This window comes from Mesorhizobium sp. ES1-1, from assembly GCF_020164785.1.
Lineage (GTDB): Bacteria > Pseudomonadota > Alphaproteobacteria > Rhizobiales > Rhizobiaceae > Mesorhizobium.
The window spans coordinates 168140-225544 of record NZ_JAIUGX010000011.1 but is presented as its reverse complement, the minus strand read 5'-3'; the positions used below and the strand labels follow the sequence as shown (position 1 = coordinate 225544).

At 64.5% G+C, this 57405-nt stretch carries 49 protein-coding genes (2 of these 49 only partly in view); 25 read left to right on the top strand and 24 right to left on the bottom strand.

What is annotated here, in order from left to right:
• The 7 genes from LB513_RS19850 to rph all read right to left on the bottom strand — a co-directional run.
• Positions 1–1121 carry the 5' portion of a trans-sulfuration enzyme family protein gene (locus tag LB513_RS19850; protein ID WP_224665206.1) on the bottom strand. 61 nt of this gene lie to the left of the window's left edge, so the window shows 1121 of its 1182 coding nt (coding positions 1–1121); it begins with the start codon at positions 1119–1121; its stop codon lies beyond the left edge, outside the window.
• Positions 1118–2587 carry a pyridoxal-phosphate dependent enzyme gene (locus LB513_RS19845; RefSeq protein ID WP_224665205.1) on the bottom strand — a complete coding sequence of 490 codons (1470 nt, stop codon included), beginning with the start codon at positions 2585–2587 and terminating at the stop codon, positions 1118–1120. The genes LB513_RS19850 and LB513_RS19845 overlap by 4 nt, the downstream gene beginning before the upstream one ends.
• A gap of 356 nt (positions 2588–2943) precedes the next feature.
• The gene (locus tag LB513_RS19840) at positions 2944–4281 is read right to left on the bottom strand and encodes an FAD/NAD(P)-binding protein (protein WP_224665204.1); all 1338 of its coding nucleotides are present in this window, start codon (positions 4279–4281) and stop codon (positions 2944–2946) included.
• A gap of 224 nt (positions 4282–4505) precedes the next feature.
• Positions 4506–5669 (bottom strand): radical SAM family heme chaperone HemW, encoded by a 1164-nt coding sequence (gene hemW / locus LB513_RS19835; protein WP_224665203.1) that lies wholly within the window; start codon positions 5667–5669, stop codon positions 4506–4508.
• Positions 5666–6322 (bottom strand): RdgB/HAM1 family non-canonical purine NTP pyrophosphatase, encoded by a 657-nt coding sequence (gene rdgB / locus LB513_RS19830; protein ID WP_224665202.1) that lies wholly within the window; start codon positions 6320–6322, stop codon positions 5666–5668. Before rdgB ends, hemW begins: the two co-directional genes overlap by 4 nt.
• Positions 6322–6732 carry a VOC family protein gene (locus LB513_RS19825; RefSeq protein ID WP_224665201.1) on the bottom strand — a complete coding sequence of 137 codons (411 nt, stop codon included), beginning with the start codon at positions 6730–6732 and terminating at the stop codon, positions 6322–6324. The genes rdgB and LB513_RS19825 overlap by 1 nt, the downstream gene beginning before the upstream one ends.
• 183 nt (positions 6733–6915) lie before the next feature.
• A complete protein-coding gene (gene rph, locus LB513_RS19820) occupies positions 6916–7632 on the bottom strand; it encodes a ribonuclease PH (RefSeq protein ID WP_224665200.1) in 717 nt (238 codons plus the stop codon).
• A gap of 231 nt (positions 7633–7863) precedes the next feature.
• Between rph and hrcA the strand changes: the two genes are divergently transcribed.
• The 5 genes from hrcA (at position 7864) to LB513_RS19795 (ending at position 12894) form a co-directional block, all read left to right on the top strand.
• Positions 7864–8949: a heat-inducible transcriptional repressor HrcA gene (hrcA, locus tag LB513_RS19815; protein ID WP_224665199.1), complete on the top strand. Its 1086-nt coding sequence runs from the start codon at positions 7864–7866 to the stop codon at positions 8947–8949.
• Between the two features lie 27 nt (positions 8950–8976).
• Complete coding sequence (locus tag LB513_RS19810; protein ID WP_224665198.1) at positions 8977–9174, top strand: hypothetical protein; 198 nt, start codon at positions 8977–8979, stop codon at positions 9172–9174.
• 104 nt (positions 9175–9278) lie between these two features.
• Positions 9279–10643: a PQQ-dependent sugar dehydrogenase gene (locus LB513_RS19805; protein ID WP_224665197.1), complete on the top strand. Its 1365-nt coding sequence runs from the start codon at positions 9279–9281 to the stop codon at positions 10641–10643.
• A gap of 248 nt (positions 10644–10891) precedes the next feature.
• Positions 10892–11872, top strand: coding sequence for a cysteine synthase A (gene cysK, locus LB513_RS19800; RefSeq protein WP_224665196.1), 981 nt, complete (start codon positions 10892–10894; stop codon positions 11870–11872).
• Between the two features lie 395 nt (positions 11873–12267).
• Positions 12268–12894: a glutathione S-transferase family protein gene (locus LB513_RS19795; RefSeq protein WP_224665195.1), complete on the top strand. Its 627-nt coding sequence runs from the start codon at positions 12268–12270 to the stop codon at positions 12892–12894.
• A gap of 7 nt (positions 12895–12901) precedes the next feature.
• Here the strand turns inward: LB513_RS19795 and LB513_RS19790 are convergent, their stop codons facing one another.
• On the bottom strand, positions 12902–14146 hold the full coding sequence (locus LB513_RS19790; RefSeq protein WP_224665194.1) for an RNA polymerase sigma factor: 1245 nt from the start codon (positions 14144–14146) through the stop codon (positions 12902–12904).
• Positions 14146–14523 carry a YciI family protein gene (locus LB513_RS19785; protein WP_224665193.1) on the bottom strand — a complete coding sequence of 126 codons (378 nt, stop codon included), beginning with the start codon at positions 14521–14523 and terminating at the stop codon, positions 14146–14148. Before LB513_RS19785 ends, LB513_RS19790 begins: the two co-directional genes overlap by 1 nt.
• Before the next feature lie 258 nt (positions 14524–14781).
• Here LB513_RS19785 and LB513_RS19780 point away from each other — a divergent pair, with 258 nt between their 5' ends.
• From LB513_RS19780 to LB513_RS19770, 3 genes are all read left to right on the top strand, one after another.
• Positions 14782–15741, top strand: a complete 960-nt coding sequence (locus LB513_RS19780; protein WP_224665192.1) for a TAXI family TRAP transporter solute-binding subunit — start codon at positions 14782–14784, stop codon at positions 15739–15741.
• 68 nt (positions 15742–15809) lie between these two features.
• Positions 15810–17915: a TRAP transporter permease gene (locus tag LB513_RS19775; protein ID WP_224665191.1), complete on the top strand. Its 2106-nt coding sequence runs from the start codon at positions 15810–15812 to the stop codon at positions 17913–17915.
• Positions 17916–17988: 73 nt separating this feature from the next.
• Positions 17989–18372, top strand: coding sequence for a DUF1850 domain-containing protein (locus LB513_RS19770; RefSeq protein ID WP_224665190.1), 384 nt, complete (start codon positions 17989–17991; stop codon positions 18370–18372).
• On the opposite strand, the gene LB513_RS19765 is transcribed toward LB513_RS19770, so the two are convergent.
• The 3 genes from LB513_RS19765 to LB513_RS19755 form a co-directional block, all read right to left on the bottom strand.
• The gene (locus tag LB513_RS19765; RefSeq protein ID WP_224665189.1) at positions 18285–20015 is read right to left on the bottom strand and encodes a DUF4166 domain-containing protein; all 1731 of its coding nucleotides are present in this window, start codon (positions 20013–20015) and stop codon (positions 18285–18287) included. The two genes, LB513_RS19770 and LB513_RS19765, sit on opposite strands and share 88 nt — an antisense overlap.
• A 21-nt stretch (positions 20016–20036) precedes the next feature.
• The gene (locus tag LB513_RS19760; RefSeq protein WP_224665188.1) at positions 20037–20498 is read right to left on the bottom strand and encodes a thiol-disulfide oxidoreductase DCC family protein; all 462 of its coding nucleotides are present in this window, start codon (positions 20496–20498) and stop codon (positions 20037–20039) included.
• 207 nt (positions 20499–20705) lie between these two features.
• A complete protein-coding gene (locus tag LB513_RS19755; RefSeq protein WP_224665187.1) occupies positions 20706–20852 on the bottom strand; it encodes a hypothetical protein in 147 nt (48 codons plus the stop codon).
• A gap of 397 nt (positions 20853–21249) precedes the next feature.
• On the opposite strand from LB513_RS19755, the gene LB513_RS19750 reads away from it, so the two are divergent.
• The 3 genes from LB513_RS19750 (at position 21250) to ligD (ending at position 25301) form a co-directional block, all read left to right on the top strand.
• Positions 21250–21756, top strand: a complete 507-nt coding sequence (locus tag LB513_RS19750; protein ID WP_224665186.1) for a ferritin-like domain-containing protein — start codon at positions 21250–21252, stop codon at positions 21754–21756.
• Between the two features lie 114 nt (positions 21757–21870).
• Entirely contained in the window at positions 21871–22746 is an 876-nt protein-coding gene (locus LB513_RS19745) for a Ku protein (RefSeq protein ID WP_224665185.1), read from the top strand.
• A gap of 11 nt (positions 22747–22757) precedes the next feature.
• Complete coding sequence (gene ligD, locus LB513_RS19740; RefSeq protein ID WP_224665184.1) at positions 22758–25301, top strand: DNA ligase D; 2544 nt, start codon at positions 22758–22760, stop codon at positions 25299–25301.
• A gap of 27 nt (positions 25302–25328) precedes the next feature.
• Here the strand turns inward: ligD and LB513_RS19735 are convergent, their stop codons facing one another.
• The gene (locus LB513_RS19735) at positions 25329–26003 is read right to left on the bottom strand and encodes an ArsR/SmtB family transcription factor (RefSeq protein ID WP_224665183.1); all 675 of its coding nucleotides are present in this window, start codon (positions 26001–26003) and stop codon (positions 25329–25331) included.
• Between the two features lie 68 nt (positions 26004–26071).
• Here LB513_RS19735 and LB513_RS19730 point away from each other — a divergent pair, with 68 nt between their 5' ends.
• From LB513_RS19730 to LB513_RS19720, 3 genes are all read left to right on the top strand, one after another.
• Entirely contained in the window at positions 26072–26290 is a 219-nt protein-coding gene (locus LB513_RS19730; protein ID WP_224665182.1) for a DUF1127 domain-containing protein, read from the top strand.
• Between the two features lie 155 nt (positions 26291–26445).
• Entirely contained in the window at positions 26446–28488 is a 2043-nt protein-coding gene (locus LB513_RS19725) for a hydantoinase/oxoprolinase family protein (protein ID WP_224665181.1), read from the top strand.
• A 129-nt stretch (positions 28489–28617) separates the two neighbouring features.
• Positions 28618–30786: a malate synthase G gene (locus tag LB513_RS19720; RefSeq protein WP_224665180.1), complete on the top strand. Its 2169-nt coding sequence runs from the start codon at positions 28618–28620 to the stop codon at positions 30784–30786.
• Positions 30787–30827: 41 nt separating this feature from the next.
• Here the strand turns inward: LB513_RS19720 and LB513_RS19715 are convergent, their stop codons facing one another.
• The 3 genes from LB513_RS19715 to LB513_RS19705 all read right to left on the bottom strand — a co-directional run bounded on the left by LB513_RS19715 (position 30828) and on the right by LB513_RS19705 (position 34856).
• A complete protein-coding gene (locus LB513_RS19715) occupies positions 30828–31787 on the bottom strand; it encodes a glycosyltransferase (protein ID WP_224665179.1) in 960 nt (319 codons plus the stop codon).
• Positions 31788–31794: 7 nt separating this feature from the next.
• Positions 31795–33114 (bottom strand): cytochrome P450, encoded by a 1320-nt coding sequence (locus LB513_RS19710; RefSeq protein ID WP_224665178.1) that lies wholly within the window; start codon positions 33112–33114, stop codon positions 31795–31797.
• Positions 33115–33323: 209 nt separating this feature from the next.
• A complete protein-coding gene (locus tag LB513_RS19705; protein WP_224665177.1) occupies positions 33324–34856 on the bottom strand; it encodes a YifB family Mg chelatase-like AAA ATPase in 1533 nt (510 codons plus the stop codon).
• Between the two features lie 175 nt (positions 34857–35031).
• Here LB513_RS19705 and LB513_RS19700 point away from each other — a divergent pair, with 175 nt between their 5' ends.
• Complete coding sequence (locus LB513_RS19700) at positions 35032–36387, top strand: caspase domain-containing protein (RefSeq protein ID WP_318011204.1); 1356 nt, start codon at positions 35032–35034, stop codon at positions 36385–36387.
• 35 nt (positions 36388–36422) lie between these two features.
• Here LB513_RS19700 and gshB read toward each other — a convergent pair whose 3' ends face one another.
• On the bottom strand, positions 36423–37364 hold the full coding sequence (gshB, locus tag LB513_RS19695) for a glutathione synthase (RefSeq protein WP_224665176.1): 942 nt from the start codon (positions 37362–37364) through the stop codon (positions 36423–36425).
• Between the two features lie 237 nt (positions 37365–37601).
• Here gshB and LB513_RS19690 point away from each other — a divergent pair, with 237 nt between their 5' ends.
• On the top strand, positions 37602–38846 hold the full coding sequence (locus LB513_RS19690; RefSeq protein WP_224665175.1) for a glycosyltransferase family 2 protein: 1245 nt from the start codon (positions 37602–37604) through the stop codon (positions 38844–38846).
• Positions 38843–39250: a GtrA family protein gene (locus LB513_RS19685; protein ID WP_224665174.1), complete on the top strand. Its 408-nt coding sequence runs from the start codon at positions 38843–38845 to the stop codon at positions 39248–39250. Before LB513_RS19690 ends, LB513_RS19685 begins: the two co-directional genes overlap by 4 nt.
• 19 nt (positions 39251–39269) lie before the next feature.
• Here LB513_RS19685 and LB513_RS19680 read toward each other — a convergent pair whose 3' ends face one another.
• Positions 39270–39887: a class I SAM-dependent methyltransferase gene (locus LB513_RS19680; RefSeq protein ID WP_224665173.1), complete on the bottom strand. Its 618-nt coding sequence runs from the start codon at positions 39885–39887 to the stop codon at positions 39270–39272.
• A 181-nt stretch (positions 39888–40068) separates the two neighbouring features.
• Between LB513_RS19680 and LB513_RS19675 the strand changes: the two genes are divergently transcribed.
• The 6 genes from LB513_RS19675 to LB513_RS19650 all read left to right on the top strand — a co-directional run bounded on the left by LB513_RS19675 (position 40069) and on the right by LB513_RS19650 (position 46584).
• The gene (locus LB513_RS19675; protein WP_224665172.1) at positions 40069–41865 is read left to right on the top strand and encodes a GtrA family protein; all 1797 of its coding nucleotides are present in this window, start codon (positions 40069–40071) and stop codon (positions 41863–41865) included.
• Positions 41866–42158: 293 nt separating this feature from the next.
• Positions 42159–42926: an SDR family NAD(P)-dependent oxidoreductase gene (locus LB513_RS19670; protein WP_224665171.1), complete on the top strand. Its 768-nt coding sequence runs from the start codon at positions 42159–42161 to the stop codon at positions 42924–42926.
• Positions 42923–43882 (top strand): 2-dehydro-3-deoxygalactonokinase, encoded by a 960-nt coding sequence (locus LB513_RS19665; protein ID WP_224665170.1) that lies wholly within the window; start codon positions 42923–42925, stop codon positions 43880–43882. Before LB513_RS19670 ends, LB513_RS19665 begins: the two co-directional genes overlap by 4 nt.
• The gene (locus tag LB513_RS19660; RefSeq protein WP_224665169.1) at positions 43879–44517 is read left to right on the top strand and encodes a 2-dehydro-3-deoxy-6-phosphogalactonate aldolase; all 639 of its coding nucleotides are present in this window, start codon (positions 43879–43881) and stop codon (positions 44515–44517) included. The genes LB513_RS19665 and LB513_RS19660 overlap by 4 nt, the downstream gene beginning before the upstream one ends.
• Complete coding sequence (locus LB513_RS19655; protein ID WP_224665168.1) at positions 44517–45398, top strand: SMP-30/gluconolactonase/LRE family protein; 882 nt, start codon at positions 44517–44519, stop codon at positions 45396–45398. Before LB513_RS19660 ends, LB513_RS19655 begins: the two co-directional genes overlap by 1 nt.
• A 130-nt stretch (positions 45399–45528) precedes the next feature.
• The gene (locus LB513_RS19650; protein ID WP_224665167.1) at positions 45529–46584 is read left to right on the top strand and encodes a D-alanine:D-lactate ligase-like protein; all 1056 of its coding nucleotides are present in this window, start codon (positions 45529–45531) and stop codon (positions 46582–46584) included.
• Position 46585: 1 nt separating this feature from the next.
• Here LB513_RS19650 and LB513_RS19645 read toward each other — a convergent pair whose 3' ends face one another.
• From LB513_RS19645 to dnaK, 6 genes are all read right to left on the bottom strand, one after another.
• Positions 46586–46873, bottom strand: a complete 288-nt coding sequence (locus tag LB513_RS19645) for a DUF1330 domain-containing protein (protein WP_224665166.1) — start codon at positions 46871–46873, stop codon at positions 46586–46588.
• Between the two features lie 26 nt (positions 46874–46899).
• Positions 46900–47613: an orotidine-5'-phosphate decarboxylase gene (gene pyrF / locus LB513_RS19640; protein ID WP_224665165.1), complete on the bottom strand. Its 714-nt coding sequence runs from the start codon at positions 47611–47613 to the stop codon at positions 46900–46902.
• Positions 47610–48203 (bottom strand): NADPH-dependent FMN reductase, encoded by a 594-nt coding sequence (locus LB513_RS19635; RefSeq protein WP_224665164.1) that lies wholly within the window; start codon positions 48201–48203, stop codon positions 47610–47612. The genes pyrF and LB513_RS19635 overlap by 4 nt, the downstream gene beginning before the upstream one ends.
• A gap of 123 nt (positions 48204–48326) precedes the next feature.
• On the bottom strand, positions 48327–48932 hold the full coding sequence (pmtA, locus tag LB513_RS19630) for a phospholipid N-methyltransferase PmtA (protein WP_224665163.1): 606 nt from the start codon (positions 48930–48932) through the stop codon (positions 48327–48329).
• A gap of 105 nt (positions 48933–49037) precedes the next feature.
• On the bottom strand, positions 49038–50168 hold the full coding sequence (dnaJ, locus tag LB513_RS19625) for a molecular chaperone DnaJ (protein ID WP_224665162.1): 1131 nt from the start codon (positions 50166–50168) through the stop codon (positions 49038–49040).
• Between the two features lie 216 nt (positions 50169–50384).
• Positions 50385–52301 carry a molecular chaperone DnaK gene (gene dnaK, locus LB513_RS19620; RefSeq protein ID WP_224665161.1) on the bottom strand — a complete coding sequence of 639 codons (1917 nt, stop codon included), beginning with the start codon at positions 52299–52301 and terminating at the stop codon, positions 50385–50387.
• A 240-nt stretch (positions 52302–52541) separates the two neighbouring features.
• Between dnaK and LB513_RS19615 the strand changes: the two genes are divergently transcribed.
• Positions 52542–54755 (top strand): hypothetical protein, encoded by a 2214-nt coding sequence (locus tag LB513_RS19615; protein ID WP_224665160.1) that lies wholly within the window; start codon positions 52542–52544, stop codon positions 54753–54755.
• Between the two features lie 10 nt (positions 54756–54765).
• Positions 54766–57405: the 5' portion of a hypothetical protein gene (locus LB513_RS19610; protein ID WP_224665159.1), read on the top strand. The gene runs 1122 nt beyond the window's last position; only the first 2640 of its 3762 coding nucleotides appear in the window; the start codon lies at positions 54766–54768; its stop codon lies beyond the right edge, outside the window.

Sequence of the window (57405 nt, the reverse complement as noted above, 5' to 3'; positions counted from 1 at the left end):
GACAGGCGCACCAGCGAATCGGAAATGCCGATCTCGGCGCGCTTCTCGGCGGGGATCGAGCCATGCGTCATCAGCGCCGGGTGCTCGATCAGGCTTTCGACGCCGCCCAGGCTTTCGGCCAGCGTGAACAATTGCGTGCGTTCGAGGAAGCGCTTGGTGCCGGTGAGGTCGCGGTCGAGCACGGCCGTGATCATGCCGCCGAAATCGTGCATCTGCTGCACGGCGACGGCGTGCTGGGGATGGCTGGCGAGGCCGGGATAGATGACGCGGCGCACGTCCCGGCGCGCTTCCAGCCACTGCGCGATCTTCAGCCCGTTGGTGGAGTGGCGCTCCATGCGCAACGCCAGCGTCTTGAGGCCGCGCAGCGCCAGGAAACTGTCGAACGGGCCCGAGATGGCGCCGACCGCGTTCTGCAGGAACTTCAGCTGGGCGGCGAGCTCCTTGTTGTCGCCGACGACAGCCACGCCGCCGACCATGTCAGAATGGCCGTTGAGATATTTCGTCGTCGAATGCACCACGATGTCGATGCCGAGCTCCAGCGGCCGCTGCAGATAGGGGCTGCAGAACGTGTTGTCGGCGACCGACAGCAGACCCTTGCGCCTGGCCAGCGCTGCCACGCCTTCGAGGTCGACGATACGCAGCAGCGGATTGGTCGGCGTCTCGACCCAGAGCATCCTCGTCTCGGGACGGATCGCCGCCTCCACCGCGGCAAGGTCGGTGAAGTCGACGAAGCTCACCTGCAGATTGGCCGAGCGCTTGCGCACCCGCTCTATCAGCCGGAAGGAGCCGCCATAAATGTCGTCCGTGGCCACGATATGCGCGCCGGAATCGAGCAGTTCCAGCACGGTGCCGATCGCCGCCAGGCCCGAGGCGAAGGCAAAGGCCTGGCTGCCGCTTTCGAGGTCGGCCACGGCGCGCTCGAAGGCGAAGCGGGTCGGGTTCTGGCTGCGGGCATATTCGAAGCCCTTGTGCACGCCGGGCGATTCCTGGGCGAAGGTCGAGGTGGCGTAGATCGGCACCATCACCGCCCCGGTCAGCGGGTCGTGGCTCTGGCCGCCATGGATGGTCCGCGTCGAGAAGGCCAGCCGGTTCTTTCCTGCGGTTGGAGTGTCGCTGGTCATCGGGCGCGCCTCAGATGGTTGATCAGGTCGATGCGGGTGATCAGGCCGACGAACTCGTCGCCGTCGAAGATGATGGCGACCTCGTTGCGGTCGAACACCGGCAGCAGCGCGTCCAGCGTCTGGTTCGCCTGCAGCGTATGCAGGCTGGAGGTCATCGCCGTGCGCACCGGTCCGTTGAAGCGCTCCCAGCGGCCCTCATAGGGGCCGTCGACCTTGGCCAGTATGTCGCTCTCGTCGACGATGCCGATCAGCTTGCCGTTCTCCAGCACCGGCAGCTGCGACACATCGGAGCGGCGCATGCGGCCATAGGCGTTGAGCAGGCTTTCATCCGGGCCGACATAGACCGTATCGCCCGTGCGGTGCGTGCGCATCACCAGGTCGCGCAGATCGCCATGCTGCTCGTGCTCGGCCAGGCCCTGCTCGGCCAGCCAGAAATCGTCGAACACTTTCGACAGGTATTTGTTGCCGCTGTCGCAGACGAAGGTGACGACCCGTTTCGGCACGGTCTGCTCGCGGCAATAGCGAAGCGCTGCCGACAGCAGCGTGCCCGAGGACGAGCCGGCCAGGATGCCTTCCTTTGACAAGAGGTCGCGCACCGCCAGCATGCTCTGCTTGTCGGGAATGGAATAGGCCTTCCTCACCAGCGACAGATCGGCATTGGGCGGCACGAAATCCTCGCCGATGCCTTCTACGGTCCAGCTGCCGGCCTCTTCCATCTTGCCGGTCTTGATCAGCGGCGCCAGCACCGAGCCGACCGGATCGGCCAGCACCATCTCGGTCTTCGGCGACACGCCGGCGAAATAGCGGCCAAGCCCGGTCAGCGTGCCGCCGGAGCCGACGCCGACCACCACCGCGTCGACATCGCCGTCGAGCTGCGCGAAGATTTCCGGCCCGGTCGTGGTTTCATGCGCCAGCGGATTGGCCGGATTGGCGAACTGGTTGGCATAGAAGGCGCCCGGGATCTCGGCGGCGAGCTTCTCGGCCATGTCCTGATAGTATTCGGCATGCCCCTTGCCGACATCGGAGCGCGTCATGCGCACTTCCGCGCCCAGCGCGCGCAGATGCTGGATCTTCTCGCGCGACATCTTGTCGGGCACCACCAGCACGATGCGGTAGCCCTTGGGAATGCCGACCTGGGCCAGGCCGAGACCGGTATTGCCCGCTGTCGCCTCGACGATGGTGCCGCCCGGCCGGAGCTTGCCTTCCTTCTCGGCCGCCGCGATCATGGACAGCGCGATGCGGTCCTTGATCGAGCCGCCGGGGTTCTGGCTCTCGAGCTTGATGAACAGCCGGCATTTGCCGGTGTCGAATCTGGTCAGCTCGACCACAGGCGTCTGGCCGATCAGGTCAAGAACCGACTTATAGGGCGGCCGCAGCCGCGACATCGCTCCATCCAAGGCAGCGCTGGCCGCCGGGGTGCTGTCTGCCGGGGCGCTGTCTGGCGCAGCGATCCTGTGCCCGCTCATATCGATGCTCCATGATCAAGCAGCCGCTTCGGACGCGACGGCAGCGTAGCCTCTTTTCCTGCCCTTTGCAGTCGGAAAGAAGATAGATCGTGCCAATCAACCGCCCAGACGAGGAATGAAATTCCGGTTGTCGAGGCAACAATACGCAAATCGGGACAGGACAGCGGGACAGCGCCCCCCTCTGGCCTGCCGGCCATCTCCCCCACAAGGAGGGAGATCGGATGGCGTCGAGGCCTTCGCCAATTGTCGTCGCCAACGAGAAGAGCGCCAAGAGTGAAGCTGCCAATCTCCCCACCCGTGGGGGAGATGGCCGGCAGGCCAGAGGGGGGCGCCGTAGAGCACCAACCTCGGCACAGCTACCCCAGCAGCCGCTTGCTCAGCCTGGCGCATTGGACGCGGATGTCGGGGATGGCGTCGATCTCGAAGAAGGTGCCGCGGGTCAGCGGGCCGACGGCGAGGATCTTGGCCGAGACGGTGCCGTCGCCCGCGATGATCTCGCAATCGTCGGTCACGTCGAGACCGATGCGCAGCGGGTCCGGCCGCGCCAGGCCGCGATCGACCAGCGAGCGCACCACGCTGTTCGACGAGACCGAGATGTCGCGGACGATGCCGCTGCAATCATAGATACGGGCAACGTCGAAGGTCTCGAGCCGCTGCGTATGGCGCGCTTGGACCTGCACGGTGAAGCCGTCGCCAGGTTCTATGCCGACGACGCGTCCGGCCACCAGGCGGATGCGGCCCGACGTTACGGCTTCAGTGACGCGGGCATGGACTTCCGGTGCCATGCGATGGCGGTGAATGTCCCACCAGGCCTTGGTATGCTCGACGAAGCGGCGCTTGGCGGAAGCCGGCCAGTTCTGCCAGATTTTCTGGTTGAACGGGCGCAGGCCATCGACCACGTCGCGCCAGTCGATGCCGGCCTTCTCGTTTTCGCGGATCAGGTCGCGAAACCAGCCGACGAAATAGGACAGCTGCGTCCCGAGCGGGATGTCGGCGACATCGAGCTTGATCGGCTTGCCCTTGCGGTGCGGCGAGGGCAGCAGGCCGCGCCGCGACACGGCTATGATCTCGCCTCGGTGGCCGCGCTGCTCCAGCGCCAGGAACGCATCGACCATGCTGAGGCCGGTGCCCAGCACCATGACGCGGCTGTCCGGGGCCAGCGCCGTATCGGCTTCCGAGCCCATCCGGATTGCGTGTCCCTGCGCCGGTTCCTCGTCATGGCCGGTCGCCAGCACGGCAAGGCGGGCGACGACGCTGGTGCCGTTGGCGAGCGCCACGTCGACGCCCGACGGCGTCGGCGTGATCGATAGGCTCTCCTCGCGGATCAGGCGCAGTCGCCCGGTCTCCCGTTCGCGCGCCTCGAGATCGTCCAGCAACTCCTTGAGATAGCGCGCATAGACGCTGCGCGGCGCATAGACCGGCGCCTGTTCGGGCGTCGCCAGGCCGCGCTCCAGCAGCCAGCGCCAGAAATTCCCGGGATCGTCGGCATAGGCGCTCATGACCGACGCGTTGACATTCAACACATGCGCCGACAGCAGCGTCGAATAGGCCATGCCCTGGCCGAAATGCGGCCTCCTTTCGATCAGCGTCACGCGAAGATCGGGACTGGGCGATTTCAGGAGGTGCGCGGCCAGCACGACGCCGCTGGCGCCGCCGCCGACGATGATGATCGAATTGGCGCGTGCGGTGGTCATGCGCGAACCGGCTCTGGACGACGCGCCAAGGGTCAGGCCTGGGCCTTCACCGCGACTGCGTCGCGGGCGATCATGGTGCCGTGGTGGTCGCGCATGGTCGAATCCAATTCTCTAATGTCCATAAGATTACTAGACATAGACTCGAATACGCGGGGCCGGTTGTCAATTCCCCAGTTGTTCGACGCCAAGCAGGGCTACCCTTCGCGGAAAAAAAGCCTGCGTGGCTACCGCGCCAGGTCCGCGACAACGGCGTCGAGCACGATCATGCCGGCCGGCGTGGCGCGCAGCCGGGCGTTGCCGATGGGCGCCACCAGGCCTTCGCCCTGCAGCATCGACAGCCGTGTGCTGGACAGGCCACGCCCGGAAAAGGCTTCGTAGCGGGAGAGGTCGATGCCCTCGGCCAGCCGCAGCCCCATCAGCAGGAATTCGTCGGCCTCTTCCGAGCGCGTCAGGATCTCGCCGCCGGTAATGCCGTGCCCCTTGGCCTCGACCAGATTGGCCCAGGTTTCGGGCATCCGCTCGGCGATCGTCACCGTGCGGCGGCCATTCTCGATGAAGCGGCCATGCGCGCCGGGGCCGACGCCGACATATTCGCCGTAGCGCCAGTAGGTCAGATTGTGCTGGCTCTCGGCGCCAGGCCTGGCATGGTTGGAAATCTCATAGGCAGGCAGGCCATGCGCCATGGTGATCTCCTGCGTCAGCGCATAGAGATCGGCGGCGTGGTCATTGTCGGGGATGATGAATTTTTTCGCCGCATGCAGCGCATGGAACGGCGTGCCTTCCTCGATGGTCAGCTGGTAGAGCGACAGATGATCGGCGGCATGGCCGATCGCCTGTTCGAGCTCGGCCTGCCAGGCTTCCGGAGTCTGGCCGGGCCGCGCGTAGATCAGGTCGAAGGACAGGCGGGGGAATATCTCCCGCGCCAAGCCGATCGCGTGCAGGGCTTCATCGACAGTGTGCAAGCGGCCGAGGAAGCGCAAATCCCTATCGTTCAGCGCCTGCACGCCGAGCGACACGCGGTTGACGCCGGCAGCGCGGTAGCCGCGAAAGCGCTCGGCCTCGACCGAGGACGGGTTGGCCTCGAGCGTCACCTCGATGCCATCAGGCACGGTCCAGTTCCTGGCGACCGCGTCGAGCACCCTGGCAACCGTCTCCGGCTTCATCAGCGACGGCGTGCCGCCGCCAAGGAAAATGCTGGTCACCTCGCGCGGTCCGGTGCGTTGGCGCATCGTCGCCAGCTCCGTCTCGAAGGCGGCGGCAAAGCGTTCCTGATCGACCGGCTGGTGGCGGACATGGCTGTTGAAGTCGCAATAGGGGCACTTGGCCGCGCAGAACGGCCAATGCACATAGACGCCGAAGCCGGGCGCCCGGTCGAGCAGCATGCTCATGCCGGTCCTGGCGCGGCAAGCCGCGCCTCGGCGAATTTCTGGAAGGCGCGGGCGCGATGCGACAGCGCCGTCGGCTGGCCGGGCTTCCAGCCATGCTTCTCCTGCGCCGTCATCTCGCCGAAAGTCTTCTCATGGCCATCGGGCAGGAATACCGGATCATAGCCGAAGCCGAGCTCGCCCCGCGGTGGCCAGACCAGCGTGCCTTCGACCTCGCCGCGATAATATTCGGCCTCGCCGTCGGGGAAAGCGAGACAGATGACGGCGACGAAGCGGCCCTTGCGCTGCTCCGGCGACGCGGCGCGGACCGCCTGCAGCGCCACTTCCGTGCGCTGCATGGCCATGGCGAAATCGCGAGCCCCTTCGGGCGTTTCGGCCCAGTTGGCGGTGTAGACGCCGGGTGCGCCGTCAAGCGCGTCGACGCACAGGCCCGAATCGTCCGACAGCGCCGGCAGGCCGGTGGCGCGCGCGGCGGCCAGCGCCTTGATATAAGCGTTCTCCTCGAAGGTGGTGCCGGTCTCGTCAGGCTCCGGCAGGCCATAGTCCTTGGCCGATTTCGCTTCGAAGCCGAACGGACCCATCAGCTCGGCGAATTCGCGCAGCTTGCCTTCATTGTGGCTGGCGACGACGATCTTCCTGCCATCCAGACTATGCATCAAAGCCCCCAGATTCTCGGCTCGGCGAACTCGATCGAATTGCCCGACGGGTCGCGTATATAGATCGAACCACCGCCCTGCGGCCATTCGAATTCGCTTTCGATGGCGATCTTCTTTGCGTCGAGATGTGATTTCCAGCCGACGAGTTCGTCGGCGGTCGCCGCAAAGCACAGATGGCCTTCGCCGACAGTGCCATGTGGCGGCACTTTCAGCCGGGCATCCGGCGCCGGCGGCACCCTGGTGGCTTCGGCGTTGAAGAGGAGCAGCACGCCGGCGCCGCAGCGGAAGAAGAGATGCCGGCCTTCGACCTTGGTGAGCAGGCTGAGGCCGATTATGTCGGTGTAGAAGGCTTCGGCGGCGTCAAGGTCGGTGACGTAAAGGGCCGATTCCAGGATGGCGGAAGGCATCACGAGGCGCCCCCCTCTGCCCTGCCGGCCATCTCCCCCGCAAGGGGGGAGATTGGCAGCGTCGAGGTCGGCTCATGGCTTCCAACGCTGGTGATTGGCGAAACTCGCGAACACAGCTGATCTCCCCCCTTGCGGGGGAGATGCCCGGCAGGGCAGAGGGGGGCGCTCAAGCTCGGCATTTAATCCCTACGCCACCGCCATCTGCTGCAAGCTGACCAGCCTTTGGATCCCCTTCCTGGCCAGGCCCATCAGCTCCCCGAATTGTTCCTCGGAAAAAGGCTCGCCCTCGGCGGTGCCCTGGATTTCCACGATGCCGCCCTTGCCGGTCATGACGAAATTGGCGTCGGTGCCGGCAGACGAATCCTCGACATAGTCGAGGTCGATGACGGGCTGGCCGTCATGGATGCCGCAGGAAATGGCCGCGACGTGGTCCTTCAGCACCTTGGCGACGCTGGCCATCTGCCTGGCTTCCATCCAGCGCAGGCAGTCATACAGCGCCACCCAGCCGCCGGTGATCGAGGCGGTGCGGGTGCCGCCATCGGCCTGGATGACGTCGCAGTCGACGGTGATCTGCTGTTCGCCCAGCGCCTGCAGGTCGACCACGGCGCGCAGCGAGCGGCCGATGAGGCGCTGGATCTCCAGCGTGCGGCCGCCCTGCTTGCCGGCGGAGGCCTCGCGGCGCATCCGGTCCCCCGTCGAGCGCGGCAGCATGCCGTATTCCGCCGTCACCCAGCCCTTGCCGGAATTGCGCATCCAGCCCGGCACCTTCTCCTCGAGGCTCGCCGTGCACAGCACATGCGTGTCGCCGAACTTCACCAGGCATGAGCCTTCGGCGTGCTTGGAGACGCCGCGCTCGAAGGAGATGGCGCGCATTTCGTCGAATTGGCGTTTGGAGGGGCGCATTCAGGCTTCTTTCCCGTGAATTTGAAATCTTGGCCGGCTTGTAGCCGCATGGGCCGCATGGCGCAAAGGAAAAGGGCCCGGTCATCCGGCCACGCACCGGGGATCGACCCGGACAATGGCGATCGGCGACTTGCGCCGGGCAATTGGACACAGACCCCGGGCCATCCGTGGCAGACCGGGTTGCGCGCGCCGTTGCGAAGTCTATATCCTCGGGCTGGAGGTTTGGCGCGCATGACCAAAGCAGTCGTAGAACCCGGTTTGCTCTCGCCCGCGCTGCAATCGCTGGATATGCGCTCGCGCGACATCTTCCGGCGCATCGTCGATTCCTATTTGAAGGACGGCGAACCGGTCGGCTCGCGCAGCCTGTCGCGTATTCTTCCCTCCTCGCTGTCGCCGGCCACCATCCGCAACGTGATGAGCGACCTCGAACATCTCGGCCTGATCTACGCGCCGCACATCTCGGCCGGGCGGCTGCCGACGCAGGCCGGCCTGCGCTTCTTCGTCGATGCGTTCATGGAGCTCGGCGACCTATCGGACGAGGAACGCCGCACCATCGAGGCGCAGGTGCGCGCCTCCGGCTCGGGCGCGACGCTGGAACACATGCTGACCGAGGCCAGCCAGATGCTGTCGGGGATGTCGCGCGGCGCGGGCCTGGTGCTCGCGGCCAAGAACGAAGTGGCGCTCAAGCACATCGAATTCATCCAGCTGGAGCCGACCAAGGCGCTGGCGGTGCTGGTGTCGCAAAATGGGGACGTCGAAAACCGGGTCGTCGACCTGCCGTCCGGCATCACCGTCTCGCAATTGCACGAGGCCTCGAACTTCCTCAACGCACATATTCGCGGCCGCACGCTGGCCGAGGCGCGGTCCGAGATCGCCCGCATCAAGGAAGAGACCAGGGCCGCCCTCGACACGCTTTCGCAGGATCTGGTCGAGAAGGGGCTGGCGGTCTGGGCCGGCGCCGACAGCGGCCTCCCGGCGCGGCTCATCGTGCGCGGCCGCGCCAATCTGCTGGAAAACGTCACCGCCCAGGCCGACATCGAACTGCTGCGCCATCTGTTCGAGGACATGGAGACGCAGGATGGGCTGATCCAATTGCTCGACCTTGCCGAGCAGGGCTCGGGCGTGCGCATCTTCATCGGCTCGGAAAACAAGCTGTTCTCGCTGTCCGGTTCGTCCCTGGTGGTCGCGCCCTACCGCGACAAGGACGCCCGCGTCGTCGGCGCGCTCGGCGTCATCGGCCCGACCCGGCTCAACTATGCCCGCATCGTGCCGATGGTCGACTACACGGCGCAGCTTATCTCGCGCATGCTGAGATAGGTCGCGGGAACGGCAGGGAGAAAAACAATGGCGCTCGAGGAATTCAAGGCCCAGATCAGCCTGTTGCTGGAGGAGATGGTCAACCAGCCCGAAGACGTGCGCGAAGTGCAGGAGCAGCTGCGCGAAAAGCTGCGCGAGATGCGCGCCATGGGACTTCCGCTGCCGGACGACCTGGTCGAATTGGAAAGTCGCCTGGACAGCGATCTCGACCCCACCGATGCCTGAACGGCCGTAGGTCGAGCCAGCGTGCGGGCGGAACGATCCTGGTCGCCCGCCGTTCCTCCGGCCGTGGCCGAATGTGGATTGCGGTCGCACGCTGGAGGACGTCCATGATACGCTTTGCCTCTCTGGCCGCCGTCCCCGTCAGTCTTGTCATTGCCGGTTGCGCCTTCGCGGCCGATCAGCCGGCGCTGAAAGGCGCGGCCGCCTTTGGCGATTGGCGCGCCGACAAGCCCGGTGTGCGTCGCCTGATACGGCCGGAGGATCTGCCGAAGCCCTATGTCACCCAGTCCGCTTCGAACGGCGCCGGCCTTGCCGACATGCCGGCCGGCGCGAAGCCGCACTTGCCACCTGGATTTTCCGCCGAGTTGATCGCTTCTGGCATCGCCAATCCGCGCGTAGTTCGCATCGCGCCGAATGGCGATCTGTTCGTCGCCGACAGCGACGCCAATCAGATCCGCGTCTACCGGCTTGCAAAGGGCGGCGCCAAGCCGGTCGAGGACGGTATCTTTGCCGGCGATCTCAACCAGCCCTATGGCATTGCCTTCTATCCTCCGGGCAATGATCCGCAATGGGTCTATGTCGCCAACAGCGACAGCGTCGTGCGCTACGCCTATCGTGAGGGTGCCCTGAGGGCCTACGGGGCTCCGGAGACCGTCATCGAAAACATCCCATCCAATCATCACTGGACCCGGGACATAGTTTTTTCGCCCGACGGCAAGACGCTCTTCCTTTCGGTCGGCTCGGGATCGAACGTCGCCGAGGATATGGACAAGGAGCCTGAAGGCGGTATCGAGGCCTGGGCCTCGTCAAAGCCGCTTGGCGCCACATGGGGCTCGGAAGACGGCCGTGCCGACGTCCTGGCCTTCGATCCGGATGGCAAGAACGGCCGCATCCTCGCCACGGGCCTGCGCAACTGTTCCGGCATGACCGTCCAGCCGGTGACTGGCGCCCTATGGTGCGTCGTCAACGAGCGCGACGCGCTCGGCGACAATGTACCGTCGGAATATGCGACGACGGTCAAGGAAGGCGCGTTCTATGGCTGGCCCTGGTATTACGTGGGCAACAATGAGGATCCGCGTCACAAGGGCGAGCGTCCCGATTTGGCGGGCAAGGCTACCATTCCCGACGTGCTGATGCAGGCGCATTCAGCGCCGCTCGGCATCGCCTTCTATGACAGGGATCTGCCCGGCGGTTCCGGTTTCCCGCTGGAGTACCGCGGCGACGCTTTCGTAACCCTGCACGGGTCATGGAATCGTGGCAACAGGACCGGCTACAAGGTCGTTCGTCTGCTGTTCAGGGATGGCAAGCCGACCGGCGAGTATGAGGATTTCATCACCGGCTTCGTCATCTCCAAGGGCGAGGTGTGGGGCCGGCCGGTCGGCGTGGCGGTGGCGAGCGACGGCGCGCTGATCCTGACCGAGGACGGCAACGGCACCATTTGGCGCGTGACCTATGATGGCGACCGCTCCTGAGGGCCACTGTGTGCCGTGACGAAGCGCACGACCGGATCTTCCGAGAGTCGGAGAAATAAGCGCACTCGGCAAAAACATTCCGGCTACAGGCTTTCTGCGAAATGCTTTTCCGGGCGAGACCCGATTCAGACACGGGCCCCACTCGGATATTTTGCCTCGACGGTCTATGTTGCCGCGCCGAAAGTCTTATCCTGCCGAAATGACTGCCTGAAATTCTCCATCTGCCTGAGATCCTGGGAGCGAAACCAATGAACCAGTCTGACACTTCCGGCCGCGTGCCCGGCCGCGGCCGCATCTACCAGTCGATAACCGACACGATCGGCGACACGCCGCTGGTCCGGCTCGACAAATTCGCCAAGGAAAAGGGCATCGTTGCCAATCTCATCGCCAAGCTTGAATTCTTCAATCCGATCGCCTCGGTCAAGGATCGCATTGGCGTCGCGATGATCGAAGCGCTGGAAGCGGCCGGCAAGATCTCGCCCGGCACGACCACGCTGGTCGAACCGACATCCGGCAACACCGGCATCGCGCTTGCATTTGCCGCCGCGGCCAAGGGCTACAAGCTGATCCTGACCATGCCCGAGACGATGTCGATCGAGCGCCGCAAGATGCTGGCCCTGCTCGGCGCCGAACTGGTGCTGACGGAAGGGCCGAAAGGCATGAAGGGCGCCATCGCCAAGGCCGACGAACTGGCCGCGACCATCCCCAACGCCATCATCCCGCAGCAGTTCGAGAACCCGGCCAATCCCGAGATCCACCGCACGACGACCGCCGAGGAGATCTGGAACGACACCCATGGCGAGGTCGACATCTTCGTCGCCGGCATCGGCACCGGCGGCACCATCACCGGCGTCGGCCAGGTGCTGAAGCAGCGCAAGCCCTCGCTGCATGTCGTCGCCGTCGAGCCGGAAGCCTCGCCGGTGCTGTCGGGCGGCCAGCCCGGCCCGCACAAGATCCAGGGCATCGGCGCCGGCTTCGCGCCGAAGATCCTCGACACCACGATCTATGACGAGATCGTCAAGGTCTCGAACGAGGAGTCCGTCGCCAATGCGCGCCTTGTCGCGCGCCTCGAAGGCGTCCCGGTCGGCATCTCGTCGGGTGCCGCCCTGCAGGCGGCCATCGTCGTCGGCTCGCGTCCGGAGAACAAGGGCAAGAACCTTGTCGTGATCATACCCTCCTTCGCCGAACGCTATCTCTCCACCATCCTGTTCGAGGGGCTGGGGGCGTAGGCTCCACACCTCATAGATTGGCCTCGGCCTCCTCTCATGGTCGTCATCCCAGGGCGAAGCTCCGTCGCCGAGACCCTGGGATCCATTCCATGACGCTGGCCGAGGAATGCCAGGCTCCAGAATGCTTGTCTTCCGTTGCCGGGTCTTCTCGGAATCAACGGAGCCGCTGGTCTTCAAGCCACTATCTGCAAGGTTGTGACGCATAGGCGTCACGGAATGGATTCCAGGGTCTGCGCGCGTCGCTTCGCTCCATGCTCCGCCCTGGAATGACGAAGGTGGCGTGCTTACCCTGGCCCGCTGAAAAATCCGCCCGTGGCGGCTGCCGCCGGCTTGAGAAGCGCACGGCTTCCGGTTCATATCCTGTCGGCCCGCAGTCCGGGCTGGGGGAGAATGCCATGTACAAGCTCTACACCCGTCCGGGCAGCGGCGGCTTTGTCGTCGAGGCGGCACTAGCGCTGGCGAACGCGCCCTTCGAGCAGATCGACGTGCCGAAAACCGACCGGCCCGACCCGGCCTTCCTAGACATCAGTCCGCTGAACCAGGTGCCGGTGCTGACCTTACCGGATGGACGCTCGATGACTGAGTCGGCTGCGATCTGCATCCTGCTCGCCGAGCGTCATCCCGAAGCCGGCCTGGCGCCGGCAGCCGGCGCGCCGGCCCGCGCCGAGTTCCTGCGCTGGATGGCCTTTATGTCGTCGGCACTCTATCCGGCGGTGCTGCGTTTCTACTACGCGAACCGCTATACATCAGACCCCGACGGCACGAAGGCGGTCAAGCAGGCGGCAATTGCCGAGATGGATCTCGGCTTTGCCGTTCTCGAAACCGCTCTGGAAGGTCGTGACTGGCTGGTCGGCGAGACGATGTCGCTGGCCGACATCTACCTCGTCATGCTGATCGCCTGGCATCCAGACATCGACAAGGCGCGTACGACCTGGCCGAACGTGGAAAGGCTGCGGGCCCGGTTGCGCGACCACAAACTGATGAAGGAACTCAACACGACCCACGAGATGTGGCCGATCTGACGGGAGATCAATTTCGCAGTGCGGCGCGTTTTCCCTGCAGGAAGCGTCGCACCGCCGGATCGCGTTCGAGGCCGATCGCTCGCTCATAGGCGTCGCTTGCCAGCTGGACCTGACCCAGCCTGGCAAGCAGGCCCGCCCGGGCTGCCCAGTAAGGCTGGTAATCATCAAGCCGCTTGTCGTCACCAAGCACGTAAAGCGCCGCCAGGCCCGCCGCGGCACCCTCTCCTTCGGCAATCGCCACCGCTCGGTTGATGGCCACCACCGGCGATGCCACGATCGAAAGCAGGGCGTCGTAGAGCATGCGGAGCGCCGCCCAGTCGGTGCGCCCCGTCCGCCGTCGTGCCGCATGGGCGGATTGGACGGCTGCCTCGAGTTGGTAGCGGCCGACGATTCCCTTGGTCGCGGCGTGGCCGAGCAAGGCTTCCGCCTCGTCGATCAATACGTGATCCCAGAGCGCGCAATCCTGTTCGGCCAGCGGCACATAATCTCCGGCCGCATCGCGCCGCGCGGCGCGGCGCGCTTCGGCAAACAGCATCAGCGACAGCAGGCCGAGCGCCTCCGCTTCATCGGGCAGCAGCGAAGCCACCAGCCGGCCGAGCCAGATGCCTTCGGTCGCGAGATTGCGACGCCGCGTCTCGGTGCCCGCCGGGTCGGACCAGCCTTCCGCGAACGTCGCGTAGATGGCTCCCAGCACCGCGTCCAGCCGCTCGCCGAGTTCGCTCCGCTCCGGTACGCGGAACGGAATGCCGGTTTCACGGATACGGGTCTTGGCGCGCACCAGTCGCTGACCCATCGTTGCCGGTGAGACCAGGAAGGCGGATGCGATCGTCGCCGCGTCGAAGCCCAGCACCGTCTGAAGGATCAACGGTGCCCGCACGCCAGGGTCGATCGCCGGATGGGCGCAGGCGAACATCAGCCGCAGCCTTTCGTCGGGCAGGTCTTCGTCGGTCACACGCGCCTCCGCCTCCTCGGCCAGCAGCTTGAGGTGCTCGCGGCCGGCCTCGCCGGTCAGCCGCCCCCGGACCGCGTCGACGTTTCGCCGCCGCGCCACCGCCAGCAGCCAGGCCTCCGGCTTGTCAGGCACGCCGGTTCGCGGCCAGTTTTCGAGCGCCGCGGCAAAGGCGTCTGCCAGCGCATCCTCGGCAGCGGCCACGTCGCGGGACCGGGCGGAGAGATAAGCGATCAGCTTGCCGTAGCTTTGCCGGGCGGCCGCCTCGGCCGCCGCCCGGGCCGCTTCCGGATCATCGCTCATCACGCGGCGGTGTAGTTTGTCATGTATTCCGCCATCGGCCAGATCGGCCGCACTTCCATCGTGCCCGCGCTCGCGCCGGGACAGCGCGAGGCCCAGGAAATCGCCGCGTCCATGTCCGGCACATCGATCATATAGTAGCCGCCAAGCTGTTCCTTGGTGTCGGCGTAGGGGCCGTCGAGAACATTGGTCTTGCCGTCAGCCACCCGTACGGAGGTTGCCACCGAGGTCGGCCTCAATCGCTCGCCACCGACGAACACGCCGGCTTGCTTCATCGCCTCGGTGTAGGCGCTGTAGGCGGCGCTCATCCGGACGGCCGCCTCCTTGGGGGCTGCCGCCATTGCGGCTTCGTTGGAATAGATAAGAAGCAGATACTGCATGATCATCTCCCGTGGTTGCAGGGCCGCATCGTAGTGGGCCGACCCTAAGTCGCGCGGCCATGTCCCATTTCGACAGGCTGGCAAAAACTTTCCGCTCCGATGTCGTCTGGCGCAAGCGCCCTTCTGTTTCTGTGCAACTCAACCGTTCGTCTAATGGGTTGAATTGCGGGTTGGCATTTCCGGCTCGCTGTCTAAACTCGCGCAGGCTCGTATCGGGGAGGGCGGCGCGAGCCTCGGCATTTCACGGGAGGAAACCGGATGTTCCATTTCAGAACCAAGTTTGTTGCAGCCGCTGCGATGGCGCTTTCATTGGGCGCCGGCGTCGTTTCTGTCGGTGCGCAGGAATTCATCAATGTGCTGACCGGCGGCACTTCGGGCGTCTACTATCCGCTTGGCGTGGCGCTGTCGGAAATCTACGGCAAGGGCATCACGGGCGCCCGCACCCAGGTGCAGGCTACCAAGGCCTCGGTCGAGAACCTCAATTTGCTGCAGCAGGGCAAGGGCGAGATCGCCTTTGCACTCGGCGATTCAGTCAAGCTGGCCGCCGAGGGCAACGCCGAGGCCGGATATCCAGGCAAGCTCGACAAGCTGCGCGGTATTGCCGCCATCTATCCCAACTACATACAGATTGTCGCCAGCCAGGAATCCGGCATCAAGACCCTGGCCGATCTCAAGGGCAAGAGCCTGTCGGTGGGCGCACCGGCCTCGGGCACGGAACTCAACGCGCGCGCCATATTCGCGGCCGCCGGACTGAAATACGAGGACCTCGGCCGGGTCGAATATCTGCCCTTCGCCGAATCGGTCGAGTTGATCAAGAACCGGCAGCTCGACGCCACGCTGCAATCGGCCGGGCTCGGCGTCGCCTCCATCCGCGACCTCGCAACCTCGCTGCCGATCAACGTCGTTGCCGTGCCGGCCGAGGACGTCGCCAAGATCGGCTCGCCCTATCTCTCCGTGCTTATTCCCAAGGGCACCTATGAGGGGCAGACCGAGGATGTCGCCACGGCCGCCGTCGGCAATTTCCTTATCACCCGCGCGGATGTCTCCGACGAGACCGCCTACCAGATGACCAAGCTGCTGTTCGAGCATCTCGACCAGCTTGCCGCTGCCCATGCGGCCGCGAAGGCGATCGACCCGGCAAAGGCGCTCGACGGCATGCCGGTGCCGCTGCACCCGGGCGCCGAGCGTTACTACAAGGAGAAGGGACTGTTGAAGTAGCTCGGCAAGTCGACATGTCTTCGCCAGCGCCTCGCGCTACACTTCGCTTGTTTTGAGGAAACCATCGGATGAGCGAAATGGTCGGCGGCAAAGCAGCGACCTCGGATGTTCTCGTCGCCGAAGAGCAGGTGGAAGGGCTGCCGCCCGGCTTCGGCGACGGCACCGCCGGCAAGGCCGCCTTTGCCATAGCCGTCGCCTTTTCCGCCTTCCAGATCTACGTCGCCGCCTATGGCAGTATTCCGAGCCAGGTGGTGCGGGCGATGCATGTCGGGTTCCTGCTGCTGCTCGGCTTCGGCCTGATCGCCAATTTGCGCGCCAAGAGCGTCCCAGCCAAGGTCGCGTTCTGGGTGCTGGGTATGCTTGGCTTCGGCACCGGCCTCTACAATTGGGTGTTCTATACAGACCTGATCCGGCGCTCCGGCTTCCTGACCACGCCGGACCTGGCCGTTGGCACTGTATTGGTGGTGCTGGTTTTCGAGGCAGCCAGGCGGTTGATGGGGCTGCCACTCGCCCTCATCGCCTTCATCTTCCTGGCCTACTGCTTCGTCGGCAACCATCTGCCGCCGCCCTTCATCCATCGCGGCTATGATTTCGCCCAGCTGGTCGACACCTTCGCCTATGGCACCGAGGGCATCTACGGCACGCCGATCTATGTCTCGGCCGCCTACATCTTCATCTTCGTCGTCTTCGCCGCCTTTCTCGAACGCGCCGGCATGATCGCCCTGTTCAACGATTTCGCGCTAGGGCTTGTCGGCACCTGGCGGGGCGGCCCGGCGCAGGTCTGCGTGCTGTCGTCGGCCTTGATGGGAACGATTTCAGGGTCCGGCGTCGCCAATGTCGTGGCCAGCGGCCAGTTCACCATCCCCCTGATGAAGCGCTTCGGCTTCCGCTCAGCCTTCGCCGGTGCTGTCGAGGCGACCTCTTCAATGGGCGGTCAGATCATGCCGCCGGTGATGGGGGCGGTCGCGTTCATCATGGCGGAGACGCTGAACATTCCCTACGCCGACGTGGTCAAGGCCGCGATCATCCCGGCCCTGCTCTATTTCGGCGCCTGCTTCTGGCAGGTGCACCTTGAGGCCGGCAAGGCGGGCCTGCGCGGCATGGCAAAGGCGGATCTGCCCAATCCGTGGGACGCCGTCAGGCAACATTGGCCGCTGGTGCTGCCGCTCGCCGCGCTGATCTATCTGCTGTTCGCCGGCTATACGCCGATCTTCGCAGGCACTATGGGCCTGGCGCTGACCATCGTGCTCATCCTCGGTACGCCGCTGGCGGCTTCGATCGGCCCGCTTGCCTTCCGCGTCGTCTTCTGGCTGGCGCTCGGGCTGGCCGCCGCCTCGTTCATGAAATTCGGCGTCAACGTCCTCGGCCTCGTCATCGCGGCACTCGTCGCCGCCTGTTTCACGTTCAAGGGTGGCCGCGAGACGCTGCGAATATGTGTAGACTCGCTCGCCGAAGGGGCGAAGAACGCGCTCCCGGTCGGCATCGCCTGCGCCATCGTCGGCATCGTCATCGGCACGCTGACGCTGACCGGTATCGCCTCGACCTTCATCGGCTGGATCATCTCGATCGGCGCCGACAATCTGTTCCTGTCGCTGGTGCTGACCATGCTGACCTGCCTGGTGCTGGGCATGGGCATACCCACCATCCCCAACTACATCATAACCTCGTCGCTGGCCGGGCCGGCGCTGCTGTCGCTTGGCGTGCCGCTGGTGGTCAGCCATATGTTCGTTTTCTATTTCGGCATCATGGCCGATCTGACGCCGCCGGTGGCGCTGGCCGCCTTCGCGGCCGCACCCATGGCCAAGGAGAGTGGCCTGAAGATCGGCATCCAGGCGACCAAGCTCGCCATTGCCGGTTTCGTCGTGCCGTTCATGGCGGTCTACACGCCGGCGCTGATGCTGCAGGATGGCGGACCGATCGCGGCCCAGTTCGGCTATCCCGTGGAGGTGGCCTATATCGTCGCCAAGGCGTGCATGGGCATCGTGCTGTGGGGGGCGGCCGCTGTCGGCTTCCTCGCCCGCCGCATGGCATGGTGGGAACGGCTCGTCGCCTTCGCCGGCGGCGTGCTGCTGGTCGCCGCCGTGCCGCTGACCGACGAAGCCGGCTGGGCCGTGTCCCTCGTCTGGATCGGCTGGCACTGCTGGCGGGGGCGCCAGCAACCCGCCAGGGCATGACCGAGAAAGGCCGGGTCCGAGACAAGCAATTCATTTGTCCGGAGATCATTTCCAAGCAAGGAGGTCATACAGCATGAGCCTGTGCATCCTGGCCGCCGGCAAGACGGTAACGCTGTCCGTTGCTGCCTTCACCCTGTCCTGGACGCATTCGGTGGAACGGAGCCGCTGGCAGGAAGACTGGAAAGTGATGCCGTCCGGCCTGCAAGTGGTCGAGGCTCGCATCAAGGGTTCCGGCGCGGGCATGGAGCCGCCGGTAGGGGCGGTGCTGCGAGACGGTTGGTGGGTCTATGCGCCCAGCGTCGGTCCGCAGCGTCGTGTCGTGCTCGCGGCTTCCGGGGCGACAGGCGAGGGTTGGACGTTGTGCTCGGTTCAGGGCTGCCGAGAACTTGGCGCCGAGGCGGGCGGTACGATCGCGCTGGAAGCTTGCGATCCTGCCGGCGTCAGCCAGCCGCGATAACGCACGATCAGGCCGGTGAGCGGGTGCGAAATCTCGACATGGAAGCGGAAGCGGCCATCCTCTACCGTTTCGAATGATGTCGAGCGGGGGCAAAACCACATCGGTAGGGGCAGGCCGAGAAGAGTCCAGCCGCGCAGGAACAGCGACAGCTTGCCTGGCTCGGCGACCAGAGCCATGGCAAAGGTCAGCGGCCCGAAGCGCTCGCAAAGCAGACGTTCGAAACGGCCTCGCCCGGCGAACTGACGGCTTGAAAACTCATGTCCGCCGAATGTCCGTGTCCAGATCTCTTGGCCGTTGCATGCGTCGAAGCGGACACCGACCGGGATGTCGGCGTTCGCTTGGGGGAAGCCGACCAGCCATGCCGCCAGCCGCCCGATTATGTTGGGACCACGCTCGACGCTTGCGCGACCTTCCGCCGTCTTGGTGTGCTCGTGCATGTCGCGGATTTCATCGGGCAGGCCCTGCCAGGCGCAGCCGAGCAGCATCGCATAGAGAGGCTTGTTTGCATCGGCGCCGCTGTCGTCGCGAAACCCGAAATGGATCGTCTTGTCGGCAAACAAGGCTTCGTAATCGGACAGTTCGAGATCGCGCACCGCGGCTCGAGCCCCCGGCGGCGGGAGTTGGCCGTCGAGCGCTTTGCGCACCAACGCCTCGACCGCCATGGATGGGATCAGCGGTCCGTCATCACCCTCGGCCAGCAGGTGCCATGAGCGTTTGAGCGGAGCGCCCGCCGCGCCGATGCCGGCCACTTCAACGAACATGCCGCCGCGATGCTCGCCCCAGCGCAGCCGGTTGGTCGCCCAGTGCATCAGGGAAGCCAGCGGCGATAGCGACCGAACAAGTCCGACGCGCACCAGCCAGGCAAGGCCGATCAAGCCACGATGCAGAATTTCGGGCACCGGTCCGGCGCCCATCCATATGGTTTTGGCTCGTGGCCACAACTCCTCGAGCCCGTGCAGATCCGGCACGTCGACGAGGGAAAACAGGGTGCGGCGCAGCGGCAGACGGCCCGGCGGCGCGATGGTGTAGTGCATCTGTTCGGTCAATGGATGGGCTGTCGCGGCGCCCCCGTTGCGCCGCAACGCCACCGGCTGGCCGGCATAACCCGCTATGGCGCGGATGACATTTTCGCCGACGCCGGCGTAGGGCGATGGTGCGATGCCGCCGGTGATCGCATCGACCCGCGCCATGCCGCTCGACAGCCGGCGCACCACAGCCGCCGTCAGCACCGGAAAGCTGGAGACGCCCGACAGGACGTAAAGCCCGGCCTGTTTGGCCGCCTCGTCGAAATCCTGCACGCCGGCGACGAAGCCAGACCCATCGGCGAGATCGAGGTAGTTGATGCCGAGCCCTAGGCAGGCCTCGATCAGCCGGTAGCGGCCCTCGCCATAGGCCTGGAACGGGCCGCTCGCATCGACCAGCGTATCGGGGCGCAGCAACGCCAGCTGCGCCCCGAGGTTGCCGTCGCGATCGAATGCGGCCGGCAGCAATCGCGCCGTGACAGCGCCACGTCTTGCGCACCAGCTTTCGGCTTTCGGCAGGGAGCGGCCCGCGACGATCATTGTCAGCCGGGGCTCATTCTCGAGCAGCTGGACGATGCGCCCGCCAAATGTGCCGTAGCCGCCGACAATGAGCAGCTTCATCGTCTTCCCCCGGAGCCGGGCTTAGCCAAGGAACCGTCCCCTCACCTCGACGGAAGGCAGGGCGCAGCTATCCTTCCTGCCGAACAGGGCGTACCGGTTCTCGGCGACGCGACGGTAGAGCCAGTCGCGAAGGGGACGGGGCAGCAGCAACAGCAGCCTTGCCGCCCGCCAGGGCCAGCCAAGTTCGGTCATGACGGCTATGAAACCGTCGAGCTGCGTGAAGGCAACGCCGCCAACCAGGACGAGACTGGTTTCATAGCTATCGGTCCGCAGCCCATGCTTCTTGAACAGCGCGTCGCCGAATGGCGATTGCGCCGTGGCGAAGCGAAAGCGGCTGTGGCGGTCTAACCTGATCACCATGCGCACGAAGCCCGAGCACAGCACGCAGACGCCGTCGAAGACGATCAGCGGTTGGCTGGCATCAAGGGGATCAGGTCGGCTTGATCGGCTGGTGGGCAGAGATGATTTGCGAAGGTCGGTCACGCGGGCCCCGGCTGCTCGTGTCCCCAGACACTACGCCAGAGACACTATGCCAGAAATACTACGCGGACCGGAGATGGGATCAAAGGCTCGGCGATGTCGCACGCCGCCTGTCGGCAAGAGCGGAACGCTCTTCGCGAAAAGCGGTGGCGCGGGACTCTGCGGCCGGTCTGCAGATCCTGCTGTTGTGGCGGCTCTCGAAGCTCATGCTCAATGCGCGCTGATGCCCAGCGAATTGCCGCGGCGGGCGCAGGCCGGACCCGGACCGCGCATATAGTAGCGCTCAGGCCGATAGGTGGGCGAGACGAATTCGCGGATGGCGGCGGCATAGCCGATGATGTGCGTGAGGAAGTTCATTCTGGCAGTCCCTGTCCCGATCTTCGGATGTCCCTTCCGAATTGCGAGCATCGTAGTCTGGAGGCGTGAATAGTCGGTGAACGCGGTGTTAATCTTCGGGCGAAAATGCCCTGCTTCGTGGCCGGAATGCGGCTGTTTCGGGGTCTTTCCGTGCTATCGGGCTTCATTGGGCCTGATGTGACTTTTGCAACACATATGTTTCGTTTGGATGTCGCCGGTGCGCGGATCTGTTTCGCGTTCTGGAGGCGCGGCGAAATTTCCTTTCCGCTTGGCGAAACACAGGAACCCCCGGCGGCAAAGCACGTTGCCCATCCGAGCCTGGAGGTGACCGCATGGCGGCCGCCCTGTAGCCACGCTCATCAAACCGAACGGCAAGAGCAATGGAAAGGCTAGAACCATGGGTTTCTTTTCGAAGGACATCAAGACGCTGGATGACCTCTTCGTGCACACGCTGCGCGACATCTACTACGCCGAAAAACAGATCGAGAAGGCGCTGCCTAAAATGATCGTGAAGGCAACCGATCCTCAGTTGAAAGCCGGATTCGAGAAGCATCTCGTGCAGACCCGGGGCCATATCGAGCGCGTCGAGGAAGTGTTCGAGCTGCACGGCGTCAAGGCCAAGGAAGTCACCTGCCCGGCCATCGACGGCATTATCGAGGAGGCCGATGAAGTCAGCGGCGACGTCGACGACAAGCAGGTGCTGGATGCCGCGCTGATCGCATCGGCGCAGGCGGTGGAGCATTACGAGATGACGCGTTACGGCACGCTGATCGCCTGGGCCAAGCAGCTTGGGCGCAGCGATTGCGCAAGCGTGCTGGCGAAGAATCTCGAGGAGGAGAAAGCCACCGATCAGGAGCTCACCAAGATGGCGGAGAGCAAGATCAATCTTCAGGCCGCCGAATAAGCAATCTGACAGGCGCGAGGCCGGCATATCACGCCGGCCTCGCCTTTTGCTAAAGCGGAACCGCAACAGGTTTTGCCCGTTCTCGCTGCTAGCGTCTCACGCAGGGAGTTTGTCATGGCGCCGCGTCCGGCCTGGAAAGGCTATCTGAAGCTGTCGCTGGTCACCTGCGCCGTCGAACTGACGAACGTCGTCACCCATGCCGATAAGGTCTCGTTCCGTGTCCTGAACCGCAAGACCGGGAACACGGTCAAACGCATCTATGTCGATAGCCAGAGCGGCAAGCCTCTTGGCGAGGGCGACGAGATCAAGGGCTATGAGGTCGAGGATGGGAAATTCATCAAGATCGAGGAAGATGAAATCGAGGCGGTGCAGATCGAATCCTCGCACACCTTGGCTCTCGAAGGTTTTGTCGACAAAAGCTCGATCCAGCAAATCTATCTCGACACACCCTATTACGTGACCCCGGCCGACAAGGTGTCGGAAGAGGCCTTTGCGGTCATCCGCAATGCCATGGCCGCAAGGAAGATGGCGGGGCTCGCCCGTGTCGTGCTCTACAGCAGGGAACGCCCGGTTGTGATCGAGCCGCGCGGTAAGGGCATGGTGCTGACGACGTTGCGCTACGACAACACGGTGCGTCAGCCCGACACCATCTTCGGCGAGATCGAGAGCGTCAAGACCGATCAGGACATGACCGACCTCGCCGAGCGCATCATCGACAAGCAGAAGGCGAAGTTCGACCCATCGGAATTCGATGACAAGTACGAAGAGGCATTGCTGAAACTGGTCCGTGCCAGGAAGGCCGGCAAGAAGGTGCCGAAGACCAAGGACAAGCCAAAGCCTTCCAACGTCGTCGACCTGTTCCAGGCGCTGAAGACGAGCCTTTCTGCGGATGCCGCTTCGACGAAGAGCTCCCGGCCGGCCAAGGCCAGGCCGGCGGCCAAGGGCAAGGGCAAGGCGAAAGCCGCCTCGGCCAAGCGCAAATCCGCTTAGGGAGTACAGGGATGGCCAGTCTCGAGCGGTATCAGGCCAAGCGCGATTTCAACAAGACCGCGGAGCCGGCCGGCAAGGTCGAACCCACTTCCAAGGGCGCGGCCGGCGGTATTTTCGTCATCCACAAGCATGCCGCGACCACGCTCCACTACGATTTGCGCCTCGAACATGGCGGCGTGCTCTGGAGCTGGGCGGTGACGCGCGGCCCGAGCCTCGATCCGCATGAAAAGCGTCTCGCGGTGCATGTCGAGGACCACCCGATCGACTACGCGCCGTTCGAAGGCACCATTCCCAAAGGCGAATATGGCGGCGGCTCGGTCATCGTATGGGACGAAGGGAGCTGGATCCCCGACGGCGACCCGGCCAAGGCGATGCAGAAGGGCCATATCAGCTTCGAACTCAAGGGCCACAAGCTGCATGGGACATGGCATCTGGTGCGGTTGAAGCCCCGCGCCGGTGAAAAGCGCGAGAACTGGCTGTTGATCAAATCCGATGACGCGGCGGCGCGTCCGGGCGAGGATGTTCTTAAGGACGCGCCGGAATCGGTGAAGTCGGGCCTGACGATCGAGGAGGTCGGCGCGGGCAAATCCGGCAAGGACCAGAAGCCGAAGGCCCGGCCCTCCGGCACGCCAGCCACCGCGAAGCCGTCGACGGCGGCCAGGCCGCTCGACTTCATGGAACCGCAACTCGCGACCCTTGAACGCGAGGCGCCCGCCGGCAAGGATTGGCTGCACGAAGTCAAATTCGACGGCTATCGCATGCAGGCCCAGATTTCCGGCAATAAGGTGCGGCTGCTGACCCGCACCGGCCTGGACTGGACAGGGAAATTCGGCGACGCGATTGCAACCCGACTTGCGGCGCTCGACTGTAGCGACGCCATCATCGATGGCGAGATCGTCGTGCTGGCCGACAACGGCGTTTCTTCTTTTGCCCTGCTGCAGGCCGACCTGTCGGCCAGGCGGACGGACCGCTTCATCTACTATGTCTTCGACCTGATGCGGCTCGACGGCGAGGATCTGCGCCCCGAGCCGCTTGTCGAGCGCAAGCAGGCGCTGCGCGACTTGCTTGGCGAGCAGGATGATAATTCGGCGGTCCGCTTCTCCGACCATTTTGCCGAGCCCGGCAAGATCATGTTGGAACATGCCTGCCGGATGGGGTTGGAAGGCGTCGTCTCCAAGCGTGCGGATGCGTCCTATCGCGGCGGTCGCAGCCCAGCCTGGGTGAAGTCGAAATGCACGGCGCGGCAGGAGTTCGTCATCGGCGGCTATCTGCCGTCGGACAAGACCGGGCGCGGTCTGCGTTCGCTGCTGGTCGGATATAATGAAGGCGGCACGCTGCACTATGCCGGGCGCGTCGGCACGGGGTTTTCGGCCAAGGGCGCCGCCGAGCTGAAGGCGAGACTCGACGCGCTGAAGGCGCCGTCATCGCCCTTCGATACCACCGTTCCGAAAGGCAAAGGCCTGGTCTGGGTAAAGCCGGAGCTTGTCGGCGAAGTGGAGTTTCGCAGCTGGACGTCCGACCGTATAATACGCCACGCCTCGTTCCAGGGATTGCGCGAGGACAAGCCGGCGGAGGAAGTCGTGCAGGAAAAGCCCAAGGAGCCGACGAGCGAGGAAACGACGGGCAAGGCAGCGACGGGCAAGAGCCCCGCCCGGTCGAAGCCGCCTTCGAACGGTGCCGGCAAAGTCACGGCAACCATAACCACTTCGGTAAAGCTCTCCCATCCCGACAAGCTGCTGTGGCCCGAGGAGAAGATCTCCAAGCAGGACCTGCTCGATCACTATGCACTTGTCTGGCCGCGTATGGAGCAGTTCATCATCAACCGTCCGCTCAGCCTGGTGCGTGCGCCCGACGGCGTCGGCGGCCCCCGCTTTTTCCAGAAACATGCATCGGCCGGCATGAGCGAGAAGATCGCGCGGATGAAGGATCCGACCGATGGCGAAGAAATCCTGTTCATCCGGGATTTCGACGGCATTGCCGCGCTGGTGCAATATGGCGTCGTGGAAATCCATATATGGGGTTCCACCATCGACAAGATCGAACAGCCGGACCAGATCATTTTCGATCTGGACCCCGATGAGGGCGTCGATGCGAATGCGGTCCGCGAGGCCGCCCTCGACATCAGGGCCAAGCTCGACGATCTGTCCTTGCCCAATTTCATCAAGACCTCGGGTGGCAAGGGCTTCCATGTCCTGGTGCCCTTGAAGCAATCGGCGGACTGGGAGGCGGTGAAGAGCTTCTCCCACGACTTCGCCAAGGCGCTCGAGCAGTCGGCCCCTGACCGCTATACGGCGACGCTGTCGAAGAAGGCGCGGACCGGAAAGATCTTCGTCGACTATCTGCGCAACGGCCGCGGCTCGACGACGGTCGCGCCCTATTCGTCGCGGGCAAAAAAGGGGGCTACCGTGTCGATGCCTGTCACCTGGCCGGAGATCGAGGCCGGCCTGGCGCCGAACGCGTTCCCGATCGGCGACAAGTCGACACTGGCCAAGTTGGAGGAGGCCGACCCTTGGGCGGATTTCTTCAAGCAGGCCAAGGCGTTGAAGCAGGAGTAGGCCGACCGGAGGCGATTGCCTGGCGTCTTAGCTCAAGAACACCTTCTCGAAGGCCTGCTTGCCCGGCGGCGAAAACACCACCGCGCGGCTGTCCTTCTCGCGACGGGCCCATTTTTCCATGAGGATCTTGTCGAGGATGGCGGCCCCCAACGTGCCGGCCAGGTGTGAACGGCGCTCGCTCCAGTCCAGGCAGGCGCGACAGACCGGCCGCCGCGGCTTGGTGTAGACATCGATGCCGATGGCGGCAAAATGCGAACCCGCCGAAGCGCCCAGCCTGATCTCCTTGTCGTCGCGGACCAGCACATTCTTGTCCACCAGCCGGTCGAGCATCGCCACCGCCCGCTCGCCTGCAAGATGATCGTAGCAAACGCGCGCCACGCGCATGGCGCCGTCGCGTGGACCTGGCCGCACGCGCCTGGGGCCGACCGTTTCCGCGACTCCGGTGATAGCCTCGATCATGCCGGCGACCTGTGGCCCGGCAAGGCCGTAATAGCGGTGGCGCCCCTGACTGGCCAGGGTCAGCAGTCCGCCTTCGAGCAGTTTGGACAAGTGCGAAGACGCGGTCGGCAGCGACACGCCGGCTTCCAGCGCCAGCTCACTCGCCGTCAGCGCGGTGCCGCCCATGAGCGCGTTGAGCATGTTGGCGCGCGCAGGATCGCCGACCAGGCCGGCGATGCGGGCGATGTCGGGTCCCTCACGCATTGTTCGTTCTCCATCGAAGCGTTCTTGTCAGATAATCACTAATCTCCCATCGGAGCAAGGAGATGACGATGACTGCACGAACTGCTTGCACTCCCGCGCCGCCGCTACCTGGCCGCCGACCGTTCCCGCACGTCACCTGGATGCGCCCGCGCTTGCTGGCCCGGTGGTATGACCGTCATCTGCAGCGTCTCGACCTCGCCGAGATCGACGATCGTCTTCTGGCCGACCTGGGCCTGACGGGCGACGATGTGCGCCGCGAATGCGCGAAGCCCTTCTGGCGACCATGACCATCGCGGCGGATGGCTCGCCAAGCGCCCAACGTCTCGGCGAAAACCACGAGCGAACTCCAGCTTGGCCCAGCGCTCGCGGCTTTATCGGCCGGTCGTGATCGGCTAAGGGGCAGGGGCAGCACGTAAACCCGCCAGCCGGACCGCCATCAGCAATGACCGTCAAGACCAAGCCAAAGCCGCTGTTCCTCGGGATAGATACCGGAGGCACCTATACCGATGCCGTGCTGTGGTCCGAAACAGAAGGCCCGCAACAGGGGCCGAACAAGGGCAAGGTTCTGGCAAAGGCCAAGGCTCTGACCACGCGGCATGATCTGGCCGTAGGCATTTCCGGTGCCGTCGATGCAGTTCTCGAGAGGGCCGGCACCGATCCGGCCGACATCAAGCTGGTTTCGATGTCGACGACGCTTGCCACCAACGCCCTGGTCGAGGGGCAGGGCGGCCGCGTGGCGCTGGTGATGATCGGCTTCAGCGAAGCCGACCTCGCCCGCGATGGGCTGAAGACGGCCCTCGGCACCGACCCGGTGATGTTCTGCCCCGGCGGCCATGACGTCCACGGCAATGCCGCGCTGCTCGATCTTTCCGGGCTGGAGGCCATGCTGCCGGAACTCGGCGCGACGGTTTCCGGCTTCGCCGTCTGCGCCTATTTCGCCACCCGCAACCCGGCCCATGAGGTCGCGGCCCGCGACCTTATCCGTGACAGGACCGGCCTTCCGGTCACCGCCAGCCACGAGCTGTCTGCCAAGCTCGGCGGGCCGCGCCGGGCGCTGACGACGCTGCTCAATGCCAGGCTGATCTCGATGATCGACCGGCTGGTGGCGGCCACGGAAGGCTTCCTGGAGGCACGTACCATCGCGGCACCCCTGATGGTGGTGCGCGGCGACGGCGCGCTGGTCTCGGCGGCGTTCGCGCGCCAGCGGCCGATCGAGACGATCCTCTCCGGTCCGGCCGCCAGCCTGGTCGGAGCCCGCCACATGACCGGCCTCGACAATGCGCTGGTGTCCGATATCGGCGGCACCACCACCGACGTCGCCGTGCTTGACAAGGGGCGGCCGCGTCTCGATCCGGAAGGGGCCACCGTCGGCGGTTTCCGCACCATGGTCGAGGCCGTCGCCATGCGCACCTTCGGCCTTGGCGGCGATTCCGAAGTGGCGCTCGAGGATGGGTCGCTCAATCCGAGGATCCTGCTTGGCCCGCGCCGTCTCGTGCCCCTGGCGCTGGCCGGCATGGCGCATGGCGGCGCCGTCATATCCGAGCTCGAACGGCAGCTGCGCGCCCCCAATCCTGGCCGTATGGACGGCCGCTTCGTGGTGCGCACCGGCGTGCCCGACCGGCTTGCCGCTGGGTTGACCGGCGCCGAAGCCAAGCTTTACGAGATGGTCGGCGCCGTGCCGCTCGCCATCGACAAGCTGCTGACCTCCAATGCCCAGAACGCGACGCTCAACCGGCTGGTGTCGCGCGGCCTGGTGCATGTCGCCGGTTTCACTCCGTCCGACGCCGCTCATGTGCTGCGCAGGCAGGCTAATTGGGATCCGGTCGCCGCCCGTCTTGGCGCCGAGCTGTTCGCGCGCAAGCGAGACGGCCGTGGCCAGCCTATTGCCGCCTCGCCGGAAGCGATTTCGGAGCGGGTGCTGGTGACGCTGACGCGCTGGTCGGCTGAAGTCATCCTTGAGACCGCTTTCGCCGAGGACGGGCTGGATGGCGCCGCGACCGTGGCGCATGCGCTGGTCCAGCGCGCCGTCGACGCGCATCCCGGCATTGCTCGCCTCAGCGTCGCGCTCGATCGCCCGGTCATCGGCCTCGGCGCTTCGGCGCCGCTGCATTATGCCGGTCTGCCGCCCCTGATCGGCAATGATTGCGTGGTGCCGGAAGACACCGACGTCGCCAATGCGCTTGGCGCAGTCGTCGGCCAGGTGCGGGTGTCGGCCGAGGCACGCGTCAGCCAGCCCAGGGAAGGGCTGTTTCGTGTTTCTTCCGGCGAGACGGTGCGCGATTTCCTCGATGAGGCGGCGGCTATAGCGGCCGCCGAAGCCGATGTGCGGGCGCTTGTCGCCCAGCGCGCCAAGGCCGCCGGCACCGACAGTGCCGAGGTGGATGTGGCGACAGAGTTCAAGGTTTCGACCGTCGAGGCCCAGCGCATGTTCATCGAGGCACATGTCGTCGCGGTGGCCTCCGGCCGGCCGCGTATTGCAGTGTGAGCGATTGTTGTCAGTCCTCAAGTGGGCGACCGGCCGCGTCAGCGCTTACCCCACTTCAACCTAAGCCGATTGACCCTGCAACCCCGGCATGCCAAAGCCTCGCAAAGCCTTTCGCCTGGAGGAAGCCTGATGATCGATCGCATCGAGATCGCCGGATTGCGGATTGCCCGCGAGCTGCATGATTTTGTCGTTGGCGAGGCTTTGCCGGGCACCGGCGTCGAGGCGGCGCATTTCTGGAACGGCTTCTCGGCCATTGTCCACGATCTCGGGCCGAAGAACCGCGCCTTGCTATCGAAACGCGACGCCATTCAGGAGCGGATCGACGGCTGGTATCGCGACAATGGCGCGCCCATCGACATGGACGCCTACAAGACCTTCCTGAAAGAGATCGGCTACATCGTGCCGGAAGGCCCGGCCTTCGCCGTATCGACCGACAATGTCGACCCCGAGATCGCGGTCGTTGCCGGCCCGCAGCTGGTCGTGCCGGTGATGAATGCGCGGTATGCGCTCAACGCCGCCAATGCGCGCTGGGGCTCGCTCTATGACGCGCTCTATGGCACCGACGCCATCCCCGACACGGATGGCGCCGAGAAGGGCAAGAGTTTCAACGCGGCGCGTGGCGCCAGGGTCGTTGCCTGGACGAAGAGTTTCCTCGACGAAGCCGCACCGCTCACCTCGGGCAAATGGGCCGGCGTGAACGGCCTGTCGGTCGCCAATGACGCTCTGAAACTCTCTGCTGGCGCCGGCTCGACCACGCTCGCCAATCCCAGGCAATTCGTCGGCTATCGCGGCGAGGCCGCCAGCCCCGAGGCACTGCTGCTGGTCAGGAACGGGCTGCACATCGAGATCGCCATCGACCGCGACAACCAGATCGGCCGAACCGATCCGGCGGGGATCGCCGACGTCATCCTCGAATCGGCGCTGACCACGATCCAGGACTGCGAGGATTCGGTTGCGGCGGTGGATGCGCAGGACAAGGTTATCGTCTACCGCAACTGGCTTGGCCTGATGAAGGGTGACCTGACCGAGGAAATCAGCAAGGTGGGACGAAGCTTCGTGCGCAAGCTCAACCCGGACCGCGCCTGGACCGCACCTACCGGCGGCACGCTGACCGTGCCCGGCCGCTCGCTGATGCTGATCAGGAATGTCGGCCACCTCATGACCAATCCGGCGATAATCGACCGTGACGGCAATGAAGTGCCGGAAGGCCTCATGGATGCGGCGATCACGGCGCTGATCGCATTGCACGATGTCGGGCCGAATGGGCGGCGGATGAATTCCCGCGCCGGCTCGATGTATGTCGTGAAACCGAAGATGCACGGGCCCGAGGAGGTCGCTTTCGCCGTCGAGATCTTCGATCGTGTCGAAGCTTTGCTCGGCATGGCAAGAAACACAATCAAGATGGGCATCATGGACGAGGAGCGGCGCACGACCGTCAACCTCAAGGAAGCGATCCGCGCCGCGAAGGAGCGCGTTGTTTTCATCAACACCGGCTTCCTCGACCGCACCGGCGACGAGATCCACACCTCGATGGAAGCCGGCCCGATGATCCGCAAGGGCGACATGAAGCAGGCCGCCTGGATCTCCGCCTACGAAGCCTGGAATGTCGATGTCGGATTGGAATGCGGGCTCGCCGGCCATGCCCAGATCGGCAAGGGCATGTGGGCAATGCCCGACCTGATGGCCGCGATGCTGGAGCAGAAGATCGCTCACCCCAAGGCCGGCGCGAACACCGCCTGGGTGCCGTCGCCGACGGCGGCGACGCTGCATGCCACGCACTACCACAAGGTCGACGTGCATGCCGTTCAGGCGGCGTTGAAAAACCGGCCGAAGGCCAGGCTCGACGACATTCTGTCAGTGCCGGTCGCGGTGCGGCCAAACTGGAGCGAGGTCGATATTCAGGCTGAACTCGACAACAACGCGCAAGGCATTCTCGGCTATGTCGTGCGCTGGATCGACCAGGGCGTCGGCTGCTCCAAGGTGCCCGATATCCATGATGTCGGCCTGATGGAAGACCGCGCCACGCTGCGCATCTCCTCGCAGCATATCGCCAACTGGCTGCACCATGGCGTGTGCGGCAAGGACCAGGTCATGGCGACGATGAAGCGCATGGCCGCGATCGTCGACCGCCAGAACGAAGGCGATCCGCTCTATCAGCCGATGGCCGCCGATTTCGACAATTCAATCGCCTTTCAGGCCGCATGCGACCTCGTCTTCAAGGGCCGCGTCCAGCCCAACGGCTATACCGAGCCGGTATTGCACGCGCGGCGGCTGGAACTGAAGGCGCGGAGCGCTTAGGGCAATTTGGGAGAAGGACGTTTCCCTGTCGCCGGCCTGCCTCAGCTGCCCGTGGTCCGGGTATAGAGCGCGCGTCTGGCGCCCATCAATCCCTGGGCCCGCCCTGCGGCCTCGCCGAACGCCCTTAGCGCATCGAAGAAAGTCGCTCCCGACGTGAAGGGTGCCAGAACCAGGAGTACCAGCCCGGACAGCAGCTTGAGCACCGCGGACACGGGTGCGTGCACCCATCTATAGGCGGGGCGGCCGTCGAATTTGTCGTGGAAGGAAACCAGCGCGTGATCGCGCGCGCGCCTGAGCTGGTAAAGGGCAGAGAGCCTCTCGCGAGGCATTTCCTCAAGGACCACAGCCCTGGGCGCCCAGCCGGTCTTGGCGCCGCGCGCGCGGGCATCGTGAAAGAAGCGTGTGTCCTCGCCGCCCGTCAGATTGTAGCGCTCATTGAATCTGAGCTGTCCGTTTCGAACGAAGTCGAGGCTCAGCAGGCAATTGTTCGTGGCCACGACAATGTCCGCGTCCCGCTCGCCGGCCTTTCTGTCCGCCGACTTCTGTTCCACCCGCGCGAAGCGCGCAGACAATCCTTTCCAGACGGCGCGTTCCCAGAATCGCAAGGGAGAGGCGCGGACAAAGGCCCTCACCGGACCGCCTAGAATGTCATATCCACCGCGTTGCTGTTCAGCCAGGAGTTCGTCCATCCAAGCGGGTGTCACGACCTCGTCGTCATCCACGAAGGCCAGGCTGTCGAAATCCGACTTGAGGGCGAAATCGAGAGCGGCGTTTCGCGCGAACACAATCCCCAGCCGGGGCTCCGCCAGATGGTGGATCCGCAACTGCTGGTGGCTCGCGGCGAAGCTGGCGACCACGGGGCGCAGCATCTCGCCATCGCCATTTTCGACCAGGATGATGTCCAGTTCCGCCGCCGTCTCGAGGCGACCGATGGACTCGAGCAATTCGGCGACCATCCTGGGCCGATCCCGCGACGCGATGCCGATGCAAACACGGCCCATGGTCGCTTTACGGGGCGCTGGAAAAATGCTTCGGCGTCAAGGATACCTGCGAATCCACGCCTGGCTCGAAATGGAAATACCCGTTGCTGGGGCTGCCATAGTTGAGCAGCTCAAGGGAAAAGTTCTCGGCGATTTCCTCGACGAGCATACCGCCCAACTGCAGCGTCCAGTTGGCGCCCAGGCAGCGATGGTGATCGAGTCCGAGCGGCGCGTAGGACATGCTCGAAAATTTGCGGTCGACAAACCGGTCGGGCTTGAAGACATCCGGTTCGGGAAATTGCGTCGGGTCCCGATGGGCTTCCCAAATACAGATCCTCACCCGGCTGCGCCTCGGAATGAGATATCCGTCGAAAATGATGGGCTTGAGCGCGGTCCGCAGGATGAACTCGCTTTGTTGCATGCGCAGAGTTTCGGAAACGGCCGACCTGGCCATCACCTCCCGTCTGGCGAGGTCGGACTCGCCTGCGATCGCATCCAGATAGCTGCCCTGGCCGGCCAGCTCCAGGAATATCCATCGCGCGAGCCCGTGGAAATCATGCCGCGCCAGTTCCGTCATGTGTACGAGGTTGCCGATCGCGGTCTCGTCCAGTTTTCCTGCCTGCACGATATATTCAAGCAGGCTCGTGGCTGGAGTTGGCGATTGCTTCAGATCGTTGGCGTGATCGACCAGAAGGCGTTTAATTCGCTCATACTTCGCGTGGTCGGTTGGCCTGATAACCAGATGCATCCCGTTCGGCACATAATCATCATACGCCGCTGTGAAGTCGCTCGCGACCTTCGACCCGTGCTTCGCACCCAAGATAAGATCCAGCATCACCGCCGTCGAAGCCTGCTTGATGACCTTTGCCGCCACATCGGATCGCAGCCGGCCCTCACCTTTCGCCAGTTGTGTCAGCCGATCGCGAAAGATGCTGCGAAGTTCAGTAGCCCGAGCCTGAAGTGGGACGGAACGAAAAGCGGCGATAAATAAACGCCGGTACTCGACATGGGCCTCACCTTCCATCGCCCGCAAAAAGCCCACGGGAAAAAGAGGTGTCATATCAATTGTCGCGACGCGCAAGCTGGCTTTGTTTTCTGTCAGAAACCGCAATCCGAGTTCGTGTCCGACGATGCACGTGGTCAATTTACCGCCCGACCAGATCGTGAATATATTTCCAAATTCTCTGTGTAGTTTCGCCAGATGAAACTGATCGAGCTGCGCCACATCCGATTCTGGAAGTATTCTGCCAGGGGCCAGCCGACTGGAAGTAAGCCTGCCCTGTAATCTTGCGCGGCCCACCCTGGTGGCTATTTTGAAGTGATTGATATAGTGCCTGACGCCGCCCATAACCCGTCTTTCCTCTAAGGCTAAGCATGCGCTGACAATGCGTGCGCCAGCTGTTATTGAGTTAGCGTACCAGTTGCCGAAGATCAGCTCCAGCGCATTTGAGCAGCGCCGTCGACAATCCGATCCCTGGGCGATTGTCAGGATCGCGGCATGCTTGGCTGGCCTCGTCCGGCAACACTATAGGCGATCATCCGGCGCCACCTATCGGCTCAAGCCGCCTGCGCCATCCGCTCTGAACTCATGCGGTAGGAAATCGCCTCCGCCAGATGAATGCGGCCGACGGTTTCGCTGCCGTCGAGATCGGCGAGCGTGCGCGCCACTTTAAGCACGCGGTGGTACGCCCGCGCCGAGAAGGCGAGCTTTTCGCTGGCGTCCTTGAGCAGCGAGAGACCGGCGGAGTCGGGCATGGCGATCGCCTCGATGACCGCGGGCGCGCAATGCGCGTTGGTGGTTGCGCTGCTGACGCCGAGCCGTTCGAAGCGTTCGCGCTGGAGGGTTCGGGCCTGCGCCACGCGCTGCGCGACCGTGGCGCTCTTCTCTGCCCGGTCGGGCCGGATCAGGTCGCTGGCCGAGACCGCCGGAACCTCGATCCTGAGGTCGATACGGTCGAGCAGCGGGCCCGATATACGGGCCTGGTAGTCGGTGCGGCAACGATCGCCGCGCAGGCAGCGATAGCCGGGCTCGCCGGCCATGCCGCAGCGGCACGGGTTCATCGCCGCCACCAGCTGGATGCGCGCCGGATAGGTGACGCGATGGTTGGCGCGCGCGATCATGCAGTCGCCCGTCTCCAGCGGCTGGCGCAGCGCATCGAGCGTCTGCGGCGTGAACTCCGGAAACTCGTCGAGGAACAGCACGCCGTGATGCGCCAGCGACACTTCGCCGGGCCTGGCGCGGATGCCGCCGCCGACCATCGCCGCCATCGAGGCGGAATGGTGAGGCGAGCGGAACGGCCGGCGGTCGGTCAGCTTGCCTTCGCCGAGTTCGCCGGCCACCGAGGCGATCATCGACACTTCGAGCAGCTCCTTCGGCGCCAGTGGCGGCAGGATCGAGGGCAGCCGCTGCGCCAGCATCGACTTGCCCGAGCCGGGCGGCCCGACCATCAGCAGATTGTGCCCGCCGGCGGCCGCCACTTCCAGTGCCCGTTTGGCGGTCTCCTGGCCCTTGATGTCGGCGAGATCGGGCAGGTCGCGTGCGGAAGCGTGGACGCCGGCCTCGGGTCGCGACAGCACCTGCGTGCCGCGAAAATGATTGGCAATGGCGATCAGGCTGCGCGGCGCCAATATATCGAAATCCTTGCCGGCCCAGGCGGCTTCCGGCCCGCAGGCGAACGGGCAGATCAGGCCCTTGCCTTCGGCATTGGCGCCGATCGCGGCCGGCAGCGCGCCGGCAACGGCGGCGATCGTGCCGTCGAGGGACAATTCGCCAAGCACCACATACCCGGCCAGCATGTCGCCCGGGATGGCGCCAAGAGCGGCCATCAGGCCAAGCGCGATCGGCAAATCGTAATGGCTGCCTTCCTTGGGCAGGTCGGCCGGCGCCAGATTGACGGTGACCTTCTTCGACGGCATCGACAGGCCCGAAGCATGCAAGGCGGCCTGAACCCGCTCGCGGCTTTCAGCCACCGCCTTGTCGGCCAGGCCGACGATCTGCATGCCGACCTTGCCGGGAGCGATCATCACCTGCACGTCCACCGGCACCGCCTCGATGCCCTGAAACGCCACCGTACGAACCCGCGCTACCATATCTGCCCCTGACGATCGTCCGCCCCCGACTGCTGCGACTAGCTGTCGGATGCTGAAACAATCACAGATTGGACCGTCTGGCAAGAACATTACAGGAACACGCCATTGAGTTCACGGGCCATGTCTTGCCTGCATCATCGTAATCTGCAATTTTTCGGAAAGGCCGGGGCGGCATATGTTTAGAGTGATGTGGGGTTTGGTGTTAGCGCTGCTCATCTTGAGCACGCCTTGCCATGCGCAAAAACGAGTTGCACTCGTCTATGGCAATTCCAGGTATATTGCCGTCGGTGAGCTCTCCAACCCGGTGAATGATGCCGCCGCCATTGCATCGCTTCTGCAGATCCAACTGCATTTCGATGTGGTCAAGGCTGTCGATGCGGACCTCGGCCAGATGCTGCAGGCCCTTGGCGATTTCGGCAACAGGGCCAAGGGCGCCGACATAGCGCTGGTTTTTTACGCGGGGCACGGAATTCAGCTCAACGGGCAGAATTACCTGCTGCCGGTGACGGCCGACATCAGGACTGAGATCGACCTGCGCACCCAGACGCTACGGCTGAACGAGATTGCGGAGGTACTGGATGCCTCCGGCGCCAAGGCCAAGCTGCTGTTCATCGATGCCTGCAGAAATAATCCTCTGCCAATGACCTCGCGGGGGGCCGAGGCGCTTGGGCTTGCCCAGCAGGAAGTGTCGGTGATCGGCACGTTGTTCGCCTTCGCAACGGCGCCTGGTCACGTTGCCTATGATGGCGACGGCGTCAATTCGCCCTTCACGGCCGGCCTGTTGCTCAACCTCGGCATGCCGGGTGCTGAAATCCGCCAGGTCCTCGCCTCGGTTCGCACCGAAGTCTACAAAAGGACGAACCGTCGGCAGGTGCCTTGGGTCAACGAGGCGCTGCTCGACCAGGTCTATCTTGTCGACGCCGCGGTCGCATCGGCCGCTTCGGACGACAAATTTGCCTGGGTGGAGGCCGACATCGCCGCATGCGCCCAGATCGGCCCGACCTCCGTGCCCGTGCTGCTCGAATCCTATCTAGCCCATTTCCCGCAGGGCTTTTGCGCGGAAGCGATCCGATCACAGCTCGGCACCCGTCCCGGCGCAGTCCTGGCGGACAGCAGGGCATTAACCATCGAAACGCCGGAACAGGCACGGGCCATGACGGCACCGGGACCTGTTTATGAGGTGTCGAACTATTGGAATCACAACGGCTCCGTTGTCGCCCTGTCTGCGAGCGGGGCGAACCGTGTGTTCTATTATGAGAGGCCCAGGGCGCTGTTGACGCGCGCGGGGGCTCGCAAGGGCACTCTGTTGTTCAAGGGCGAGCGTTCCGGCAACGATTACATCGGCCATGCCTATCATTTCTCCAGGTATTGCGGCCCCATCTCTTATCCGGTCAAGGGCCGCGTTTCCGCAGACCAGATGAAAGTCGTATTGACCGGCCGCTCGCCGGTTCGTGGCCAGGACTGCAAGCAGACCGGATGGCAGGACGAGGAGTTGGTGTTCTCGTTCCGGGCAAAGGCCCGACGTAAGTGAGACCCGATCCGGCTCGGTCTTTCTTCTACTGAAGACTACCGCCGCTTGGCCTCGACACAGTCCCAGAACAGGCTGGCGATGTCGGCGCCGCCAAACCGTTTCACTTCGCGCACGCCGGTCGGCGAGGTGACATTGATCTCGGTCATGTAGTCGCCGATGACGTCGATGCCGACGAAGATGAAGCCGCGTTCTTTCAGCGAAGGCCCGATGCGGGCACAGATTTCGCGCTCGCGGTCCGTCAGCTCGGTCTTTTCGGCACGGCCGCCGACATGCATGTTGGAGCGGGAATCGTGTTCGGCCGGCACCCGGTTGATGGCGCCAACCGCCTCGCCGTCGATCAGGATGATGCGCTTGTCACCCTTGCGTACGTCCTTCAAATAGCGCTGCACGATATACGGCTCACGGAACATCTGTCCGAACATCTCGAGCAGCGACGCCAAATTGCGGTCGGCTTCGTGCAGATGGAAAATGCCGGCGCCGCCATTGCCGTAGAGGGGCTTGACGATGATGTCGCCGAACTCCTTGCGGAAGGCGGCGACTTCCAGCGGGTCCTTGGTGATCAGCGTTTCCGGCATCAGGTCGGGGAACTCGGTGACGAAGATCTTCTCCGGACTGTTGCGCACCCAGGCCGGGTCGTTAACGACCAGCGTCTTCGGATGGATACGCTCGAGAATATGCGTGGTGGTGATGTAGTTCATGTCGAAGGGCGGGTCCTGGCGCAGCAGGATGACGTCCATTTCCGACAGGTCGGTGCGCACCTTCTCGCCCAGCGAATAGTGGTTGCCCTGCTCGTCGCGCAACTGCATCGCCTCGATGCGCGCGAACACCTTGCCGTCGCGCAGCGACAGCCTGTCGGGCGTATAGTGGAACAGTGCATGGCCGCGCCGTTGCGCTTCCAGCGACAGCGCGAACGAGGTGTCGCCGGCGATCGACACGGTGGAGATATGGTCCATCTGGACGGCGATTTTCAGCTTCATGGCAGGTCTCCGGCGCATCCGATAGGCAACTGTCTTGCCTGTACAGCCTCGCCGCTCGTCTGCCAATCGCGACATTTTGAAGATCAGCATCCGGTACCAGCAAGCCTGGCCGCGATCGACCCCGTTGGAGACAAGGCGAACCTGGCCGTCATCGTTTTCTTAAGCCTTGCCGTGCAAGGCTAGGGCCGAATTTACCGGCCCGCTGTTGCTGCACCGGTTCCCGATGGAACAACGACCATGAACGCTGTCACCCCCATCCGCGCCGCCTCGGCCAAAGAACTCGAACTCACCATTCTCATGCCGTGCCTCAACGAGGCCGAGACGCTAGCCATCTGCATCGGGAAGGCGAAGGCTTTTCTCGGCAAGGCCGGGATATCCGGCGAGGTCCTGATCGCCGACAATGGCAGCACCGACGGTTCGCAGGACATCGCCTCGGCGATCGGCGCCCGGGTGGTGCCCGTGGCCGAAAAGGGTTATGGCGCCGCCTTGCTCGGCGGCATCGCCGCCGCCAAGGGCCGCTTCATCATTATGGGCGATGCCGACGACAGCTATGATTTCGGCGCGCTGGAGGCCTTCGTTGCACGCCTGCGTGACGGCGCCGACCTGGTCATGGGCAATCGCTTCCAAGGCGGCATCGAGCCCGGTGCCATGCCGCCGCTGCACCGCTATCTCGGCAACCCGGTGTTGAGCTTCGTCGGCCGGCTGTTCTTCCGCATCAAGACCGGTGATTTCCACTGCGGCCTGCGCGGCTTCAACACCGAGAGCATCAGGCAGCTCGATTTGCAGACGACCGGCATGGAATTCGCCAGTGAAATGGTGGTGCGCGGCGCGCTGGCCGGCCTGCGCATCGAGGAAGTGCCGACCAGGCTCAAGCCAGATGGCCGCAGCCGGCCGCCGCATCTCAGGACGTGGCGCGACGGCTGGCGGCACCTGAAGTTCCTGCTGGTCTACAACCCGCGCTGGATGTTTTTCATACCGGGCACCATACTCGGCGGGCTTGGGGCCCTCTTTGCGGCGCTGCTTGTTTTCGGACCGCTGCGCGTGATCGACAATCTGTCGCTCGACCTCAACACCTTCGTCGCCGCCTGTTTTATGGTCGTCACCGGCGTCCAGCTCGTCACTTTTGGCGCGATTTCGCGCTACTATGCCGACATCACCGGCATCCTGCCGCCAAGCCGAAGTTCCGATTGGTTGACCAGAACCATCAGCACCGATCGCCTCGCCATCAATGCCGGCATCTGTTTCGCCGGTGGGGCGCTGTTCTTCTTGTATGCCGTGGCGCGCTGGGCGCATCTCGGCTTCGGTCCGCTGAACGATTGCGGGATCCCGCGCATCGTCGTGCTTGGCCTCAGCCTGATCGTCATTTCATTACAGGCATTCTTCTCGGCATTTCTGCTGGGAGTCCTGGAAATACCGGTAAAACGTCTGAAAGCAAGCCAGGCCAACGGATCGGGCCGACCGGTCTTGCCTGCTGAAAAATGAAAGGGCTTGCACTTAAATTAGCCTCGGCACGGCTTGTTCGGTTCGCCGTGGTCGGTGTTGGCGCGGCGCTGCTGTTCTTCGTGCTGTCGTGGGCCTTGGTTTCGGCCGGCTTGCCGCCATTTGCCGGAAGCGTCATCGCCTATGGGCTGGCGTTCGTGGTGGCATATGCCGCACAGCGCGGCTGGACGTTCGAGGGACGGCACGACCATGGACGTGCATTCCCCCGCTATCTTGTCGCCCAGCTGGTCTGCGCGCTGTTTGCAGGCCTGTCCGCCCATGTTGCGGTCTCGATATTTTCCGCGTCGCCGTTGGTCATGTCGGCCACGATTACGGTCGCTGCAGGTGCGGCGAGCTATGTGCTGTCATCGCTCTGGGTGTTTCGCGACGATCAAAGAGCCGCCTGAAAGCTTCGACGGGCCGCGGCTAGCGCAGCGATGCGACGAAGTGCAGACCCCTGTCGAACAGGAGGTTGGCCGGAAACGGATACAGCGCCAGCTTCTCGCGCCAGCTTTGCGTCTTGATACCGACCTGAGCGAAAATCCCATCCCATTCCTGCCGGGACAGATAGTTGTAGGGCAGCCGCACATCATGACCTTTGTTGCCCACCCAGTCCATGAACCGCAGGGTACTGCAGGCGAAGGCCCCGTCGCGCAGATGGTCCTTGATGACCACGCCCTTGCGGGCGACCCTTGCGGCCTCGGTGACAAGATGGCCGGGATTGTCAGTGTGGTGCAGAACGTCAACGATGGTCACCCAGTCGAACGACCCGGAGGCGGCGGGTATCGTGGTGCCATCGAAAATCTCTACGGGGATGGCCGTACGCGGACGAAGAAAAACGTCGATCCCGCGAAACGTCAGCCCCGGCTTCCGGTCCATCACCGCCTTGGCCAGCGAGCCGTCGCCGCAGCCGAGATCGAGAACAGTGCCTTCATTGCCCAGCATCGCGCCGACCTGTTCGGAGAGCACGCGGATGCGGCGTTGAAACACTGCCCGGCTATGGGCCGCGTTCAGGATCTTCTTTTCGACGGCCATAACACTCATGCCAACATCCTGGACCGGATTGTCTGTTGCGGGACGATAATGCGTGGATGGCAAACAAAGCGTTTCGTGACATCTGCCTTTCGCAAGGCTGGCTTAAGGTTTGTTCAGTGAGTTGGCGCTAGGTTCTCTTTTGCGAAAGGCAGCAATCAAAGGTCTCGCCGTGACTCGTGTCGATGCCACAATGTCCGTCAAGGCCACGCCACGCCGGTCATGGCGCAACGACCTCGTGTTGGCGCTGCTCGCCACGCTAGCGCCCCTGTTCGTCAACGCCTGCGCCGGGTTTCCAATGCTGGCCGACGCCGGCGGGGACAACGACAATTTGCTGCGGCTGGTCGAGGTGCGCGACCTTTTGGCCGGGCAAGGCTGGTTCGACCTGCACCAATACAGGATGGGACTGGAAGGCGGCTTTATCATGCACTGGTCGCGTCTGGTCGACGCGCCGATCGCCGCCATCGTGCTGGCCGTGTCGAAGCTGACCGGCGACGCGCCGCTTGCCGAAAATGTTGCACGGGTAGCTTGGCCGGCACTGCTGTTCGGCATGACTATGGTTTTCATGATCCGTGCCGCGCGTCGCTTCGCCGGCAAGGACGCCGTGTTGCCGACGGTCGTGATCGGCGCGGCGGCACTGTATTTCCTCGGCATTTTCTCGCCGGGCGCGCTAGATCACCACAATGTCCAACTGATGCTGACCGTCGCCAGCCTGAGCCTGCTGCTCGAGGCGCCCGTTAACAAGCCCGCTGCATTGCTGTCCGGGCTGGCCGCCGCGTTGACGCTGGCCGTCGGCATGGAAACGGTGCCCTATGTCGCCACCATAGGCATCTGCGTGGCGATGCTGTTTGCTTTCCACGGCGACGCCGAAAGGCCGATAGCGAGGGATTTCGGCCTCGGCTTTGCTGGCGTTTCAGCGCTTGTGTTCGTTACCACTATTCCGCAGTCGGCCTGGGGCCAGGCCCAATGCGACGCCTTCTCAGCTGTGCAGTTCATCGCGGCCGGGCTCGCCGGAACCGGCCTTGCCATGATTGCTTCCAGCCGGGCGGCCAGCCACACGCGGGGACGACGCCTCCTGTCGCTTGTCCTACTCGGCGGGGCGCTCGGCGCGGTTCTCCTCGCCCTGTTCCCGCAATGTTTGGCCGCACCCTATGCCGTGCTGGACCCGCGCCTGAAGACTTTGCTGCTCGACCATATCGACGAGGCGCAGTCGTTGTTTCAGCTTGCCGCTAACGATCCGGCCAAGGTGTTGACGCGCTATGCCACGCCGTTGGTGGCCATCGTGCTGATGGCGTCGCGGCTGGGTCGTGGCTGGCGCCGCCAGGATAGCCTGGTCGCCGTGCTGCTGGTGGTGGCATTCCTGGTCAGCGTCTGGCAGGTACGCGGCTCGACATTCTCGATCACCTTCGCCGTTATTCCGCTTTCGGCCTGGATCGCCAAATGGCGGCAGCACGCTGAAGCCAGCCCATCGCGCGGCTCCATGCTGCGCATGGCCGCCGCATGGCTGATCTCGGTCAACGCGGCCTGGTCGGGCGCCGCAGAGGCGGCGTCGGCGGTGTTCGAAAGCGGCCAGACAGTCAGCGAGGCCCGGGGGATCGATCCCTCGTGTCATTCCAGGGCCGCGTTCGAAGCGCTCGGGCGCATGCCGGGCACCACGGTTCTTGCCGTCTCCAATCTGGGCGCGCCGATCCTTGTCTATTCCGGACATCGCGTTTTCGCTGGCCCCTACCACCGTAACGTCGCGGGAGATAGGCTCGCCCTCGATGCGTTCCTTGGCTCCAATGCGCAGGCTGCTGCGATCGTTCGCGATCATCGCGTCGGCCTGGTCGCCATGTGTCGTGGCAATCCTGAGAGCCGGTTCCTCGCCTTCACTGCGCCGGAAGGTTTCCTGGCCGGCTTGATGCGCGGCAATGTGCCGGACTGGCTGGAGCCGGTGCCTGAGACGCGAGGGGCTCCGATCGAGCTCTATCGTGTCCGGACCGACGGCTGAGAACCTTATGAACAAGTGCCTGACGCGCAAACCATGCCAAGACGGCCCAGGCCGGCACGCGGGTGCAGGCCGCCCTTGCCCCGGCGCATCTCGGTGAAGGCAACAACGCCATCGCCATAAACTGTCAATCCGGCCGCCACGGAGAGGACGCTGACCGAAGGCGATGGCAAGTATGAGTGTCGAGCCCAGCGCATTATCGTTTTGTCTGACTTAAGCCGCCAAGTCGAGTTTTCACCCTTGCCCGCGCGACGTCCCTGGCTAGGATGCGCGCCGGTCAAGCGCGGAGAATAGACATGATGCCATCGGCGCATTTCGCCGACCTCGAAGGTGCCTCGGTGCTGATCACCGGCGGCGGCTCCGGAATTGGCGCGGCATTGAGCGAGGGGTTCGTGCGCCAGGGCGCCAATGTCGCCTTCATAGACATCGCCGACGGGCCGAGCATGGTCCTTGCCGACCGCATCGAGAAAGAGTTCGGTCGGCGGCCGCTCTACCTGAAGACTGATCTGCGCGATGTCGAGGCCTTGCGGCGCTCGGCCGCTGAGGCCGCGCAGGCGCATGGCGAAATTACCGTGCTGGTCAACAACGCCGCCATCGACGATCGCCACGCCGTCGAGGACGTGACGGTGGAATTCTGGGACAACAATCTGGCCATCAACCTGCGGCCACATTTCTTCACGGCGCAGGCCGTGGCGCCGGGGATGAAGCGCGCAGGCGGCGGCTCGATCATCAACTTCACCTCGACATCCTACCTGATCAACCATCCCGACATGCCGGCCTACACCGCCGCCAAGGCGGGCATCCTCGGCCTGACCAAGGGGCTGGCAGGAAAGCTCGGCGTCGATGGCATCCGCGTCAACGCCATCGCGCCCGGCTGGGTGATCACCGATCGCCAGAGGGAACTCTGGGTGACCGATGAGTCGCTCGCCGCCCACGTCGCCAAGCAGTGCATCAAGCAGGTCATGCAGCCGGACGACATCGTCGGCACCGTGCTGTTCCTCGCCTCGGACGCTTCGCGCATGCTGACCGCGCAGATGCTGATCGTCGATGGAGGGTTCCTGTGAGCCCCGGGCTTGCCGGCAACGCGCCCTCTGTCGCGGCCGTCGACTGGGGCACGACCCGCATGCGGGTGTGGCTGATCGACAGGGACGGCAAGGTTCTGGCCGAGCGCCGGGGCGATGACGGTCTGATCACGGCGCAGCAGAAGGGCTTTTCCGCTCTTCTCGAAGCCCATCTTGCCGCGCTCGCCGCGCCGGAAACGCTGCCGGTCATCATCTGCGGCATGGCCGGTTCTCGCCAGGGCTGGCTGGAGGCGCCCTACGTGACCGTCCCGGCACCGCTTCGCGCCATCCTGGCGGGCGCTGCCCCCGTGCCCGGCCAGAGCCGCGACATCCGCATCGTTCCTGGCCTTGCCCAGCGTCTCGCCGACGCTCCCGATGTCATACGCGGCGAGGAAACGCAGCTGGCTGGCGCCGGCCTGCCCGCCGGCGGACGCCAGCTGGTCTGCATGCCCGGAACGCATTCGAAATGGGTGCAGGTCGAGGACGCCGCCGTCACCGGCTTCGGCACCTGGCCGACCGGCGAGCTGTTTTCCGTGCTTGCCGCGCACTCTATCCTGCGCCATTCGCTCGGCGAAAATCCCACGCCGGTCTCGGCTGACAATCCGTTCTTCCGCCGCTGGTGCGAAACCGCATTGGCCGAGGGCGGCGACGTCACATCGAGGCTGTTTTCGATTCGCGCCGCCGGCCTGCTTCAGGACTTGAAGGCCGACGATGCGGCTGCCTGCCTGTCCGGCTTGCTGATCGGGGGTGAGATTGCCTCGGCGCGCCGCCGGCATGGCGAGGGGACAGCATCCGTGGTGCTGATCGCGTCGGGTGCGCTCGCGACACTGTACCGGACCGCGCTTGGCCTTGCCGGGCTCGGCGTGCGCGCTGTCGACGCCGATGAGGCCGTGCGTGCCGGCCTCATTGAGGCCGCGCGCGAAAACGGCATGATCGCCAGGACCGGAGCATCCCTATGAGCCAGACCGCACCTTTCCCCAGCCTCAAGCGCGGGCTGGTCGCCATCCTGCGCGGTCTCAAACCCACCGAGGCGATGGCGATGGGGGAAGCGCTGTTCGACGCCGGCATCGAGGCGATCGAAGTGCCGCTCAACTCGCCCCAGCCATTCTCGTCGATCGCCAGGATTGTCCAGGTGCTTCCGAACACGGCCCTGGTCGGCGCCGGCACCGTGCTGACGGCAGCCGATGTCGATGGCCTGCACGAGGCCGGTGGGCGGCTGCTGGTCAGCCCCAACATAGATGCCGAGGTGATGGCGCGCGCCATGCACCATGGCATGGTGACGATGCCCGGCGTGTTCACGCCGACCGAAGCGTTCCAGGCGATCCGGCTCGGTGCGTCGGCATTGAAATTCTTCCCCGCGAGCGTGCTCGGCGCCTCCGGCATTTCCGCGATCCGCGCGGTGTTGCCTCAGCAGACGCTGGTCGGCGCGGTTGGCGGCGTTTCGGAAAAGGACTTTCCCGGCTACAAGGCGGTCGGCGTCACGGTCTTCGGTCTCGGCTCCAGCCTGTTCAAGCCGGGCATGACCGTCGACGAGGTAGCCGTGCGGGCCCAGGCGGCGGTCGCAGCCTGGGATGTGGTGTTCGGGGAAGCATGATGAGCGAAGCGATCGTTTCCGTTTTTTCCGACCATGTGTGCCAGCTCGGCGAGGGGCCAAGCTACGATCCCGCCACCGATACGCTCTACTGGTTCGACATCGTCAACGGACTGCTTCTGGAAAAGCGGCTGTCGGGCGGCGTGACCACCGCCCACGAGCTTGGCCGGATGGCCAGCGCCATCGCCATCATCGACGACGGCCGCCAGCTGATCGCCGCCGAGACAGGCCTCTTCGTCCGCGATGTCACGACCGGCAAGATGACGCTACACACGCCGATCGAGGCCGACAATCCGCTCACCCGCTCGAACGATTCCCGGGTTCATCCCTGCGGTGCCCTGTGGACAGGCACCATGGGCAAGAAGGAGGAAAAGGGCGCCGGCTCGATCTACTGGTTCTTCAAGGGCGAATTGCGCAAGCTGTTCGCCGACATCACCGTCTCGAACTCGATCTGCTTCTCGCCGGATGGCGCGCTTGCCCACTACACCGACACCACAACCGGTCTGCTGATGCGCGTCGACTGCGATCCGGCGACCGGCCTGCCCGCCGGCGAGCCGAAGGTCTTCGTCGATCATCGTTCGGCCAAGGGCTATATCGACGGTTCGGTTCTCGACCGCGACGGCATCCTGTGGAATGCCTGCTGGGGCGGAAGCGTCGTCGAAGCCTACAGCCCGGAAGGCAAGCTCGTGCGCACAGTGGCGATGCCGGTGACGCAGCCCTCCTGTCCGGCCTTCGTCGGCAAGAACGCCAACCGGCTGGCGGTCACCTCAGCATGGTCCGGAAAGAGCGAGAAGCAGCGCCTGGAGGACCTGCAGGGCGGCATGACCTTCCTGCTCGATATCCCGGTCAACGGCCGCTTCGAGCCGCGCGTGCTGATCGCCTGAGAGCGCTCGGCCTGTTGATCGATTAGAGCCCGGCGCTGTCACGACGGCGTCCGGCCGGTGTCGGTTTCTCGGCAGCCCTTTGCGGCCACCATGCGATGGTAGGCGATAACGCCCTGGAAGCTTTCACCCGATGACGCGCGCAAAACCGAAGCTGATCCTTGTCCACGAGCCGGAAAAGGCCTGCCTCGACCGTCTGGTGGCAAACGGTCATGCGCGCGAGCGCGCTGCCGAGATTGCCTCCTATCTGGCGCAGTCGACCGACCTCGCTCCCGAATTCGACGCGCTGGCCGACGCCTGCCTCAAGCGTGGCCTGTCATTCGCGGCGGTTGAGCTCGACGATGCCGCCGGCGTGCTTGCCGGCGAGCATCCGGCCACGACACTGGTCTGGACCCTCACCGATGGCATCGCCTATTTCCGCGGCAGCGCCGCCCCGACCCTGGCGAGGTTGGGCGGATTCAGGACCATCGGCGCCGACGATGCGCTGTTCGCGCTTTGCCAGGACAAGTTTCGCTCCGGCGCCGTGCTTGGCGCACTCGGCCTGCCGGTGCCGCCCGCCGGCCTTGCACGAAATGGCGAATGGCTGGTCGAACCCCCGGCGTCAACGGCCGGCTGGTTCGTCAAGCCCAACCGGCTCGGCGCCAAGATCGGCATCTGGCCGGACTCGCGCAGCCTTGATCTCGACCACGCGCTCGAACTCAGCCGGCGCGTCTTCTCTGCCTATGGCGATGACGTCATCGTCCAGCCCTACGTCGCCGGCCGCAACGTGCGCGCCAGCTTCCTAGGCGTAGCGCCGGGCACCGGGGCCGAGGCGCTTGGCGTGGCCTTTGTCGATTCCGGCGGCGATTTCCAGACCATGGCCGACAGCTTGGCACTCTATGGCGAAACCGGCGAAGCCGCGAAGGCGGCGGGGAATTACGTCCAGCCGGAACTCGTTCCGGTGGCCGAAAGCCAGCCGGCCGCCGACGCCAGGATTCGCACCATCGCCGCCCGGCTGATGGAAGGGCTTGGCCTGCGCGATGTGTTTTCCTTCGATCTCCGGGTCGAGGCCGACGACGCCGTCCACCTCATCGAGTTCGAGGTCTGCCCCGGCCTGCCCTGCTTCGATTTTCGGGATTATTGCCGGTCGCAATGGGGCCTGGAACTGGCCGACGCCATGGCCGAGACGGCGGCAAGCCGGCTATTTTAGACTAGATTCCCTCGACCAGCACGATCTCCCCATCGGCGACCTTCTGGCGGATGGAGACCGCCCGTTGATATTCCGGCGAGTGGTAGCAGTCATGCGCGACGGCCAGCGATTCGAACTCGATGACGACGTTGCGCGCGCGCCCGACGCCCTCGGCAACTTCGTGCGCACCGCCGCGTGCCAGGAACTTCGCGCCGAAACGGTCGAAGGCCAGCTTGGAGGCCGCGACATACTCCTTGTAGGCTTCTGCGTCGCGTACATCGACACGAGCGATCCAGTATCCTTTGGGCATCGTCTTTCTCCGATTGTTGGTGAACGTCAGGCCGAGCGCATTTCGTCAAGGATTTCCTGCGCCGCGGCGCGGCGGTCGGAGGCGCCGATGATGGGCCGAGCAACCACGAGGTGGCTGGCGCCGCTACGAATCGCCTGGGCCGGCGTCATCACGCGCTTCTGGTCGCCATGGTCGCTACCGGCCGGGCGGATACCGGGCGTCACCACCGCCATGTCCGGTCCGACGATCCTGCGGACCGCTTCGGCTTCCGCAGCCGAGCAGACAATGCCGCCCATGCCGACATGCAGGGCCTGTTCGGAGCGCCGCAGCACCAGCGTGTGCGGGTCATACTCGTAGCCGACATCGATCATGTCCTGCTCATCCATCGAGGTCAGCACGCTGACGGCAAGCAGGCAAAGGCTGCTGCCCATTGCCGCTTCGACCGCTGCCAGCATCGCCTTCGGGTAAGCATGGATCGTCAGCATGGACACACCCATCATGACGATGTTCTCGACGCCCCTGGCCACGGTGTGGTCGATGTCGAGCAGCTTCATGTCGAGGAACACTTTGGTTCCGCCGCTGGCCAGCTCCCTGGCGAAGTCCAGTCCGCCCGCGAAGGCCAGCTGATAGCCGATCTTGTAGAAGGACACGATGCCGTCGAGTTCGCGCACCACCTGCTCGGCCTCTCGCACGGAGGGCACGTCGAGACCGACGATCAATCGTTCCCGAATGGATGTCGGGTGCACGGCCGCGCCTGTCACGGCACGCTCCGGGTCGACAGCAGGCGCGAGGTCTCGATCAGCGTGCGGCATAGGTGCTCCATCGATTTATGCAGTCTCTCGTCGCGGAAATTTCCGCTCTCGTCGAAGGCCTCGGCCCCGTCGGGCACGGAACATTCCGGCGTCACCACCTCCATCTGGCACCGCACCAACACGGCACGCAGATGGTTGATGCAACGGATGCCGGCGAAATGTCCGTTGGAGGACGAGCATAGGCCCGCCACCTTGCCCGCGAGCGGCCTGACGGCGCGGCCGCCATCCCCGCGCACCCGGCTCACCCAGTCGATCGCGTTCTTCAGCAGGGGCGGGATGGAGCCATTATATTCCGGCGTTGCGATCAGCATCCCGTCATGGGCAGCTATCTGCCGGGCAAGTTTCAGCGCATTTTCGGGTACGCCTTTTTCCTTCTCCAGATCCTCGTCCAGGATGGGCAGCGGATAGTCGGCGAGCGAGATGCGGGTCACCTCGGCGCCCTGCAGGGCAAGTTCCTTCTGCGCCACGTCGGCGGTCCTGCCGCTATAGGCGCCCGTCCGGTTCGAGCCGGCGAAAACGAGGAGTCTGGGGATTACCATTGCGCACCCATGTTGCCGGACAGGTACAGGCAAGGTGCGGTCAAATCAACGCCAACTTCGTCATCCTGCGCCGCAAGGAACACAGCCGGCGCTAGGTATCGCGAACCGGCTCGCGCCGGGGAGCTAATGCGCTTCGCGCCGGTAGATCCATAGCTGCGTCGGCGGGATGTTGCGGATGATGAAGTCGAAATGCTTAACCGTGTAATTGCCGCGGCCGGCCGGGATCGGCGACATAGGGCCATAGGTCAGCTGCACGACCGGCCGTCCCGCCGGGATGCGGTCGAGCAGGCTCTCGACATACGCGACGCGTTGGGCGACGGGGAAATTGAGCAGCGGCACGCCGGACACGACCGAATCGAACATCATCCCGCTCTTGTCGCCAAGCGTCTCGTCGAGGTTGAAGGCGTCCCCCTCGATCACGTTGACGCCAGGATATTGCCGCCGCAGATGGCGCACGAAATCAGACGAGTATTCGACCGCGTAGAGGTTCTCGGGCCGCACGCCCTGCGCCAGGATGGCGCGGGTGATGACGCCGGTGCCGGGACCGACCTCAAGAACCGGCAGGCCGGATTTCGGATTGATGATCGAGGCCATCTTGCGGGCTGTGACCGAGCTGGTCGGCACGATCGAGCCGACGGCTTTCGGCTTGTCGATCCAGCCCCTGAAGAATTTGAGTTCGTCGTCGAACTTTTCCGCAAGCGCCTTCCGCAGTCCGTGACTACGTGTCATGCAAGCTCTCCTCAGTGCCCCCGCACGCTACTTAACACCAGGGCGTCCCAAGGCAAAGCCGCAATGCCGATGACCGAAATCCGTGGGGGTTTCGGTCCACAGCGATCAACTTTCGCCGAAGGACTCGAAGAAATCCTTCATCCGGGTGAAGAAGCCGCTCGATTGGGGCGAATTGTCCTGCGAGGAGAGTTGTTCGAATTCCTCCAGCAATTCGCGCTGCCGGCGCGAAAGGTTCTGCGGCGTCTCGACCGCGGTCTGGATGTAGAGGTCGCCGATATTGGGCTGGCGCAACACCGGCATGCCCTTGCCCTTGAGGCGGAACTGGCGGCCGTTCTGCGTGCCTTCCGGCACCTTCACCTTGGTCTGGGTGCCGTCCAGCGTCGTCACCTCGAAGGAACCGCCAAGGGCGGCAGTCGTCATGGAGATCGGCACCTTGCAATAAAGGTCGGCGCCGTCACGTTGGAAGAACTCGTGCGGCTTCACCGCCAGGAAAATGTAGAGGTCGCCCGACGGCCCGCCGCGCAGGCCGGCCTCGCCCTCATTGGCAAGCCGGATGCGGGTGCCGTCCTCGATGCCGGCCGGAATGTTGACCGACAGCGAACGTTCCTCGGTAACGCGGCCCTGGCCGGCGCATTTCGGGCACGGATCCTTTATCGTCTGGCCTCGGCCCTGGCATTGCGGGCATGTCCGTTCGATCGAGAAGAAGCCTTGCGTGGCGCGCACCTTGCCGTGGCCGTTGCACATCGAGCAGGTCGCCGGCTGGGTGCCCGGCTTGGCCCCGGTGCCCGAGCATTCCGAGCAGGAGATCGAAGCCGGCACGCGGATCTGCGCGGTCTTGCCGGCAAACGCCTCCTCGAGCGTGATTTCCATATTGTAGCGCAGATCGGCGCCGCGTTCGCGGCCGCCGGACGAGCGGCGCTGGCGCCCGCCCATCATGTCGCCGAAAATGTCCTCGAAAATGTCGGCGAAGCCGCCCGCGCCGAAGCCCTGCGCTCCGCCATTCATTCCGCCCTGCTCGAAGGCCGCGTGACCGAAGCGGTCATAGGCGGCGCGCTTCTGCGGGTCTTTCAGCGTCTCGTAGGCTTCGTTGATTTCCTTGAACTTGTGCTCGCAGGAATGGTCGCCAGGATTGCGATCGGGATGGAACTGCATGGCGAGCTTGCGGAAAGCGCTCTTCAGCTCCTTCTCGTCGGCGCCCTTCTGGACGCCCAGCGTTTCGTAGAAATCAGCTTTCATCTTGTCCCGCTGTCCGGATGCCCAACGCCTCGAAGTACTGCGTGCGTCTTTTTTGCCGGCGTTGCCGTTTTCGATTTAGGTGTGATGAAACCGGGATGCCAGTATCAATGCGGTGTTGCCCGCGTTTTTCGCTATTGTCCGGTGTTTTTTTCGCAAGGGGTTGCAAAAAAGCCCGGCTTTGCGCCGGGCTTTCTGCACGATCTTGCCGTCAGCCGATCAGGCCGACTTCTTCTTGTCGTCGTCTTCGTCGATTTCCTCGAAATCGGCGTCGACCACGTCGCTATCCTTGGCCGCGTCGGCTTTGGCGTCGGCTTCCGCCGCTTCCTTCTGCGAGGCTTCGTACATGGCCTGGCCGAGCTTCATCGAAGCTTCGGCGAGCGCCTGCGACTTGGCCTCGATGACGGATGCGTCATCGCCTTCGGTGGCCGTCTTCAGCGCCGCGATCGCATCGGCGATCGCCGTGCGGTCGGCGTCCGAGACCTTGTCGCCATAGTCCTTCAGCGACTTCTCAGAGGAATGCAGCAGCGCTTCCGCCTGGTTTCGGGCCTCGACCAGCGCACGCCGCTTCTTGTCGGTCTCGGCGTTTGCCTCGGCGTCCTTGACCATCTTCTCGATGTCGGCGTCCGAAAGCCCACCCGATGCCTGGATGCGGATCTGGTGCTCCTTGCCGGTGCCCTTGTCCTTGGCCGAGACGTTGACGATGCCGTTGGCGTCGATGTCGAAAGTGACCTCGATCTGCGGCACGCCACGCGGGGCCGGCGGAATGCCGACCAGGTCGAACTGGCCAAGCGCCTTGTTGTCGGCGGCCATTTCGCGTTCGCCCTGGAAGACGCGGATCGTCACGGCCGACTGCGAATCCTCGGCCGTCGAGAACACCTGGCTCTTCTTCGTCGGGATCGTCGTGTTGCGCTCGATCAGCCGTGTGAACACGCCACCCAGCGTCTCGATGCCGAGCGACAGCGGCGTCACGTCGAGCAGCAGCACGTCCTTGACGTCGCCCTGCAGCACCCCGGCCTGGATGGCGGCGCCGAGTGCGACGACCTCATCGGGGTTGACGCCCTTGTGCGGCTCCTTGCCGAAGAACTGCTTCACGATCTCCTGGATCTTGGGCATGCGGGTCATGCCGCCGACCAGCACCACTTCGTCGATCTCGCCGGCCTTCAGGCCCGCATCCTTGAGCGCGGCCTTGCAGGGGTCGATGGTGCGCTGCACGAGATCCTCGACGAGGCTCTCGAACTTCGCCCGCGTCAGCTTCAGCGTCAGATGCTTCGGCCCGGTTGCGTCGGCGGTGATGAAGGGCAGGTTGATCTCGGTCTGCGTTGTCGACGACAGCTCGATCTTGGCCTTTTCAGCCGCCTCCTTGAGGCGCTGCAGGGCAAGCTTGTCGTTCTTCAGGTCGATGCCCTGTTCCTTCTTGAACTCGGCCGCCAGATATTCGACCAGGCGCATGTCGAAATCCTCGCCGCCGAGGAAGGTATCGCCATTGGTCGACTTCACCTCGAACACGCCGTCGCCGATCTCGAGCACCGAAATGTCGAACGTGCCGCCGCCAAGGTCATAGACGGCGATGGTCTTGCCTTCCTTCTTGTCGAGGCCATAGGCGAGTGCCGCGGCCGTCGGCTCGTTGATGATGCGCAGCACTTCGAGGCCGGCGATCTTGCCGGCATCCTTGGTGGCCTGGCGCTGGGCGTCGTTGAAATAGGCCGGCACGGTGATGACCGCCTTCTCGACCTTCTCGCCGAGATAGGCTTCCGCCGTCTCCTTCATCTTCTGCAGGATCATGGCCGAGATCTGCGATGGCGACTGCTTCTTGCCGCCGGCTTCGACCCAGGCGTCGCCATTGTCGCCGTTGACGATCTTGTAGGGGACAAGCTTCTTGTCCTTCTCCGTCACCGGATCGTCATAGCGGCGGCCGATCAGGCGCTTGACCGCGAAGATTGTGTTTTCTGGATTGGTGACTGCCTGGCGCTTGGCCGGCTGGCCGACGAGACGTTCGCCGTCGCCGCTGATGGCGACGATGGACGGCGTCGTGCGCGCGCCTTCCGCATTCTCGATCACCTTGGGCTCCTTGCCGTCCATGATGGCGATGCAGGAGTTGGTCGTGCCGAGATCGATACCGATTACTTTTGCCATTTTTCTAGTCTCTCCACTAAGCAGGCTCTCAGGACCCGTACAGGCGTTCCGACGAGAGCCCCTGTTCACAAGAAAATCCGTTCCGGCTACCGGCATTCCGGCTCCGAACGGCTTGGCGCGTATATAAGAACAGGCTGCATCGGGCGCAAGCTTCCGCGCAAGGCTTCCATGAACCTTTCGACGTCCGCCGGCGACTGAACTCCAGGCGCCGCGTGGTGCGGCCCGGAAAGGGAAGTTTCCATGACCAGCGACCTAGAGGCGGCAATGTCCTCCGGAGCAGCAGCCCGGCCTGATTCCCCCCTAAGGGACGAAGTCGGCGCGCTGGGCTTCCCGCGGCTTGCGTTGACCCTGCGCCGGTGCAGGCGTATCTTGACCTCGAGGAAAGCAGACAATTCGATCAGGGAAGAACGAGCCGGAACGCCGCGCCTTGCCCTGATGCGCGCGGCAACGCCGGACGTTGCTCCCGTCGACTACGGGGGTAGTGTCATGTCTCGCATTCGCGGCTCGCTCGTTCCGTCTTTTAGTCTCGGCTGGCGCCGCGCTTCGCCTGCGGCAGGTGGTTTGCTGGCGCTGGCGCTGGCGCTCGCCGCCGCCCTTTCGCTCGGCGGCACCGCGCGGGCGCAGGAAACACGGATCATCAAGCCCGGCTCGATGGCGGTCACCGGCTTCCCCGGAACGTTTATTCCCAATTTGGATGAGGGCCTGCCGCCGGGCATCGATCCGGTCGACGAAACCTTTATCGACATCGCGCGCGCCACCCTTCGGGTGTTCGACGTTTCCCAACTCGGCGGGCCGGCTTCGGGCCAGCTCGTCGCCACGCCGCCGCCCTTCGAGGTGACGGCGGGCCAGATCGGCCAGGTTTTCGGCCTGACCTATGACGACGGCGTGCGTGACGGCGTTCCATCGGGCGTCCCCAATCTCTATGCCGGCGCCACCTCGCTGCACGGCATCCGCATTGTCACGCCCGATGCCGACGAGGACGGCCGTCCCGAGCGCGAGCGCCGCGGCGCCGCCGGCGCGACCTTCATGGAGGGTCAGTTCGGCACCGAGAATGGCGGCGGCCCGGGCACCATCTGGAAGATCGACGGCATCACCGGCCAGGTCGCCAAATTTGCCGATATCGATGGCAACAGCGGTCCCGGCATCGGCAATCTCACCTTCGACCCCAGCCACCGCCAGTTCTTCGCCTCCGATCTCGATACCGGCCTCATCCATCGCATCGACGCCGAGGGCAGGCTGATCGACAGCTTCGACCATGGCGTGGCCGGACGCCCGGCTCATGGGCTGGCCCCGGTCGCCGATGATGGCTCGGTGATGGATATACAGGGCGCCGCTTTCGACAGCGAAGACCCCGAAAGCTGGGGCTACACTCAGGATGAGCGCCGTGTCTGGGCCGTCTCCTATCATGGTGGCCGGCTGTACTATTCGGTCGGCGAGAAATCCGAGATCTGGTCTGTCGGCATTGCCCGCGACGGCGGCTTTGCCGGCGATCCCCGATGGGAACTGACGGTCAAGGCCGACAAGGACTACGCCGTCACCGACATCGTCTTCGACAATAGCGGCTTCATGTATCTCGCCCAGCGGGGCCCGGTCGAAAACCGCTACGACTACAGCCGGTTCGCCGATTCCGGCAAGGGCGAGGTCATCCGCTATTTTCGCGAGAACCCTGACGATCCGGAGACGGAATCGGTCTGGGTGGAAGTGCCGCAGGAATACGCGGTCGGCTTCCCGCAAGGCAACAGGCAGTCGGCCGGCGGTCTCGACCTGCAATATGGCTATGATTCGGAGGGCAATCTCGACACCTCGGTCTGCACGCAGACGCTGGTCTCCACCGGCGACAAGCTGCGCGACAACCCGACCCTCGCCGAGCAGCTCGCCGCCGGCGGGCCGCTCTCCGTGCACGGTGTGCAAATCACGCCGAGGGACTTGGTCAAGCCGGCCAATGTACCGCCCTTCGGCTCCTGGTTCGTCGACTTCGACAACGATTTCGAGGATCCCGAAGTGGAAGGCCATGTCGGCGACGTGGCTGTCTGGCACCCCTGCGAGGGCCGCGCCGGCTACTATGAGGAAATTCCGGGCGGCTATCTGCCACCCTTCTACCCGCCGGACTTTCTGCCGCCCGGCAATCTGCCACCGTGTCTGGACGTCGAGGATGTCAGGTATTTCTGCACGCCTTCCGGCCTCCAGGCCGATCTCTACCTCCATGACCATGCCGGCTTCGGCGGCGATTCGATCAACGTACAGTCCAGGACGCCGGGCGTCGGACTAGCCACAGCACCGTCACATGCGCCCGCCAAACCCTACACGATCGACATCACCGGCCATCATCCGGGCGACAGAGTCGATGTCGGGCTCTGCTTCTACAGGAAGGCCGACAAGGACAAGGGTGGCTACTACCCTTGCTGCAAGATGACCTTGCCGCTCCGCACCCCCGCCGTCAGCTGCGAACGTTGAGGAGGGGAAGATGACACATCTCGTAAGCTCCCCGCTCGCGGAAAGCAGCCCAACCGCCAAGCAGGCAACCGTCATGGACACGATCACGAAACCTCTGTCATACGCCAGGCGCGCCACGCGCTGGCTGATGGCGGCCGGTATCGCTCTCGCGCCCGCATTTCCGGCTTTCGCCTCCCAGACCATCCAGGCGAAAAGTTCCGGTGTGCAGGCCCTCCAGCTCGACAATCCGAGCATCGTCAACCCCGAAGCGGGGCGCGTGTTGCCGTTCTTCACCAAGAAGGGCAGCCAGCGTGGCTGCGCTTATGTCGAATATGTCCTGAGTTTCGGTCTGCGGGGCAACCCACGGAGCCTTGCCACCCCGACCCTCGACGCGACCCTCAAAGCCCTGAAGCTGGAATTCAGGGACCAACTCCCGCATGGTCTGGAAATCGTCAATGTCCAGGTCACCGGCGACGGCACGGATGCTGCCGGCGGTCCCCTGCCGGGCGCCGTCATAAGCACTTCGGCCGGTCCCAACGACACCGCAACAGTTTCCGATTTCCGGATGTCCGCCTCCGATCTGGACGGTTCGGGCGAATCGAGCGAACGCATCATCACTTTTCGGATCACCGCCAGGATCGACCATGCGGCGTTCCCTGCGCCGACGATGGTCGACAACCAGGGCTTGATCAAGGTGAGCGAAGGGCCCGGCTTGGCGACGCTGATTCCGTCGCAGGATCCGGGCAAGCCCGATGACGGCAGCTATCTCACCGGCGTGAAGACCTCGATCAGGATCGACGTCAGCAAATGCGATCCGCCGCCGCCACCTCCCGGCAAGGAGTGCTTCAAGGTGGAACGCGGCACGGTCGACTGCGTGCCCGGCGGCGGCGCCTTCATCTACCACATGCCGGTCGGCCCGGAGATGGGCGGCAAGTGGGTGCAGGTCTCGACAACGACACCCGGCGTCACAATCATCCCCGACACCCAGAAGGCGCCTGTAGGTGGAGGCGTGCTCAACTGGAAGATCGTCGGCGCATCTCCCGGCGACGTCATTCACCTCATCGTCACGGGCATCGAAACCTATGCCGGCCCCAAGGAGGGCTGGGGCTTGTGCTGCACGCAGACCATAGAGATCGTCATCCCACGTGACCTCAAATGTCCGCCTGGGGACAAGGAGCCGGACCTCAAGGTCGAGAAACGCGCCGATGTCGCGCGCTGCACGATGGCCGGCGGCTGCGACTTCACCATCCGGGTCACCAATGTCGGGACCGCGCCCTATAATGGCAAGATCGTGCTCGACGAGGTGACGCTGCCGGCCAGCTCGACGCTGAGTTCAGGCCCCAATCCGCCATGGGTCTGCGCGCCGGGGGCCACCCCGATCAGCTGCACCCATCCGGTGACCACGCTCAATCCCGGCGCCTTTGTCGACCTCAAGCTCGGCTTCAAGCCGGCTGCGGGTTGGCAAGGCCAGGTTTTGCGCAACTGCGCCAATTACAATTATGCGGTCAGCGGCAAGCCGCTGTTCGGCAGCCAGCAAAACGATAGGGCCTGCGCCTCGATCCCGATCTGCCGGCGCGGCGATCGCGACCGCGACTGCCAGCCCCCGGTCGAGAAGAAGGTCGACCTGATCCTGAAGAAGCGCGCCCGCACGGAAGCCTGCACGGCGGACGGCGTCTGTTTCTTCGTGATCGACATTATCAACAACGGAACGTCGACCTATAACGGGCCGCTGACGGTGATCGACACCTATCCCGGCGGTGCGCCGGCCTCGTCGACCTTCGGACCGAGCCCGCCCTGGACTTGCGGGCCGAACGGCCCCGGGAAGTTCCGCTGCGACCATGCGGGGATATCGCTGCCCGCAGGCGCCTCGACGCCGATTGTCGTCAAGGCTGTGATGCCGGCCGACTACCAGTCGGACATGGTCGAGAACTGCGCCGAGGTGAAGCCGATCGCCGGTGAGGCCGACCTCAGCAACAACAAGGCCTGCGCCAAGGAGCGCGTCCGCCATCCCAATGGCGGCAAGCCTGGCCTTCGCATCACCAAGGTCTGCAACGGCTCGCTCGGCGGTGCTGCAGCGGTCTCCTGCCGCATCACCATATCCAACGCCGGCACGGCAGCTCCCACCGGTCCAGTGCGGGTCAGCGATGCCGCCACGCTGGTGTCGAGCGGCGCGCCCGTCCAGATCCAGACCGTCACCCCTGACGGCGCGGAATGGGCGTGCGGAGCGGTTCCGGCCAATGCGCTGTCCTGTCAGATCCCCGGTGCCGTCATGACGCCGGGAACGAGCCGCCATTTCGACGTGACCGTCTCGGCGAACGGCGCGTTCGAAAACTGCGCGCGTGGCTCCTATGGCCCGGCTCCGGGAGGCGACATCGTCTATCCGATCGGCCAGGCCTGCGCCAAGGGCGGCGGACCCTCGACCATCCGGGTCGACAAGACCGGCGACCGCGAATGCCGGCTCGGCCAACCCTGCTCGTTCGACATCACCATAGCCAATGACGGGACCAGCCCGTTCTCCGGCCCGGTTCGCATCGGCGATGCGATCGGCGTGGAGGGCGTCGGCCGGCTGGACGGCGTCGCGATCACCGCGACCGATCCGCCTTTCGGTTGCTCGCCGGAGCCGGCAACCGTGCCCGCCTCCTGCATCGCCGACCTGTCGCTGGGCGCGGGC

What these genes read in the sequence shown, in the direction of transcription:
- LB513_RS19845 (WP_224665205.1), bottom strand. Translation starts at nt 2,587, where the DNA reads ATGAGCGGGCACAGGATCGCTGCGCCAGACAGCGCCCCGGCAGACAGC.
- LB513_RS19840 (WP_224665204.1), bottom strand. Translation starts at nt 4,281, where the DNA reads ATGACCACCGCACGCGCCAATTCGATCATCATCGTCGGCGGCGGCGCC.
- hemW (WP_224665203.1), bottom strand. Translation starts at nt 5,669, where the DNA reads ATGAGCATGCTGCTCGACCGGGCGCCCGGCTTCGGCGTCTATGTGCAT.
- rdgB (WP_224665202.1), bottom strand. Translation starts at nt 6,322, where the DNA reads ATGCATAGTCTGGATGGCAGGAAGATCGTCGTCGCCAGCCACAATGAA.
- rph (WP_224665200.1), bottom strand. Translation starts at nt 7,632, where the DNA reads ATGCGCCCCTCCAAACGCCAATTCGACGAAATGCGCGCCATCTCCTTC.
- hrcA (WP_224665199.1), top strand. Translation starts at nt 7,864, where the DNA reads ATGACCAAAGCAGTCGTAGAACCCGGTTTGCTCTCGCCCGCGCTGCAA.
- LB513_RS19810 (WP_224665198.1), top strand. Translation starts at nt 8,977, where the DNA reads ATGGCGCTCGAGGAATTCAAGGCCCAGATCAGCCTGTTGCTGGAGGAG.
- LB513_RS19805 (WP_224665197.1), top strand. Translation starts at nt 9,279, where the DNA reads ATGATACGCTTTGCCTCTCTGGCCGCCGTCCCCGTCAGTCTTGTCATT.
- cysK (WP_224665196.1), top strand. Translation starts at nt 10,892, where the DNA reads ATGAACCAGTCTGACACTTCCGGCCGCGTGCCCGGCCGCGGCCGCATC.
- LB513_RS19795 (WP_224665195.1), top strand. Translation starts at nt 12,268, where the DNA reads ATGTACAAGCTCTACACCCGTCCGGGCAGCGGCGGCTTTGTCGTCGAG.
- LB513_RS19790 (WP_224665194.1), bottom strand. Translation starts at nt 14,146, where the DNA reads ATGAGCGATGATCCGGAAGCGGCCCGGGCGGCGGCCGAGGCGGCCGCC.
- LB513_RS19785 (WP_224665193.1), bottom strand. Translation starts at nt 14,523, where the DNA reads ATGCAGTATCTGCTTCTTATCTATTCCAACGAAGCCGCAATGGCGGCA.
- LB513_RS19780 (WP_224665192.1), top strand. Translation starts at nt 14,782, where the DNA reads ATGTTCCATTTCAGAACCAAGTTTGTTGCAGCCGCTGCGATGGCGCTT.
- LB513_RS19775 (WP_224665191.1), top strand. Translation starts at nt 15,810, where the DNA reads ATGAGCGAAATGGTCGGCGGCAAAGCAGCGACCTCGGATGTTCTCGTC.
- LB513_RS19770 (WP_224665190.1), top strand. Translation starts at nt 17,989, where the DNA reads ATGAGCCTGTGCATCCTGGCCGCCGGCAAGACGGTAACGCTGTCCGTT.
- LB513_RS19765 (WP_224665189.1), bottom strand. Translation starts at nt 20,015, where the DNA reads ATGAAGCTGCTCATTGTCGGCGGCTACGGCACATTTGGCGGGCGCATC.
- LB513_RS19755 (WP_224665187.1), bottom strand. Translation starts at nt 20,852, where the DNA reads ATGAACTTCCTCACGCACATCATCGGCTATGCCGCCGCCATCCGCGAA.
- LB513_RS19750 (WP_224665186.1), top strand. Translation starts at nt 21,250, where the DNA reads ATGGGTTTCTTTTCGAAGGACATCAAGACGCTGGATGACCTCTTCGTG.
- LB513_RS19745 (WP_224665185.1), top strand. Translation starts at nt 21,871, where the DNA reads ATGGCGCCGCGTCCGGCCTGGAAAGGCTATCTGAAGCTGTCGCTGGTC.
- ligD (WP_224665184.1), top strand. Translation starts at nt 22,758, where the DNA reads ATGGCCAGTCTCGAGCGGTATCAGGCCAAGCGCGATTTCAACAAGACC.
- LB513_RS19735 (WP_224665183.1), bottom strand. Translation starts at nt 26,003, where the DNA reads ATGCGTGAGGGACCCGACATCGCCCGCATCGCCGGCCTGGTCGGCGAT.
- LB513_RS19730 (WP_224665182.1), top strand. Translation starts at nt 26,072, where the DNA reads ATGACTGCACGAACTGCTTGCACTCCCGCGCCGCCGCTACCTGGCCGC.
- LB513_RS19725 (WP_224665181.1), top strand. Translation starts at nt 26,446, where the DNA reads ATGACCGTCAAGACCAAGCCAAAGCCGCTGTTCCTCGGGATAGATACC.
- LB513_RS19720 (WP_224665180.1), top strand. Translation starts at nt 28,618, where the DNA reads ATGATCGATCGCATCGAGATCGCCGGATTGCGGATTGCCCGCGAGCTG.
- LB513_RS19715 (WP_224665179.1), bottom strand. Translation starts at nt 31,787, where the DNA reads ATGGGCCGTGTTTGCATCGGCATCGCGTCGCGGGATCGGCCCAGGATG.
- LB513_RS19710 (WP_224665178.1), bottom strand. Translation starts at nt 33,114, where the DNA reads ATGGGCGGCGTCAGGCACTATATCAATCACTTCAAAATAGCCACCAGG.
- LB513_RS19705 (WP_224665177.1), bottom strand. Translation starts at nt 34,856, where the DNA reads ATGGTAGCGCGGGTTCGTACGGTGGCGTTTCAGGGCATCGAGGCGGTG.
- LB513_RS19700 (WP_318011204.1), top strand. Translation starts at nt 35,032, where the DNA reads ATGTTTAGAGTGATGTGGGGTTTGGTGTTAGCGCTGCTCATCTTGAGC.
- gshB (WP_224665176.1), bottom strand. Translation starts at nt 37,364, where the DNA reads ATGAAGCTGAAAATCGCCGTCCAGATGGACCATATCTCCACCGTGTCG.
- LB513_RS19690 (WP_224665175.1), top strand. Translation starts at nt 37,602, where the DNA reads ATGAACGCTGTCACCCCCATCCGCGCCGCCTCGGCCAAAGAACTCGAA.
- LB513_RS19685 (WP_224665174.1), top strand. Translation starts at nt 38,843, where the DNA reads ATGAAAGGGCTTGCACTTAAATTAGCCTCGGCACGGCTTGTTCGGTTC.
- LB513_RS19680 (WP_224665173.1), bottom strand. Translation starts at nt 39,887, where the DNA reads ATGAGTGTTATGGCCGTCGAAAAGAAGATCCTGAACGCGGCCCATAGC.
- LB513_RS19675 (WP_224665172.1), top strand. Translation starts at nt 40,069, where the DNA reads ATGTCCGTCAAGGCCACGCCACGCCGGTCATGGCGCAACGACCTCGTG.
- LB513_RS19670 (WP_224665171.1), top strand. Translation starts at nt 42,159, where the DNA reads ATGATGCCATCGGCGCATTTCGCCGACCTCGAAGGTGCCTCGGTGCTG.
- LB513_RS19660 (WP_224665169.1), top strand. Translation starts at nt 43,879, where the DNA reads ATGAGCCAGACCGCACCTTTCCCCAGCCTCAAGCGCGGGCTGGTCGCC.
- LB513_RS19655 (WP_224665168.1), top strand. Translation starts at nt 44,517, where the DNA reads ATGAGCGAAGCGATCGTTTCCGTTTTTTCCGACCATGTGTGCCAGCTC.
- LB513_RS19650 (WP_224665167.1), top strand. Translation starts at nt 45,529, where the DNA reads ATGACGCGCGCAAAACCGAAGCTGATCCTTGTCCACGAGCCGGAAAAG.
- LB513_RS19645 (WP_224665166.1), bottom strand. Translation starts at nt 46,873, where the DNA reads ATGCCCAAAGGATACTGGATCGCTCGTGTCGATGTACGCGACGCAGAA.
- LB513_RS19635 (WP_224665164.1), bottom strand. Translation starts at nt 48,203, where the DNA reads ATGGTAATCCCCAGACTCCTCGTTTTCGCCGGCTCGAACCGGACGGGC.
- pmtA (WP_224665163.1), bottom strand. Translation starts at nt 48,932, where the DNA reads ATGACACGTAGTCACGGACTGCGGAAGGCGCTTGCGGAAAAGTTCGAC.
- dnaJ (WP_224665162.1), bottom strand. Translation starts at nt 50,168, where the DNA reads ATGAAAGCTGATTTCTACGAAACGCTGGGCGTCCAGAAGGGCGCCGAC.
- dnaK (WP_224665161.1), bottom strand. Translation starts at nt 52,301, where the DNA reads ATGGCAAAAGTAATCGGTATCGATCTCGGCACGACCAACTCCTGCATC.
- LB513_RS19615 (WP_224665160.1), top strand. Translation starts at nt 52,542, where the DNA reads ATGACCAGCGACCTAGAGGCGGCAATGTCCTCCGGAGCAGCAGCCCGG.